This is a genomic window from Methylobacterium organophilum, assembly GCF_022179465.1.
Classification (GTDB): Bacteria; Pseudomonadota; Alphaproteobacteria; order Rhizobiales; family Beijerinckiaceae; genus Methylobacterium; species Methylobacterium organophilum.
The window spans coordinates 336,193-390,226 of sequence record NZ_BPQV01000004.1 but is presented as its reverse complement, the minus strand read 5'-3'; the positions used below and the strand labels follow the sequence as shown (position 1 = coordinate 390,226).

Genomic DNA, 54,034 nt, shown 5'->3' with positions numbered 1-54,034 from the left:
GATCTCGAGATGCGACGGGTTCGCGGTGAGCGAGAGATGGACGTTGTTGCCGTCGAAGGCGCGGTCCGAGGAGGCGCCGAGATGGTACTTCACGTCGCCGGAGCCCTCGACCTCCGCCGGAGAGGACGAGCCGCCCTTGAACTCGTTGAAGATCGCTCGGAAGGGCTTGGCCATCACGTTGGCCAGCACGTTCAGCCGGCCGCGATGGGCCATGCCGAGCACGATCTCCTCGACGCCCAGCGCGCCGCCGCGCTTGATGATCTGCTCCAGGGCGGGGACGATCGACTCGCCGCCGTCGAGGCCGAAGCGCTTCGTGCCGGTATACTTGGTGTCGAGGAACTTCTCGAAGCCCTCGGCCTCGATCAGCTTGTTCAGGATCGCGCGACGGCCCTCGGGGGTGAAGGAGATCTCCTTGTCCTTGCCCTCGATGCGCTCCTGGATCCACGCCTTCTCCTCCGGATCGGAGATGTGCATGAACTCGACGCCGAGCGTCTGGCAGTAGGTGCGCTCCAGGATCGAGACGATCTCGCGGATCGTCGAGAATTCGAGCCCGAGCACGTTGTCGAGGAAGATCGGGCGGTCCCAGTCGGATTCCTTGAAGCCGTAATGCTGGGGATGCAGCTCCTCGTGGTCGCCTCGGGGGGCGAGGCCGAGCGGATCGAGCTTGGCATGCAGATGGCCGCGCATGCGGTAGGCGCGGATCAGCATGATCGCGCGCACGGAATCCTTGGTGGCCTGCTCGACGGAGACGCCGGTCGCCGCCACGATGGCCGCACCCTTCCCGGAATCGACCGGCTTGCCGGCCTTGGCCTGGATCTTCTCGCCGAGCGTCTTCTCGAGGGCACCCCAATTGCCGTCGAGGGCCGAGACGATCTCGCCGTTCAGCGGCACCGGCCAGTTGGGCTTCGTCCAGGAGGCGCCGGCGGCGTTCTTCTCGACGAGGGCATCGTCCTCGTTGAGGCTGCGGAAGAAGCGCTGCCATTCGGGATCGACCGAATTCGGGTCCCGGGCATAAGCCGCCTGAAGCTCCTCGATCCAGGCGGCGTTGGCGCCGTAGAGGAAGGAGGTCTCGAGAAGGGCTTCGTTCGCGTCCTGGCGTGCCATGGCTGCCTGTCCTGATCCGCGTTGGCCGGCCCGGCTCTCCCGAGCGCGGCCGCCGCATCGTCTTCGAGTACCGGCGCGCCTCGTCTTCGAATGAGGCTCAGAGCCTCATTCGCGCGCCTTTCCCATCACGTGGGGCGGGAAACCCCGCCCCTTCCTTTGCCTATGGGGAGCCGGCCCTGCGTGCACTGCAACACAGCGGCCGGTCCCTTCGTTCCTCACCGTCACCCTTTCAGAACCTCGACGAGGGTGCGGCCGAGCCGGGCGGGCGAGGGCGAGACCCGGATGCCGGCCCGCTCCATCGCCGCGATCTTGTCCTCGGCGCCGCCCTTGCCGCCGGAGATGATCGCGCCGGCATGGCCCATGCGGCGGCCGGGAGGCGCCGTACGGCCGGCGATGAAGCCGACCATCGGCTTCTTGCGGCCGCGCTTGGCCTCGTCGGCCAGGAACTGCGCCGCCTCTTCCTCGGCCGAGCCGCCGATCTCGCCGATCATCACGATCGACTCGGTCTTCGGATCGGCGAGGAACTGCTCCAGCACGTCGATGAACTCGGTGCCCTTGACCGGGTCGCCGCCGATGCCGACGGCCGTGGTCTGGCCGAGGCCCTCGACCGTGGTCTGGAACACGGCCTCGTAGGTCAGCGTGCCGGAGCGCGAGACGATGCCGACCGAGCCGGGCTTGAAGATGTTGGCCGGCATGATGCCGATCTTCGATTCGCCGGCGGTGACGACGCCGGGGCAGTTCGGGCCGATGAGGCGGGACTTCGAGCCCTCGAGGGCCCGCTTCACCCGCACCATGTCGAGCACCGGGATGCCCTCGGTGATGCAGACGATCAGCGGGATCTCCGCCTGGATCGCCTCGCAGATCGCGTCCGCGGCGCCGGGCGGCGGCACATAGACGACGGAGGCCTCGGCGCCGGTCGCGTCGCGGGCCTCGGCCACCGTGTCGAAGACGGGCAGGCCGAGATGCTTCGAGCCGCCCTTACCCGGGCTGGTGCCGCCGACCATCTTGGTGCCGTAGGCGATGGCCTGCTCGGAGTGGAAGGTGCCGTTCTTGCCGGTGAAGCCCTGGCAGATGACCTTCGTGTTCGCGTCGATCAGGATGGACATCGGTCAGCTCAGCCCTTCTTCACCGCCGCGACGATCTTCTGCGCCGCATCGTCGAGATCGTCCGCAGGGATCACGTTGAGGCCGGAGGTCCGGATGATCTCCTTGCCCTCCTCGACGTTGGTGCCCTCGAGGCGCACCACGAGCGGCACTTCGAGACCGACCGTCTTCACCGCCGCGAGCACGCCGCGGGCGATGACGTCGCACTTCATGATCCCGCCGAAGATGTTGACGAGAATACCCTTCACGTTCGGGTCGGCGGTGATGATCTTGAAGGCCGCCGTGACCTTCTCCTCCGAGGCGCCGCCGCCGACATCGAGGAAGTTCGCCGGCTCCTCGCCGTAGAGCTTGATGATGTCGAGGGTGGCCATGGCCAGCCCCGCGCCGTTGACCATGCAGCCGATCGTGCCGTCGAGGGCGATATAGGCGAGGTCGTATTTCGATGCCTCGATCTCCTTGGCGTCCTCCTCCGTCTCGTCGCGCAGGGCTACGATGTCGGGGTGCCGGTAGAGGGCGTTCGAATCGAACGAGATCTTGGCGTCGAGGCACTTGAGGTGTCCGTCGCCGGTCAGGACCAGCGGGTTGATCTCGAGCAGGCTCATGTCCTTGGCGACGAAGGCCGTGTAGAGCTTCTCGGTCAGGTCGCCGACTTCCTTGGCCTGGGCGCCGGACAGGCCGAGGGCCTTGGCCACGGCGCGGCCGTGATGCGGCATGATCCCGGTGGCCGGATCGACCGAGAAGGTGACGATCTTTTCAGGCGTGTCGTGGGCGACCTGCTCGATGTCCATGCCGCCTTCCGTCGAGACGACGAAGGCGACCTTGCTGGTGGCGCGGTCGACCAGCATCGACAGGTAGAACTCGGCGGCGATCTGCGCGCCTTCCTCGATGTAGAGGCGGTTGACCTGCTTGCCGGCCTCGCCGGTCTGTACGGTCACCAGTGTCGCGCCGAGCATCTCGCCGGCGAACTGCACCACCTCGTCCTTGGACTTGGTGACGCGTACGCCGCCCTTCGCGCCGGCCGGCGCGCCCTTGAACGTGCCCTTGCCGCGCCCGCCCGCATGGATCTGGCTCTTCACCACCCAGACCGGCCCGCCGAGTTCGTCGGCGGCCGCGGCCGCTTCTTCCGCCTTGAAGATCGCCACGCCTCGGGAGACGGGCAGGCCGAACTCCTTCAAGACGGCCTTGGCCTGGTATTCGTGGATGTTCATCGAGAACCTCGTCGGGACGAGCGAAGGATCGGGCGCCGGACGGGTCCTCCTCCCGGCCGGCACCCCGCCTGAATGGCGGGCGTTACGCCAACTTCTCGTTGATGCCCTTGCAGGCCGCGATCAAGCCCTTCACCGAGTCGACCGACTTCTCGAACATCGCCTTCTCGGTCTCGTCGAAGGTCACCTCGAGCACCCGCTCGACGCCGTTCTCGCCGATCACCACCGGCACGCCGACATAGAGCCCGTCGATGCCGTACTGGCCGTCGAGATAGGCGGCGCAGGGCAGCACGCGCTTCTTGTCCCGGAGGTAGCTCTCGGCCATGGCGATGGCGGAGGCTGCCGGCGCGTAGAAGGCCGAGCCGGTCTTGAGCAGGTTGACGATCTCGCCGCCGCCCTTCCGGGTGCGCTCGACCATGGCGTCGAGCTTCTCCTGAGTGGTCCAGCCGAGCTTGACCAAGTCGGTCAGCGGCACGCCGGCCACCGTCGAGTAGCGGGTCAGCGGCACCATGTCGTCGCCATGGCCGCCGAGCACGAAGGCGGTCACGTCCTCGACCGAGACACCGAACTCCTCCGCCAGGAAGTGGCGGAATCGAGCGGAATCGAGCACGCCGGCCATGCCGACCACCTTGTTGGTGGGCAGGCCCGAGAACTTCTGCAGCGCCCACACCATCGCGTCGAGCGGGTTGGTGATGCAGATCACGAAGGCGTCGGGGGCATGCTCCTTGATGCCTGCGCCGACCGCCTCCATCACCTTCAGGTTGATGCCGATCAGGTCGTCGCGGCTCATGCCCGGCTTGCGGGGCACGCCGGCGGTGACGATCACCACGTCGGCGCCGGCAATCGCGGAATAGTCGCTCGCGCCGGCATATTTGGCGTCGAAGCCATCGACGGGGGCGGATTCGGCGATGTCGAGCGCCTTGCCCTGCGGCACACCGTCGACGATGTCGAACAGCACCACGTCGCCGAGCTCCTTGAGGCCGACGAGATGCGCGAGCGTTCCGCCGATCTGACCCGCACCGATGAGCGCGATCTTGCTGCGTGCCATGGACGTCGTCTCTCCAATTCTTGCGGGGCGACCGTCTCTTCAAGAGCGATCGGAGGCCCGAAGCGGAACGAGGCCGTCTCGCGAGGGTCTCGACGCTTCGGACGAGTCTTTCTGATCCCGGGCGGTGATTGACGGAAAAGCCGGGCCTCATCAACCCGACCAAAGGCGAGCCAAGCAGGCATCGGGCCAGGGCAGGCTTGAGGCGTTAAAGGGGACGGTCCGGGAAAGCCTTGCTGTAGGAAGGGTTTAGATGCGGCGCAACAAAAGGGGTTCGGCGGCTAAGCGGCGGTGACAGCTTTCAAAAACTGTCACTTTACTCAGAATATGCCGCTGCGCAGCGTGCGCTGGATCGCCACGATCACCGCGTTCAGGCGGGCGTCGAGCAGGTCGCGCGGCACATCGGCATCGTGCTGGATCGCGAGCGGATGAGTGAAGCGGTAGCTCGCGTCGAAGATGTAGGCGATGGCCCGCTCCCGGTCCCGGGCCGAGAACACGCCGGTGCCGATGCCCTCTTCCACGATGCGTTCGACCAGGGTGCGCAGGCGGACACGGTGGCGCCGGGCGATGGGACGCGAGGCGACGACGGCGTCGAGGTGAACGGCGAATAGATTCGGCTCGCGGGCCAGCGCCTCCCGCTGCCCCGCCGCCAGGGCGGCGATCAGCCGCTCGATCTTGTCGTCCGCCGGATCCGGGGCGTCGGCGATGCCGGCGAGCTCGGCCTCGAGCTCACGCAGCCAGCGGCCCGCGACGGCGTCGAGCAGGGCGTCCTTGGAGGGAAAGTAGCGGTAGACGTTGGCATGCGTCATGCCGGCTTCCGCCGCGACGGCCACCACGGTTACCCGTTTCGGCCCGAGGCGAGCGAGATGATCGGCGGCGATCATGAGAAGCCGCGCATCCGTCGAGACCGGTACGGCGCGCGCGCGGATGGCCTGGCCGCCAAGCCGGCCCCCCGGTTGCCGTCCGGGAGAGGGCGTGGAGGATCCTTGCGGCGAGCTGTCCGGATCGATGCTCAGCAGAACCGGGAAACCATTTGAGTGCATGCGGGGCCGACGCGGACACAACTTGAGCGGGCGGGCGGCAACGGAAAACCCGTAGCGTTATCCGAAGGTCAGCCCACCCCGCGCGCCGTGCCCTTCGACAGACATCCCGGCCCGGTTCCATCCGCTCGGTGATAAGCACCGGAAGATCGGCCCGATGCGGGATCAGTATTTCGAATATGGTGCACGCGCTATTAGAATCTATTCTTCCAATCGCGAAGTGACGTGAAAACAATTTCGGGGTCGGTCCCGGGCGCGAGATTGACGGCGCGGGCGAGGGCAGGCTCCGCGGCCCGCAGGAAGGGGTTCGTCGCCTTCTCCGCCCTGAGCGTCGAGGGGATGAGGAAGCCGCCCTGCTGCTGCAGCCGTTCCGCCTCCTCCTGCCGCTCGGCGAGGGCGGCATTGTCCGGTTCGGCGGCTAGCGCGAAGCGCGCATTGGCGAGGACGTAATCGTGGCCGCTGAAGACCTGCGTCGCATCGGGAAGTGCCAGGAATCGCTGAAGCGAGCGCCACAAGGTCGCGGGATCGTCCTCGAGCACACGGCCGCAGCCGAGCGTGAACAGCGTATCCCCGGCAAAGAGCAGCCCCGCCTCCCGGAACAGGTAGGAGACGTGATCGCTGCAATGGCCGGGCGTCTCCCAGACCTCCGCCTCCAGGCCGCCTACCCGGACATGATCGCCCTCCCGCACGGGTCGGTCGACGGCGGGGACGGCGCTCCCCGCCTTGGCCGGGGCCGTGACCAGGGCGCCGGTCGCCCGCTTCACTTCCTCGATGCCGGCGACATGGTCGCCGTGGCGATGGGTAACGAGGATATCGGTGAGGCGCCACCCAGTCTCCTCAAGGGCGGCCAGGACTGGAGCGGCCTCGGGGACGTCGATCGACGCGCAGGCGCCGGTGGCAGGGTCGCGCATCAGCACGCCGATATTGTCGCTACGGCAGAGGAAGGTGCGGATCTCCGGCGAGCTGGCGGAGGTCGGGTTCGTCACGGGCGGCCATCTCCTCTGAAGCGGGGCGCGCCGCCGATGCCGGCGGCGGCGCCTCCAAGGGAAAACGCGAAGAATCGGGGGGATCCCTCCCGTTCCCGCCGGGCATGAGCCTGACCGCTTGCTCCGCGGGCGGGCGATCCCCATTGAAGTCGAAGAGGAATCTGAAGGATACCCGGCCGTGCCGGAACCCCAGCCGATGCGTCTCGACGTCACGGACTTGCGTGCCTTCTACGCGAGTCCCCTCGGGCTCGTCACCCACCGCTTCGTGAGCCGGGCGATCCACGGCTTCCTCGGCTCGGTCTCGGGGCTGCGGGTGCTCGGGATCGGCTACGTCACGCCCTATCTCGGCTCCGTCCATTGCATCGCCGAGCGCACGCTCGCCTTCATGCCGGCGACACAGGGCGTGGTGAACTGGCCCGGCAGCGGCCGCTCCTGTACCGCGCTGGCCGATCCGACCATGATGCCCTTGCCCGAAGCCGCGGTGGACCGGGTGATCCTGGTCCATGCCCTGGAGGGGGTGGAGAGCCCGCGCGAGCTGCTGGCCGATGTCTGGCGGGTGCTCACCCCCGGCGGCCGCATGATCCTCGTCGTGCCCAACCGTACGGGGGTATGGGCGCGGCGGGACGCGACGCCGTTCGGCCATGGCCAGCCTTATAGCCGCTCGCAGCTCGGGCGCTTGATGCGGGAGACCCTGTTCTCGCCGGAGGGCTGGGCCGAGACCCTCTACATGCCGCCGGTGCGCAGCCGCCTCTGGTTGCGTACGGCCGGGGCCTGGGAGGCCCTGGGCACCGGGCTGGCGATGCCGTTCGCGGGTCTGCACGTCATCGACGCGACGAAACAGCTCTACCGGCCGATCGCCGTGCGCCACGTGCGCCGGGTGCAGAGCCTTGCCCCGGCCCGCGTTCTGGTGCCGGCCGGGCAGCCGGGGTGAGGAGAAACGGTCGAAAGACGAAGCTCTCTCGGGCAGTCCGGTCCCGAACCGCGAGAACCGCCGCGGGGGGCTACTTCCTGGCGCTGGCGATCGCCGCGATCAGGGTGCGCTTGAGGTCGGACTGGCTGAACGGCTTCTGCACCACCGGTCGGTCGCGGAAGGGCTCGCGGATGCCCGCACCACCATAGCCCGTCGAGAACACGAGTGGCAGGTTGCGCTGGGCGATCGCCTCGGCCACCGGATAAATCGGCTCGCCCGCCACGTTGACGTCGAGAATGGCGACGGAGAAGTTCTCCTTGTTGGCCATCTCCAGGGCGGTCGCGAGGCGTGCCGCGGGGCCGACGATCTCGCAGCCGAAATCGAGGAGCATGTCTTCCAGCAGCATGGAGATCGCCGCTTCGTCCTCGACGACCAGCACCCGGGCGCCGTTCAGAAGGTCCTCGTTGGATTCCGCACTCACGCCGCGTCGTCTTCCCTTCGATCCGCTCGCCCGCGGAATGTGTCGTCTTTGGAGCCGTCTCTGGTCGAGGGGTGCTTGTACCCGGCGCCGGATCCGGATGACGGGCCTGCCCCGATGCGGCAGTCTGCGACAGCGGGAACAGGGCAGCCGTCGCCCGTATCGCCGGGCGTGTCAAGCGCGACACGGGGCTCCGAGTGGGCTCCGCGGCGTTAATGTTATCGGCTGATACATTTGCCGCGGGGAGCGACGGGCGTGAGGCTGAATCGCAGGGTGGCACTCTCCCTGGCCGCGGGAACGCTGGCCGCCTCCGCGACTCCCGTCCGGGCCGATCCGGATCGGCCCCTCGTCGTCGCCTCGAAGAGCGACACCGAGGGCACGCTCATCGGCAGCATGATCGTCCTGGTGCTGGAGGCGATGGGGCTGACGGTGACGTCCCGGCTCGGCCTCGGGCCGACGCTGATCGTGCGCGCAGCCCTGCTCGCGGGCGAGGTCGATCTCTATCCCGAATATACCGGCAACGCGGCCTTCTTCTCGGGCACCGAATCCGAGCCCGCCTGGAAGGAGCGCAGGGAGGCCTATGAGAAGGCCCGCCGCCTCGATGCGGAGCGCGGTCTCGTCTGGCTCGATCCGGCGCCCGCCGACAACAGCTGGGCCATCGCCGTGCGCGGCGCCCTCGCCCGGGCGGAGGGGCTCGCCAGCATGGCCGATTTCGCGGGAGCCGTGCGACGCGACGCGATCCTGCTCGCCGCCTCGACGGAGTTCGTCGAGAGCCCCGCCGCGCTGCCAGCCTTCGAGACCGCCTACGGCTTTTCCCTGCCGGCGCGCCGGATCGTCAGCTTGCCCGGGGGCGACACCGCCGTGACCGCGCGGGCGGCCGCACAGGGCATCAGCGGGGTCAATGCGGGCATGGTCTACGGCACGGACGGGGCGCTCGATGCCCTCGACCTCGTGGTCATGGCCGATCCGAAGCGGGCCCAGATCGTCTACGAGCCCTGCCCCGTGATCCGGGCCGATCGCCTCGACCGGCATCCTGGTATCCGGCCGCGTCTCGCCACTGTCTTCGCCACGCTCGACGCGCAGACCCTGCGCGGCCTCAACCGTGCCGTGGCGGTCGAGGGCGAGAGAGCGGCGACGGTTGCCCGGCGCCATCTCGTCGGTCGCGGATTGCTGGGTTGAGTCGCATCCTTGCCCTCGCCGCGGCGGCGTGCCTCCTTGCCTGTCTGTTCGGCTTGCCGCTGCTGCATCTCGCCGAGAACCGTCTCGTCACCGGCGCGCCGATCTATGCCGCCGGGGCCCTCGGCGGGTGGACCTGGCCGGTCGCGGTCTGCGCGGCCTCCGGGCTCGGGCTGCTCGGCGTGCGGCGGGAAGGAGTCGCGTCCTTCGTCGCGATCGCGCTCCTCTCCGCCGCCCTCCTCCTGTTGCTGGCGGGCCTCGGGCAGGGGGCGAGCGGGCTGATCCAGGGCCATCCGCCCGCCTCCCGCGCCCGGCTCGCGGAGGGCGCCTGGCTGGCGATGGTCGGCCTCGTCTGTGGCCTGGCGGCGGCGAGCGGGCGCCTTAAGATCCCGGCGATGGGTTGGCTCGCACTGACCGCTCTCGTCGCGGGCTTGGCCCTCCTCCTGCGAGCGGGCACGCTCGATGGCCTCTCGCTCGTCGTCGAGGCGCGCGCCCGCCTCGACGAGGTGCGGGAGGGAACCGCGCAGCATCTCGGGCTCGCCGGTGCCGGCTTCCTCCTCGCTGTCACCCTCGTCCTGGCACTCGCGCCCTTGCGGCGGGGACGGGGCGGCATCGATCTCCTGGTCTCGGGCCTCCAAGTGGTGCCGGCAGTGGCCCTGCTCGGCGGATTGGTCGCCCTGCTGTCGGCGCTGCTCGCCGCCGTTCCTGCCCTGCGCAGCGTGGGCCTCGCCGTGCTGGGACCGGGACCGGCGGTGGTGGGCCTCGCCGCCTATCTGCTGCTTCCCCTGCGGCGAGGATGGGAGGCCGCCCTCGCCTCCCCGGACCGCGACGCGCTCGACGCGGCCCAGGCCCTGGGGCTCGACCGGCGACAGGTTCTCACCGGCCTGCGGCTTCCGCTGGGGGCGTCGATCCTGATCGGGGCTTGCCGCGTCGCCGCCGTCCAGGCGCTCGGATTGGCGACGCTGGGCGCCCTGGTCGGGGCCGGCGGCCTCGGCCGTCTCGTCTTCGACGGCATGGCCCAGTTCGCGCCCGACCTGATCCTGCTCGGCGCGCTGCCGATCATCGCCCTCTCGCTCCTGTGCGACCGCCTCCTCGCCCTGGCGGAGGCGGCCGCGCGCCGCCGCTGGCCGTCATGAATACGCCTCGAAGCAGCCCCGCGGCCGTGCCGCCGCTCCTGGCTGGCCTCCTCCTTGCCGCCGCGAGCCATCCGGCGAGCGCGGCATGGATTTTCGGCGCGCAATCCCGCCCCCTGAGCCTCGCCCGACTGGGTGAATTGTCGGCGAGCCACTTGATCCTGGCCGGGATGGGGCTGGCCCTCGTCGGCCTGCTGGGCGTCGGCTTGGGGCTCCTTGCAACCCGCCGCTTTGCCGCATCCTGGCGGAGCGCCATCGATGCCGCCGCGGCGCTGGCGCAGGGGCTGCCGCCGGTGGTGGTGGTGGCGCTCGCCCTGCCCGTGCTCGGTTTCGGTGGCCCGCCGACCCTGCTCGCCCTGGTCGCCTACGCGACGATGCCGACCCTGCGCAGCACGATCGGTGCGATCGAGGCGGTGCCACCGGCGGCGAAGGAGGCGGCCGAGGCGCTCGGGATGCGCCCGCTCCAGATCCTTCTGCAGGTCGAGGTGCCGCTGGCCGCGCCCGGCCTGCTCGCGGCTCTGCGCACGGCGCTGGTGCTGTCCGTCGCCACTGCCGCGATCGGAGCGCTTGCGGGCGCGGCGACGCTCGGCACGCCCATCGTCGCCGGCCTTCAGAACCAGCGGCTCGCCCCCCTGTTCCAGGGGGCCTGCGCCAGCGCTGCTTTGGCCTTCCTGTGCGACGCGGCTCTGCTCGCCGTGGCGGCTGGGCTCGACCGGATCAGAAATGGCTGAAGGAGCCCCCCGCGAAACGCCGCTCGGCGCCGGCCGCATCGACGAAGACGGGTGGTCCCTCCCCGGCCACGACCGTGCCGATCGCCGTTGCCGGCACGCCCGCCGCGGCGGCCTCTGTCAGGAAAGCGTCGAGCTGGCCCGGCGGCACCGCGCAGAGGATCTCGTAATCGTCGCCGCCGGTCAGCACGGTCTCGATCAGCTCCGGATCGAGCCTGAGCGCCGCCGCGGCGGCCTGGGAGAGGGGGATGGCAACCCTCTCGATCCGGGCCGTGAGCCCTTCGAGCCGCAGCATCTTGGCGAGGTCGCCGGCGAGTCCGTCCGACACGTCCATGGCGGCCCTGGCATGGGCGCACAAAGCCGGAGCGAGGGCGAGGCGGGGCCGGGGATGCAGGTAGCGGTCGAGGAGAGGCGCGCGCTCCTCCGGCCTGAGGCCGGCGGCGAGCGGGCCCCCGGGATCGAGCCGCAGGCGCAGGCCGAGGGCCGCGTCGCCGATGCTGCCGCTCACGCAGAGCCGGTCGCCGGGCCGCGCCCCGGGCCGGCGCACCATGCGCCCGGCCGGCACCTCGCCGAAGGCGGTGACCGAGAGGAGCGCCGGGCCGCCGGAGCGGACGGTGTCGCCCCCGAGCAGGGGGCAGGCGAAGTCGCGCGCGGCCTCGCCCAGTCCCGCCGCGAAGGCGGAGAGCCACGCCTCCGTCCAGTCGTCGGGCAGGGCGAGCGTCAGCAGGAAGCCGCGGGGCGTTGCCCCCTTGGCGGCGAGGTCCGAGCAATTCACCCCGAGCGCCTTGCGCGCGATCGAGCCGGGGGGATCCTCGGGGAAGTAATGGATGCCGGCGGCCACCGCGTCGACGGTGACGACGAGGTCGTGGCCGGGGCTCGGGCGCAGGCAGGCCGCGTCGTCGCGCAGGGCGTCCGCGCCCGGCCCGCTCAGGGGGGCGAAGTGGCGCGCGATCAGCGCATCCTCGCCCGGCCGGCCCAACGCGTCAGCTCCGCGGACGGTCCGCCGGCAGGGCGAGCTCCTCCGCGCGCACCTCGCGGGCGACACGGTCGAGGACGCCGTTGACGAGACCCGGCTCGTCGCCCTCGTAGAAGCTGTGGGCCACGTCGACATATTCGGAGATCGCGGCCCGGGCCGGCACGTCGCGCCGGAACATCAGCTCGTAGGCACCCGCACGCATGATCGCTCGCAGCACGGACTCGATACGCCGCAGGGGCCAGCCCTTGGCGAGCGCCCGGTCGAGCTGCGGATCGATGGCGCGCTGCTCCTCCACCGTGCCGCGCAGCACGTCGCGGAAGAAAGCGGTCTCGGCGGGGGGATGGGCGATCCCGTCAACCTCCCGGCCGATCCAGTGAGCCTCGAACTCGGCCAGGGCATCGATCACGCCCTTGCCCGAGATCTCCATCTCGTAGAGCGCCTGCACCACGGCGAGGCGGGCGCCGCGCCGCTCGGAGATCTTGCTCATCGCGGGTGCTCCACCTGGGTCGCCCGTTTGAGCGCGAGCACCGTCAGGGCGGCTTCGGCGGCGCCCCCGCCCTTGTTCATCTCGGAGACACGGGCGCGGGCGAAGGCCTGCGCCTCGTTCTCGACGGTGAGGATGCCGTTGCCGAGCGGCAGGCGCTGGGCGACGGACAGATCCATCAGAGCCCGTGCGCTCTCGCCGGCCACGATGTCGTAATGGCCGGTCTCGCCGCGGATGACGCAGCCCAGCGCCACCACCGCGTCGTAGGGACGGCCCGCCTGCCGGGCGGCTTCGAGCAGGATCGCGATCGTGCCGGGGATCTCCAGCGCGCCGGGCACGGTGACGATCTCGGCCTGCGCCTCGGCGGCCTCGATGGCGGCGAGCGCGCCCTTCAACAGCTCGTCGGCGAGCGTCTCGTAGAAGCGCGCCTCGATCACGAGAATGCGGGCGCCGGGGGTGTGGAGCGGCGCGGCCGCGCCTCGGCTGTGAGAGACCATGATGCGTGGACCCGGGAAGCGGACGGGCGAATCCTGAAAAGAGCCGCCGCCGGCTTGTCTCGCGGCGTTCGGGGCCGCGAGCCCTAGCCCGGAACGGTGCGGGCCGGCAAGCTTTTCGCCTGGCCGGCGGCGAGATCTGCAATTTGACAGGCAGACACCACCCTTTCGGCTTTCATCCGAGCAAGATAAGCGCGCAGTAGCGCGACACGCTTCGGCCGGAAGCTGGGACCGCCCGGCTTCAGGGCGCGGATGCGGTCGGCGCGGAACATCCGGAAGTCCGCGCGCAGGCCGCACCAGGCCAGAACCACCAGGGTGCGGTCGAGATAGACGATGGCGAGCGGCTGGATCTGCCGCTCGGTGAGCGTCCCGTCCTTGTCGGCGTAGCGGATCGTCACCGCTTCCTCGCGCCAGCAGGCCTCGCGCAGGGCCCCCATGTCGGAGATGGGGGCGAAGCGCTCCTCGAAGCGGCGCACCTGCGAGACCGCGTGGAGCAGGTGCTGCTGATGCGCGTCGGGCAGGGTCGCCGCCACCTTGGCGAGGACGGCGGAGGCCGCCTCGGCGAGGGCCGGATCGCCCATCTGCCGCACCTCGGAGAGGCCGAGCACCAGCGCCTCGATCTCGATGCGCGCGAACATCTGCGGCGGCAGCGCCCCGTCCTCGACGAGGCGGTAGCCGTAGCCGCGCTCGCCATCGATGGCAGCGCCGGCCGCGCGCAGACTGTCGATGTCCCGGTAGACCGAGCGGAGGGATACGCCCGTCTCCTCCGCGAGCCGCGCGGCGGTGACCGGCGCGGGCAGCACGCGCAACGCCTGGAGCAGGCGGAAGAGCCGGTCGGTGCGCGCCATCGCTCAACTGACGGAAACTGACAGGTGGGGGCGCCTATACCACGGCCGTCCACCTCCGGACAGGAGCGACCCATGCTGACCCTCTATCATTCCCCCCAGAGCCGCTCGACGCGCGTCCTCGCCCTGCTCAAGGAGCTCGGCGTCCTCGAGGCGGTGCGGATCGAGACGGTGACGATCCCGCGCATGGACGGCTCGGGCGAACGCGATCCCCACAATCCGCATCCGGAGGGCAAGGTGCCCTTCCTCGTCCATGACGGGGTGCCGGTACGGGAATCGAGCGCGATCATGCTCCATCTCGCCGACCTGTTCCCGGAGGCGGGCCTGAGCATCCCGCCCGGCGATCCGCGGCGGGGCGCCTATCTCGGCTGGTTCGCCTGGTATGCGGGCGTGGTCGAGCCGGTGATGGTCCTGGAGGCCGCCGGTCTGAAGCACGACGTCATCGAGCGGAATTTCCGGGACGGCGCCGCCCTGAAGGCGCGCCTCGTCGAGGGCCTCGGCGACAAGCCCTTCCTGTTCGGCGATCGGTTCACCGCGGCGGACCTGCTGCTGCACTCCCCCTATGCCTGGTTCGGCAAACCGGGGGTGCCGGTGATCGACGCCTGGGTCGACCGTTGCATGGCCCGGCCGGGCGCGGCCTTTGCCCGGGACTTCGACGCCGCGCGCCTGGCGGCCTGAGGCCGACCGCGCTCCGGACGCTATGCCGCCCGCGCTTCGCTGAGCCGGGCGGCGTAGCGGGCGATCAGGTCGACCTCGAGGTTCACCCGGTCGCCGGCCGCGCGCTCGCCCCAGGTGGTCACGCCGAGGGTGTGCGGGATCAGCAGCACCGAGAAGGTGTCGCCCTCGGCGGAATTCACGGTCAGGGAGGTGCCGTCGAGGCAAACGGAACCCTTCTCCGCGATGAAGCGGGCGAGGTTCGCTGGGGCGCGGAGGACGAAACGCGTGCTCGCGCCCCAGGGCGCGTCGTCGCCGGTCACGGTCTCCCGGGTGACGATCTCGGCCAGGCCGTCGACATGGCCGGTGACGAGATGGCCGCCGAGCTCGTCGCCGATCTTGAGCGATCGCTCCAGGTTGAGCCGTGTCCCCTCCTTCCAGCCGCCCACCGTCGTGCGGGCCAGAGTCTCGGCGGCGGCGTCCACGGCGAAGCGACAGCCCGTGCCGTGGGTCTCGATATGGATCGCCGTCAGGCAGGGGCCGGAACAGGCGATCGAAGCGCCGAGCGCGATGGTGGCGGGATCGTAGGCGGATTCGATGGTGATGCGGCGCAGCTGCGCGTCGCCTTCCACGGCGACCACCCGGCCGACATCGCTGACGAGGCCCGTGAACATGGCTCTAGATCCTCTCGTAGGTGACGGCGCGGTCGGGGCCGAGAGCGCGCGTCTCGACCGCGCGGAATGCGCCCTCGCGCAGGGCCCGGTCGAGATGCGGCCCGAGCGCCGGCAGCCCGCCCTCGCCGCCCAGCGCCCGCGGGCCGGTGATCAGGGTGCAATGGTCGACGAGCCCGGCCGCGCAGAGCGCGTCGGCGAGGGCCGGGCCGCCCTCGCTGCAGAGGCGGGTGAGGCCGCGCTCGCCCAGGGTCCGGAAGGCGGCGGCCAGGTCGATCCGCCCCGAGCCGTCGGCATCGACCGTGACGACCTCGACCCCGAAGGAGGCGAGCATACGCTTGGCATGAGCCGGCGCCTTGCGGGTGGTGAGCACCAGGGTCGGCACGTCGTGAGCGCCGCGCACGAGGTGGCTCGACGGGTTCAGGCGCAGGGTGGAATCGAGGACGATGCGCATGGGAGAGCGGGCGGAGAGGCCCGGCAGGCGCACGGTGAGCGCCGGATCGTCCGCCCGCGCCGTACCGATCCCGATCATGATCGCGTCCGCATGCGCCCGCCACAGATGCACCGCCCCGTCGGCGATCGGCCCGGTGATGCGCAGGCGCTCGCCATTGCCGGGGGCGGCGAAGCCGTCCTGCGTGCGGGCGAGCTTGAGATGCAGGCTCGGCCGTCCCTGCGTCACGCGGGTGACGTGGCCGATATGGTCGCGCGCGGCCTCCTCCGCCAGGATCCCGGTCTCGACGGCGATGCCCTGCGCCCGCAGATAGGCATGGCCGCGCCCGGCGACCCGGGGGTCGGGATCCTCGATCCCGGTCACGACCCGGGCGATCCCGGCGGCGGCGATCGCCTCGACGCAAGGCGGCGTCCGGCCATGATGCGAGCAGGGCTCGAGCGTCACGTAGAGCGTGGCGCCCCGGGCTGCCGCTCCGGCCATGGCCAGCGCCACCGGCTCGCCGTGCGGACGGCCGCCCGGGGCGGTGACGGCCTGCCCCACGACGGTGTCCCCGGCGACCACCACGGCGCCGACGCTCGGATTCGGCCAGGTGCGCCCGAGATGGCGCCGCCCCAGCGCCAGGGCGAGGCGCATGTGGCGCAGATCGGCCGCCTGCTGCGGGGAGAGGCTTAGGGGGGACGCGCTCACGCCTTCTGCCTCCGCCGGCCCTTCGCCTTGGCCGGGGCCTGCTCCGGCCCCTCCCCCAAAGCCTCGGGCGGCACGCCGCCCAGCGTGCCAAGGAGGTCCTTGAAGTCCTGCGGCTCGCGGAAGTTCTTGTAGACGGAGGCGAAGCGGACATAGGCCACGTCGTCGAGGCCTTTCAGCCCTTCCATCACGGCCTCGCCGATCGCCTCGCTCGCCACCTCGCCCTCCCCCGCGCTCTCGAGCTGGCGCACGATGCCGCTGACGAGCCGCTCGACCCGCTCGGGATCGACCGAGCGCTTGCGCAGGGCGACGTCGATGGAGCGCTGCAGCTTGTCCCGGTCGAAGGGCACGCGCTTGCCCGAGCGCTTCAGCACGGTCAGCTCCCGCAGCTGCACCCGCTCGAAGGTCGTGAAGCGCCCGCCGCAATCCGGGCAGACCCGGCGGCGGCGGATCGCGGAAGAGTCCTCGCTCGGCCGCGAATCCTTCACCTGGGTGTCGAGACCGCCGCAATAGGGGCAGCGCATGGGGCCTCACCAAATTCGCGGAACGAGCAGATGCTCGGAGCCGCTATCTGCCCTAGCCGGGGGCCGATTGCCAGGACGGGAAAGCCCCCGTGGGGGCTGCTTCCCATGGTCGCGCCGGCTTTTCGACGGCACGGCGTTTCAAGCGGGCCGAACCGGCCTATCAATGGTGTGCATCGCCCTCGCCGCGGCAACTCAGGGTCGATCATGCGAGCCGCCGACGCCTTCGGCCAATTCGGCCCCTTCCTTGGCCCGATCCTCGGTTTCATGGCGCCTTTGCCGCCCCGGTGGGAGCGCGCGGAACGGCATGAGCCGCAAGCCCCCAACTTCTGGCTGATCGGTCTGATCGCCTGGTTCCTGCTGGTCGTGACGCTGGTGCCCCTCAGCTTGGCGCTGGCCGAGGGCCAGGCGCTGGCGGCCTTCGGCGCGCAGTGTCGCGCCTCGGGGGGCCGGGTGACGCATGTCCCCGAGGACGGGCGGCCCTATCGCTGCGACCGCTGAGAGGGTCAGACGACCTCCAGCGGCCGATGTGGCTCCGGCGGTAGGGTGACGGTGATGGCGTCGTCGGGACGCACCGTCCCGCCGCGCAGCACGATGCCCATCACGCCACCCTTGCGGCGGAGCTTGCCGCCCTTCGGCCGCTCGAGGATATGGGCGAGCAGGCCCTTCCGGAAATCGTCGATCTGCACGCAGCAACTGCGCAGGCCGGTGATCTCGACGATCACCTCCGCGCCGAGCCGGAGGTGGGTGCCCTCGGGCAGGCCGAGCAGGTCGACGCCCCGCGTGGAGAGGTTCTCGCCCAGTTCGCCCGGCGCCACCGGGAACCCATTGGCCCGGACCTCGTCGAGGAGCTCCGCATGAATGAGATGGACCTGACGGCGATTGGGCCGCGTCGGGTCGCGCTGCGCGTCCCAGACATGCTGCACGGCCTCGCCATAATGCGCGTCGCCGACGATGCCGAGGCCCGCGACCAGGGTGAGGCTCGGCTGCGCGACCTTGCTGAAGCTGTGGGTGTCGCTCGCGAAGGTGCCCGCGACGTAAGCCCTGTCCATCCCGTTCTCTCCCGCTCCCGTTGTACCGTGGCGAGGTTAGGCGGCGGCTCGCGGCGTGCAAGATCAAACAAGATTCAGCGAAGTTCTGCCGTGCGGGCGGATCGATGCCGTCAGGTCATCGCAAGTGGTCGATCTTTGCGATCATGACCGCTCTTCGTCGTGACTGCCCGGAATTTCTTCTGTCTCCGCCGCGGGATCAGGGCTACCCGAAAAGCTGGGCTTTTACACGGAGCGCGGGATGACGGACGGGCGGTTCCACCTCGGCTGGTTCACCTATTTCGGTCAGAATGCCTGGAACGACCCCCTGGGCTCGAATCCCGAACCCTGGACCGGCGAGCTGCATGTCGACCTCGCCCGCGCCATGGAGCGGGCCTGCTTCGACTACATGTTGATCGAGGACACGCTCTCGATTCCGCACGCCTTCGGCAACAGCCGGGAGACCTACCTCAAGCACGGCATCATGGTGCCCAAGCAGGATCCCGTGCCGCTCGCTGCGGTGATCGGCGCGGCGACCCGGAATCTCGGCATCGTCACGACCCTGTCTACCCTTGTCTACAAGCCGTTCATGCTGGCCCGGCTGATCGTGACCCTCGATCACATGACCCGCGGGCGCTTCGGCTGGAACATCGTCACCACCGCCGAGAGCGCCGCCGCCCAGAACATGGGTCTGAAGGAACTGCCGCCGCGCCAGCTGCGCTACGACATGGCCGACGAATACGTGGAGCTCGTGGAGAAGCTGATCGGCTCCTGGGAGCCGGACGCGGTGCTGCGCGACCATGCGAGCGACACCTATGCCGATGCGAGCAAGGTGCACGAGGTGAATTTCGAGGGCCGCTGGTATTCCTCCCGCGGGCCGCTCACCACCGTGCCGCCGCCCCAGGGCCGTCCGGCCTTCATCCAGGCCGGCGGCTCCCCCCGCGGCCGCGACTTCGCCGCCCAGCACGCGGATTCGATCATCGCCAGCGTGACCGGCATCGCCGGCATGAAGGCCTATCGCGACGACGTGCGCGCCCGGGCCGACAAGGCCGGACGAAACCCCGACGACATCAAGGTGCTCTCGTTGATCACGCCCATCGTCGGCGAGACCCGGGAACAGGCGCGGGAGATGTACGAGCGGGCGCTGGCCTCGCCGGGCTATACGGAGCGGGCGCTCGCCCTGTTCTCCTCCTTCACCGATATCGATTTCGGACAGTTCGATCTCGACAAGCCGCTGCCGCCCCTGACCACCAATGCCGAGCAGGGGGCACTGGACAAGTTCTGCCAGACCCGGCCCGGCGAGCCGCCGAGCCCCAAGACCCTGCGCGAGCTGGTGCGCGACAGCGGCCATACCGGCGCCCTCGACCTCGTCGGCACCCCGGACGACGTCGCCGATATGATGGGAGACGCCATGGCGAGCGTGAGGGGCGACGGCTTCCTCATCGCCACGCCGTTCCACCGCCTGACCCGGGTCTACATCGACAGCATCTGCGACGGCTTGGTGCCGGCGCTCCAGCGCCGCGGCCTGACGCGCAAGGCCTATACCAAGGCCACGTTGCGGGACACGCTGAAGGAATTCTGAGTGTTTCCTGCCAAGGTCTGCAGGCGGGGGCATGGCCGCCATGCGGCGGCTTCGAGCGGAGAAACGGCACTTCAACGCGTGGCGGGGTAGAAGAGCCGGCACCGCAATCGCCGCCGGAAGTCGTCCGCCATGCTCGTCCGCGAAGGAGAGGCCCGTACCCGCCAGATCGACGAGCGCCTGGGCTGGAGCTTCGCGGCGATCGCCGGGGCGCTGAACGCGGCGGGATTCTGCGCCTTCGGACTGTTCTCCTCGAATATGACCGGCAATGTCTCGGCGCTGGCCGACCATCTCGGCCTCGCCGAGGGCGCTCTTGCCATGCAGGCGCTGGCCCTGGTCGCCGCCTTCGCGGGCGGCGCGCTCGTCGCGACCCTACTGATCGAAGCGGGCCGCCGCCGGCGCCTGCCCGGGATCTACGCCTACGGCGTCCTGGCCGAGGCGGTGCTGCTCGCCGGCCTCGGCCTCCTCGACCCCTGGCTCGCGCCGCTTGCACGCGGGCTGGTCCTGTCCCTGGGGCTGAGCTTCCTGCTCGGCCTGCAGAACGCCACCGTGACCCAGATCACCGATGCCCGGGTGCGCACCACCCACGTCACCGGCATGGTCACCGATCTCGGCATCGGGCTCGGCCACCGTCTCACCAGCCTGCTCGACGGAAGGCCGCGCCCGGACCAGGGCCGGCTGCGCCTGCATGCGGGCACGGTGGCGGCCTTCCTGCTCGGTGGGATCGCGGGCGTGCTCGGTTACCGGGCGCTCGGCGGCTTCCTGCTCGTCGGTGCGGCCGGCCTCCTGGCGGTCCTGGCGATCCCCGGCATCAGCACGGCCCGACGCCTGCAACCCTTCTGAGCTGGCCCTCGAAACGTGAAACGGGCCCGCCATACGGCGAGCCCGTTCGTCCCGTCCCCGGCTCGGAACAATGCCTGTTCGGCCTCCGTTGTCGCGGTACGGCGCGGTGATGGCCTCACACGCCTGCCCTTCTTGGGCGTTTCCTCCCTGAACTTCGGGCCGCCTTCCAGGCGGCCTTTTTCTCGTTCAGGTTGTGTAATTCCAACGCGCAACAACTGTTTTGGTTCGCGCCCCCTCCGGCCTGCTCAGGTGTCGATCACCTTCCCGTAGGCGTCGAGCACGCTCTCGTGCATCATCTCCGACAACTTGGTTCCGGCCCGCACCGGGTCGGCCCCGCATCTATCGAGTGGACTAGGTGCTGGCGTGGATCGCGGCCCGACGCGGGGAGCAGCTCGACACTGCCACCATCTGGCGACTTAGCCTCCAGCGCGATCTCTGCACCGAGACTGCCAACTCTGACGAGGTGCGTAAGCTGGTGCGCCTCTACGCCGAGGCCGCCGGCCCCGTCGTCGGCGATGTGCGGTTCACGCCAGCCGGTTTTCGCGAGTATCTGGGCTCACTCCTGGCTGGGTAGCCTCACCGTGCGCAGATCGAACTCTGAACGGATTTCCGTCATTGGCGCCCTGGCATCCTCGCATCACCGCAAACCGGTAGCCATCGCGTCCCGCGGTCTTTGCCTCATAGAGTGCCATATCCGCTCGCTGTAGGGCCTCTTCGAGTAGCTCGTCCCGATCAGTAAGGGCGATGCCGAAGCTCGCCGTCACCGGCACGTCGGGCGGCAGCAGGTTGTATCGGCTCTCCCGGCTCAACCACTGCAGTGCCTCGAGATGAATACGTGCGGCTGCGGGGCTGCACCCCGGCACGAGGATACAAAACTCCTCCCCACCAAGCCGACCATAGAGCGCGTCGTCCTGGAAATAGGCGCGCAGGTTGGACCCAAAGGTGCGGATCACCTCGTCCCCGGCTGCGTGTCCGAAGCGGTCGTTGATAGACTTGAAGTGGTCGAGATCGGCCAGGATCAGCGCTGCCGGCACAGCGCTCGCTTTTCGCAGGACGCTTAGCGCTTGCTCAATGAAGGCAGCGCGGTTCAGGATGCCGGAGAGGCTGTCACGCTGTAGCCGGCACTTGGTCTCGGCCATGACCTCGGTCACGACCAGCCCGATCAGCACTAGCCCAAGTAGCAGCGAGAGGATGCCCCCTGCCGTTTGCGAGTAGAAGGCGTAGGCGCTGATGATGTAGTCGCGCACGCCGGGGCCGCCGCCCGCCAGGCCTACCAGGACAGCCTTCGTCATGAACTGGATGGCGCTAAGGCCAAGTACGGCGGCAAGAGCCAAGTCGATTGGCCGCCGCGGGGATGTCATTGCCACCAGGATGGTGGCGATGACGAGCATGAGCGCAAACGGCCCCTGGTATCCAAGGGCCCAGCCCCAACTCCCTCGAGGAAGCTCGAACACGACAACGGCGTTGAAGACGGTTGCGATGATAGGCGGAGCGGAGAGCCAGACCAAAGGGAACTGCGGACGGTAGTGCTGAGCCAAACCGGCGGTGATGAGGGCAAGCGCGAGCATCAGCGAGCCGAAGGAGGCCGCCGAGGTGAGGCGGACGGAGGGGATTTCGGATGCCAGCGCCTCGATGGTGACGGTCGAGGCCGCCGATAGAAACCCCGCCGCGCACCAGCGACCAAGGCGAAGCTCGGACCGCCGGGTTAGGGCGAGAAAGGCAACGGCGAAGGATAGGCCGATTGAGAAGTTGAAGGCGAGCAGGAACGTCGCGCTCTTGATCCCAGCGTTCACCAAGGCACTTTTCCATCCGCCTCGCAGATTGAGGCGCCCGGCTCAAATACCGGGCCGGCGAGCTACGTCCAGCAGCCGGGCATCACTACAGCGCAAACGTGAAGTTTGCCGATCAGGGCAGGCCCCTGAGCGCTGCTGCCAGCACGCTGACGACGTGCCCAACGTCAATCGGTTTTTGAAGCCTCGACAGCCCGGCGAACCAGTCAACGGCTGATTGCCCATCCAGATAGAAGATTGTTTCCCTGTTAACATGAGGCTTAAATTCAAAATTTTCAAAAACTTGCTTCTGTGATAGTGTATATTAATGAGTATTAATCTTTAAATAAAATCACTCACCCATTAAATACAAAATTTTTTAAGCAATTTATATTCTGTGGTCATGTAATTATTGGGTTGGCCACCAAAGCCAAGCTCTGCCATCTCTGTCACACAGCTTATGACCTCGAACCGAGATGATCGAACTGCCTCCGTAGCCGCCCCCACCGCGCCCGCCTCGAGCCTCAGCTGCGCTTTGCCAGCTCGTCGCTGACAGGATCACGATCCCGAGGATCACAGCAGTACGCATCTCTGAACCCCACGAAAATTGAGGGTGAGCGTAGCCGGCTGAGTTGACCTGTCGGAAAAGAGCATTGCTCGAAATCTAAGAGATGGACCACTTTTCCGCGCCGAGAGCAGAGCGGCAATGCCGTTTCGGTGTGGTCGCCTTTGCCATCTATAACGGTATAGCCAGAGAGCCCTCGACGGGCACAATCCTGTCACACCGGGACTGTGAAAAAGGGACTCGGTGTGGCTGCCCCGAACTTGACCCTCACGAACTGCAGCGCTTAGCCTTGGTTTGCTAAAGGCTTGTTTCGTGAGGGTTTTCGCGGTTCCTAATCGTCAGGTGTGGATCACCTTCCCGTAGGCGTCGAGCACGCTCTCGTGCATCATTTCCGACAGGGTCGGGTGCGGGAAGACCGTGTGCATCAGCTCTTCCTCGGTGGTCTCCAGGGTCATGGCGACGACGTAGCCCTGGATCAGCTCGGTCACCTCGGCGCCGACCATGTGGGCGCCCAGCAGCTGGCCCGTCTTGGCGTCGAAGATCGTCTTGATGAGGCCGTCCGGCTCGCCGAGCGCGATGGCCTTGCCGTTGCCCGCGAAGGGGAAGCGGCCGACCTTGATCTGGAAGCCCTGCTCCTTGGCCTTCGCCTCCGTGAGGCCGACGCTGGCGATCTGCGGCTGGCAATAGGTGCAGCCGGGGATCTTGCCCTTGTCCATCGGATGGGTGTGCAGGCCCTTGATGGTCTCGACGCAGATCACGCCCTCGTGCTCGGCCTTGTGGGCGAGCATGGGCGGCCCGGCCACATCACCGATGGCGTAGAGGCCCGGCACGTTGGTGCGGCCCAACCCGTCATTGGCGATGATGCCCCGCTCGATCTTCACCCCGAGCTTCTCGAGGCCGAGATTCTCGATGTTGCCGACGACGCCGACGGCGGAGATCAGCTTCTCGGCGGTGAGCGTCTGGGTCTTGCCCTTGTCGTCCTCGACCGTGGCCTTAACGGAATCGGCGCCCTTCTCGACCTTGGTCACCTTGGCGCCGGTGAGGATCTTGATGCCCTGCTTCTCGAAGCGCTTGCGGGCGAGGCCGGCGATCTCGGCATCCTCGACGGGCAGGATCTGCGGCAGCAGCTCGATCACCGTCACCTCCGCGCCCATGGTGCGGTAGAACGAGGCGAACTCGATGCCGATGGCGCCCGAGCCCATGACGAGCAGGCTCTTGGGCATCGTCTCGGGCACCATGGCCTCGTAATAGGTCCAGATCAGCTTCTTGTCGGGCTCGATGCCGGGCAGCACGCGGGGCCGCGCGCCGGTCGCGACGATGATGTGCGTGGCCTTGTACGTGCCCGCACCCTTGGCGCCCTTCGGAGCCTCGGCCCGCTTCGTCTCCTTCACCGCCACCGTGCCGGGGGTGTCGCCCTTGGGCGCGGAGTCGATGGCGGCCTCGCCCCAGATCACGTCGACCTTGTTCTTCTTGAGCAGCATGCCGACGCCGCCGTTGAGCCGGCCCGAGACGCCGCGGGAGCGCTTCACGATGGCCGCGGCATCGAAGGAGACCTCCTTGGCGGAGAGCCCGTAATCGGCGGCGTGCTGCATGTAGTGGTAGATCTCGGCCGAGCGCAGCAGGGCCTTGGTCGGGATGCAGCCCCAGTTGAGGCAGATGCCGCCCAGATGCTCGCGGTCCACCACCGCCGTCTTGAAGCCGAGCTGCGCCGCGCGGATCGCGGTGACGTAGCCGCCGGGGCCGGCCCCGATGATGAGGACGTCGTAGGTGTCGGACATTCAGCTCTCCGGGCTCTCGGTCGCCACGCTTAGACCAGCATCCCCATCGGGTTCTCGATCAGGCTCTTGAACGCCGCGATCAGCTCGGCGCCGAGCGCCCCGTCGAGGACGCGGTGGTCGCAGGAGAGGGTGCAGGTCATGGCCTGAATGACCGCGGGGGCGCCGTCCTTGACCACGACGCGCTTCTCGCCGGCGCCGACCGCCAGGATCGTCGACTGGGGCGGGTTGATCACCGCGGTGAAGTGCTTGATGCCGAACATGCCGAGGTTCGACACCGAGGTGACGCCGCCCTGATACTCCTCGGGCTTCAGCTTCTTGGCCCGGGCGCGGGCGGCGAAGTCCTTCATCTCGTTGGAGATGCTGGAAAGCGTCTTCTCGTCGGCGCGGCGGATGACGGGGGTGAACAGGCCACCGTCGATCGCCACCGCGACGCCGACCTCGGCATGCTTGAAGCGAAGGATGCGGTCCTCGGCCCAGACGGCATTGGCCGCCGGCACGCGGGTGAGCGCCAGGCCCATCGCCTTGATGACGAAGTCGTTGACCGAGAGCTTGAACAGCGGCTTGCCGTCCTTGTCCTTGCCCGCGGAGGCGTTCAGCGTCTCGCGCAGCGTCATCAGCGCGTCGAGCTCGCAATCGACGGTGAGGTAGAAGTGCGGGGCCACCTGCATCGCCTCGGTGAGGCGCTTGGCGATGGTCTTGCGCATGCCGTCGAGGGGCACCTCCTCGTAGGCGTCCTTGGCGAAGAAGCCCTTGACCTGATCGAGCGAGAGCCCGGCCGGCGTGGCGGCCGCGGGTTTCGGAGCGGGGGCTGCTTTTAGGGCCTCCGTGGCGGTTGTCTGTGCCTCGCCCGCGGCCTGCGGGGCCGGGGCCTTGCCGGTGCCGTTGGCCAGCGCGTCCTGCACGTCGCGCTGGATCACGCGGCCATGCGGGCCGGAGCCCTTCAGCGCGGAGAGGTCGATGCCTTCCTGCTTGGCGATGCGGCGGGCGAGCGGCGAGGCGAAGACGCGGCCGCCAGTTGCCGAGGGGGCGGTGCCGCCCGCGGGCTTGGCGCCCTCCGGCGCGGTGTCGACGCGAGCATAGGAAGCGTGGGCCCCGTCCGGCGCGGCATTGGTGTCCGCCGCGCTGGCGGGCTCGGTCGCGGTCTTGGCGGGCTCGGCCTTGGCGGCCGGGGCCTCGGCGCCTCCCTTCGGGGCTTGGATGCTTTTCGGGTCCTCGCCCTCCTCGGCGATCAGCGCGATCAGGTCGTTGACCGGCACGTCCGCCGTGCCCTCGGGCACCAGGATCTTGGCGAGCACGCCCTCGTCGACCGCCTCGACCTCCATGGTGGCCTTGTCGGTCTCGATCTCGGCGAGCACGTCGCCGGACTTGATGGCGTCGCCTTCCTTCTTGAGCCACTTGGCGAGGTTACCCTTCTCCATGGTCGGCGAGAGGGCGGGCATCAGGACGTTGATCGGCATGGCTTCAAAAATCCCGAGCGGCCTAAGAGGGTTGGAAGGGGTTCTTGAGAGATCAATTGAAGGTGTTCGTGCCGCTCCCGCCGAGGAACTCGGCCTCGATCCCGGCGCGGATGCGCTCGAACGCCTCCTCCTCCGACATCTCCGTCTCGACGGCGTAGGCGCGGGCGGCCTGGCGGGCGAGGTCGCTGAGCAGCCGCCCCCAGGTCGCCGGATCGTCGAAGGCACGCCGGAGCGCCACGCTCACGGCCCCGTCGACGATGGAGGCGCGCACGATCTCGATCCCGCCCTGCTCCAGGGCATCGGGCGGGATGTCGAGCTCCTCAAACTTGCCCGTCATGGCGCGACCCCGCGGCGGCGCGTCACTTGTAGCAGACGGCCTTGGCCGCCTCGACGACCTCGGCCACGCTCGGCAGCGCCAGCTTCTCGAGATTGGCGGCGTAGGGCATCGGCACGTCCTTGCCGGTCACCCGCAGCACGGGAGCGTCGAGGAAGTCGAAGGCATCGACCATGAGGCGGGCGACGATCTCGGCGCCGACGCCGGATTGCGGGAAGCCCTCCTCCACGGTGACGCAGCGGCCCGTCTTCTTGACCGATTCCACCACCGTGTCGGTGTCCATCGGACGGATCGTGCGCAGGTCGATCACCTCCGCCTCGATGCCCTGCTCGGCGAGCGCCTGCGCGGCCTTGAGGGCGTAGGTCATGCCGATGGAGAAGGAGACGAGGGTCACGTCCTTGCCCGGCCGGTGCACCTTGGCCTTGCCGATCGGCAGCACGAAGTCGTCGAGCTTCGGCACCGGGAAGGACTGGCCGTAGAGGATCTCGTTCTCGAGGAAGATCACCGGGTTGGGATCGCGGATCGCCGCCTTGAGCAGACCCTTGGCGTCGGCCGCCGTGTAGGGGGCGATCACCTTGAGGCCGGGCACGTTCGAGTACCAGGCGGCATAGTCGTGGCTGTGCTGGGCGCCGACGCGGGCGGCGGCGCCGTTGGGCCCGCGGAACACGATCGGGCAGCCGAGCTGGCCGCCGGACATGTAGAGGGTCTTGGCCGCCGAGTTGATGATGTGGTCGATCGCCTGCATGGCGAAGTTGAAGGTCATGAACTCGACGATGGGCTTCAGGCCCATGAAGGCCGCGCCGACGCCGATGCCGGCGAAGCCGTGCTCGGTGATCGGGGTGTCGACCACCCGGCGCGCCCCGAATTCCTGCAGCAGGCCCTGCGTGATCTTGTAGGCGCCCTGGTACTCGGCGACCTCCTCGCCCATCACGAAGACGGCCTCGTCCTTGCGCATCTCCTCGGCCATGGCGTCGCGCAGGGCCTCGCGGACGGTCTGGGTCTCCATGGGCGTATCGGCGGGATATTCCGCCATCACCGGCTCGGCGGCCTTGTTGCTGATGACGGCGGGCGCGGCCGGTGCCTTGGGGGCGTCGTCGCCGGACTTGGCGGTGGCCGAAGCCTTCTCCGCCATGCCCTCGGCCTGCATCTGCGGCGTCGGGGCGGGCGGCCCGCCGGCATCCTTGCCGTTGGGTTTGCCGCCGCCTGCGGCCGCGGCGGAGACGTCCTCACCCTCGGCTGCGATGATCGCGATCGGCGTGTTGACGGCGACGTTCTCGGTCCCGTCCGGCACCAGGATCTTGGCAAGCACGCCCTCGTCGATCGCCTCGACCTCCATGGTGGCCTTGTCGGTCTCGATCTCGGCGAGCACGTCGCCCGACTTGATCGGATCGCCCTCCTTCTTGAGCCACTTGGCGAGCTTGCCTTCCTCCATGGTCGGAGAGAGGGCGGGCATCAGGATGTCGGTCGCCATGGTCGCGCTGCTCTATCGATCCGGTTGCGTCGGCACTCGGGCGAAGGGGAGCCGCTTGCCGGCTCCCACCGCGCCCCGTGCCGCTCGGGAGGATGGCCTTCCCGGGAGAAGGCGCTTCACACGCCTCAGGCGCGGGCTTCCAGGAGAATGTCGGTCCAGAGCTCGGACACGTCGGGCTCGGGATCGTGGGTTGCGAAATCGGCGGCCTCGTTGACGATCTCCCGCACCTTGGCGTCGGTCTCCTTCAGCTCCGCCTCCGGCACGCCATGCGCTTCGACCAAGCGCTTGCGCACCATCTCGATCGGGTCGTGCTCCTCGCGCATCTTGGAGACCTCGTCCTTCGACCGATACTTGGCCGGGTCGGACATCGAGTGGCCGCGATAGCGGTAGGTCTGCATCTCCAGGATGTAGGGGCCCTGGCCGGAGCGGGCATGCGCGATCGCGCGGGCGGCCGCCTCGCGGACCGTGCGGACATCCATGCCGTCGACCTGCTCGCCCGGGATGCCGAAAGAGAGGCCGCGCTTGGAGAAATCCGTCTGCGCCGAGGCGCGGGCCACCGAGGTGCCCATGGCGTAGCGGTTGTTCTCGATGATGTAGACCACCGGCAGCTTCCACAGGGCTGCCATGTTGAAGCTCTCGTAGACTTGGCCCTGGTTGGCTGCGCCGTCGCCCATATAGGTGAAGCTGACCTTGCCATTCTTGAGATAGGCGTCGGCGAAGGCGAGGCCGGTGCCGAGCGCGACCTGCGCACCGACAATGCCGTGGCCGCCGAAGAACTGCTTCTCGCGGCTGAACATGTGCATCGAGCCGCCCTTGCCGCGGGAATAGCCGCCCCGGCGCCCGGTCAGCTCGGCCATCACGCCCTTGGCGTCCATGCCGCAGGCCAGCATGTGGCCGTGGTCGCGGTAGCCGGTGATATTCTGGTCACCGTCCTCGCCGGCCATCTGCACGCCGACGACCACCGCCTCCTGACCAATGTACAAGTGACAGAAGCCGCCGATCAGGCCCATGCCATAGAGCTGGCCGGCCTTCTCCTCGAAGCGCCGGATCAGGAGCATCTCCCGGTAGGCGTGGAGATCCTCGTCCCTGGTGAATTGCGGAATGTTGGGGGCGGGCTTGTGGGCCGCATCCTTTCCGGGCGCGGGTTTGCCCGCTTCGTTGCCAGCATCCATCGGCGACCTCCCGGGCGTTGACCTGTTCCTCGGGGTTCTAGGACAGGGTCCTCCGGAAATCGAGGGGCGGGCTGACAGCCCGAGCACCCTGTCACCGCCACGCTTTTTCGGTCGCGGCTCAGGGTCGGCGCGGCTTTTGCGCGCGGCTCATCCTTCTGTGCCGGCTCGATTTTCCGTATCGGACGGTCGGAGTGATCAGGGATCGATGATGACCACGTCGTTGGCGTGGACGCGGCCGAGCACCACCCGCGCCCGCTCCTCCAGAAGGTCGCGGTCGATCTGCTCGCTGCGCAGTAGGGAGACCCGGTGTTCCCAGGTCGCCCGCTCGGCCTTGGCGGCGTTGAGCTCCCGGGTCAGGCCGTAGGCCTCGATCTTGAGGGCGCGCTTCGCGGTGAGGCCGCGATTGCCGCTCTCGGCCTGCTGCACGAAGTAGCCGCAGACGAGCGCCGACACCGTCCAGAGGACGGCGGGAACGACGATGGCGCGGACGCGGCGGCGGATGACCATGCCGCCTTCATCGCGCAACAGGGTGAAGAAAGGGTTGCCGGCGCCCTCAGAAGCGGGCGCAGCCCGGGGTGAGGACGAGGCCCGCCGAGTCCTGGTCGAAGGCGGTGCGGTACTCCTCGCGGATCGCGTCGAGGTCGGCGAGCGCCTGCGGGTGGGCGGCGGTCACGATCAGGACGACGCGGGCGGGCTCGCGCAGGAGGCGACCGTCCGGGCCGGTCCATTGACCCTGCCCCGGCAGCACCGTCAGCCCGGCGGGAAAGCGCGGGGTGATCCGGGTGGCGAGGAAGCGGCGCCAGGCGGCCTCGCCGACACGGCTGCCGTCTCGGCGCCGGCCGCCCAGAAGGAGCTGGGCAGACAGGACGGGCGTGGCCGCGACGGTAGGGCAGGTCCCGCCCGGCCCCGTATCGGCCCAAGTCCCCGCGCAGCCGCCGACAAGGAGCGGCAGGAACAGGGCGAGGCCGGCGGCTGCCGGCCCCGTGCATCGTCGGCGCGTCAGCGGCCGGCGAACTGCTTGATCGCGCTGCGGCCGGCATAGCGGCCCTGGGCGCCCAGACCCTCCTCGATCCGGATCAGCTGGTTGTACTTGGCCAGTCTGTCGGAGCGGGCGAGAGAGCCGGTCTTGATCTGCCCGCAATTGGTGGCGACGGCGAGGTCGGCGATGGTCGAATCCTCGGTCTCGCCGGAGCGGTGCGACATCACCGCGGTGTAGCCGGCGCGCTGGGCCATATCGACGGCGGCGAGCGTCTCGGTGAGCGAGCCGATCTGGTTCACCTTCACCAGGATCGAGTTGCCGGTCTGGGCCGCGATGCCGCGGGACAGGCGCTCGACATTGGTGACGAAGAGATCGTCGCCGACGAGCTGGCAGCGCTGGCCGATCTTCTCGGTGAGGAGCCGCCAGCCCTCCCAGTCGTCCTCGGCCATGCCGTCCTCGATCGAGAAGATCGGGTACTCGGAGACCAGCTTGGCGAGATAGTCGACCTGCTGCTCGATGGAGCGGGTCGTGCCCTCGCCCTCGTAGTGATAGGCGCCGTCCTTGAAGAACTCGGTCGAGGCGCAGTCGAGGGCCAGCACCACGTCGTCGCCCGGCTTGAAGCCCGCGGCCTGGATCGATTCCATGACGAAGTCGAGGGCCGCCTCCGCCGAGGGGAGGTTGGGGGCGAAGCCGCCCTCGTCGCCCACGTTGGTGTTGTGGCCGGCCTTCTTGAGCGCGCTCTTCAGCGTGTGGAAGATCTCGGCGCCGGTGCGCACCGCCTCGCTGAGGGAGGAGGCGCCGACCGGCATCACCATGAATTCCTGGAAATCGATCGGGTTGTCGGCATGGGCGCCGCCGTTGACGATGTTCATCATCGGCACCGGCAGGACGCGGCCCTGCACGCCGCCGACATAGCGGTAGAGCGGCAGGCCGGCGGTCTCGGCCGCGGCCTTGGCGACGGCGAGGGAGACGCCGAGGATGGCGTTGGCGCCGAGCCGGGCCTTGTTCGGGGTGCCGTCGAGCTCGATCAGGGTCTCGTCGATGGCGACCTGATCCTCGGCATCCATGCCGCCGATGGCGTCGAGGATCTCGGTCTGCACGGCCTCGACCGCCTTGCGCACGCCCTTGCCGCCGAACCGGCCCTTGTCGCCGTCGCGCAGCTCCACCGCCTCGTGGGCGCCGGTGGAGGCGCCGGAGGGTACGGCGGCGCGGCCGAAGGAGCCGTCCTCGAGGAGCACGTCGACCTCGACGGTGGGGTTGCCCCGGCTGTCGAGGATCTCGCGGGCGGCGATGTTGGTGATCGCGGTCATGGAACGTCCTTCGTCAGGCGTCGCGGGAGGTCCGTCGGGCCCCGAGACGTCGGCCCTGCAGCCTTGAGGCCGCCGACGCCGGGGCGTTGCGGCTTATCATCCGTTACCTCGGCGGCTTATCCGCCAACGCACGGCCCCGGGCAAGCGGGCAGAACGGGTTCCGGAGCGCCTGGGCCCCCGAATACGGTCGACCAGTCCAGGGGAAGCGGTTAGAGGCGTTCTCCGGTCTGTGCCCGCCGCGCAGCCGCCTTTCCGCATGGGAGATGCCAGCGGGGAGTCGCGCGCGCTATAGCGGTGGCATGACCACAGATCTTTCCGGCCGCGACCTTCAGCTCGGCAGCCCGACTCCCCTCCCCGCCTCGCCGGAGGAGGCGCGTCTCGACCGCGTCCCCAATCCCCATCCGGACACGGACTATCTCGCCCGCTTCACGGCGCCCGAATTCACCTCGCTCTGCCCGGTGACGGGCCAGCCGGATTTCGCGACCCTGGTGATCGACTACGTGCCGGGGGACTGGCTCGTCGAATCGAAGTCGCTGAAGCTCTATCTCGGCTCGTTCCGCAACCACGGCGCCTTTCACGAGGATTGCACCGTGGGCATCGGCCGGACCTTGACCGCGCTGCTGGCGCCGCGCTGGCTGCGCATCGGCGGCTACTGGTACCCGCGCGGCGGCATCCCGATCGACGTGTTCTGGCAGACCGGCGAGCCGCCGAAATCCGTCTGGCTGCCCGATCAGGGCGTCGCCCCCTATCGCGGGCGCTGACGGCAAAGAAAAAGCGGCCGGTCTCCCGGCCGCTTTCTCGTTCTGATCGTCGATCGGCTCAGTAGCCGTAATCGTAGTAGCCGTAGCCCGGGCCGGGGCCGCCATAGTAGCGGTCGCGGTAATAGGCGTCGCGCGCCGCGCCGGCGGCGATGGCGCCGGCCGCGAGACCCGCGATGCCGAGTCCGACCGCGGCCCCCGTCCCGATGCCACGCCGGCCGCCGCGATAGGCGTAGCCGCCATGATGGTGGCCGTAGCCGTAACCGTGGCCCCGGGGGCGGGCATCGGCCGTTGTGACAGCGAGGGAACTCGCCGTCAGGGCAGCGGCGGTGAGGAGGGCGATCTTGCGCATGGCGTCCTTTCGATTCTGGAAATCGTTAGGAAACCAACGCCGTCCCGCTCAAGCTGGTTCCGCCCGGCGGGCCTTGGCGAGGCGATCGAAGGCCTGGAGCTCGGCCAGAAGCCCCGGCATGTCCCGGAGCGCGACCATGTTCGGCCCGTCGGAGGGCGCCTGGTCGGGATCGGGATGCGTCTCGATGAACACGCCCGCGACGCCGACCGCCACCGCCGCCCGGGCGAGGACGGCCACGAATTCCCGCTGGCCGCCGGAGCTCGCCCCCTGACCGCCCGGCTGCTGCACGGAATGGGTCGCGTCGAACACCACCGGCGCGCCGTTCGTCACCTGCGCCATGATCGGCAGGCTCCGCATGTCGGAGACGAGGGTGTTGTAGCCGAAGGAGGCGCCGCGCTCGGTGACGATCACGTTCGGGTTGCCGGCCGCCGTCACCTTGGCCGCGACATGGGCCATGTCCCAGGGGGCGAGGAACTGCCCCTTCTTCACGTTCACCGCCCGGCCCGTGGCGGCGGCGGCGACGAGCAGGTCGGTCTGGCGGCAGAGGAAGGCCGGGATCTGCAGCACGTCCACGGCCTCCGCCACCGGGGCGCATTGCTCGGCGGCATGCACATCGGTGAGCACGGGCAGGCCGAAGCGCTCGCGGATCTCGGCGAAGATCGGCAGCGCGCCCGTCAGGCCGATGCCGCGGGCGGCGCTGCCGGAGGTGCGATTCGCCTTGTCGAAGGACGACTTGAAGACGAGCCCGATCCCGAGCGCCTCGGTGACGGCCTTGAGCGCCTCCGCCACTTCGAGGGCGTGGTCGCGGCTCTCGAGCTGGCAGGGCCCGGCGATCAGGGCCAGGGGCAAGTGGTTGGCGAAGGCGACGGGGCCGACCTGGACGGTGGCGCCGGTGGTGCGGGCGGTCTCGGACATGGGCGCCGCTTTAGCCCGGAAGGGCACCCCTGCGGAAGCCGTAGCGGCGCAGCACGCTTCCCTGCGCCGGGACGAGGCGGCACAGGCTGCCTGCGCTGACGCCATCGAAGCGGTCGCCCGGCTCGCACTGGATCAGGGCGCGCCCCGCGGCGGCGCGCTGGGGCAGGCCCGTGAGGAGCGCGTCCTGATGCAGGCGCAGGGCGATCTCCTCCGCGCGCCGGGCATCCGCCCCCGCCAGCGCCTTGGCGGAGAGCCCGACCAGGATGAAGAAGGCCCGGGCCGGCTCCCGGGCCGGCGTCCAGAGCAGGATTCGGCGCGGCGCGCGGCAATCGAGGCTCATGCGCTGGGCATCCGCCGCGCGGAACATCGCGAGCGATCCCGTGCGCCCGGCGAGCGACGCCCCGGTCACGCGGATCGTGCGCGCGGTGAGCGCGTCGCAGGATTGTGCGGCGGCGGGGCCCGCAGCGAGGCAGAGGAGGAGGGTGGCGGCGCGCAGCATGACGGTCCGTGATCTAGCGCGGCCGTCCCGGGCCGCCACGGGCGTGCCGCCGGTCAGCCACTCCGGCCCTGCGCATCGAGGGCGGCGAAATCCCCGTCGCTCAGCGCGATACCGGCCCCCGCCACGTTCTCAGCGAGATGGACCGGGTCGCCGGTGCCGGGAATCGGCAGGATCACGGGGGAGCGCTTCAGGAGCCAGGCGAGGGCGACGGCACCCTCCCCCACCCCGTGCCGCGCGGCGATGCCGGAAAGCGCCGAGCCCTTGGTCAGGGTGCCCTTGTCGAGGGGCGCCCAGGGGATGAAGCCGATGTTCTGGCGCTCGCAGAAATCGAGCACGTCCTCGCTGGCCCGGTCCACGAGGTTGTAGCGGTTCTGCACCGTGGCCACGGGGAAGAAGTTTTGGGCCGCCTCGATCTCGGCGACCGAGACCTCGCTCAAGCCCACATGCCGGATCAGCCCTTCCTCGCGCATCGCGGCGATGGCCTCGAACTGCACCTCCAGCGGGCAGTCCGGGCCGATGCGGTGGAGCTGCCAGAGGTCGATCCGCTCGAGCTTGAGCCGCCGCAGGCTCATCAGCACGCATTGGCGCAGGTAATCGGGGTTGCCCACCGGCCGCCAGATATCCGGCCCGTGCCGGGTCAGGCCGCCCTTCGTGGCGATGACGAGGCCGGGATAGGGGTGGAGCACCTCCCGGATCAGGTCCTCGCTGACGAAGGGGCCGTAGCTGTCGGCGGTGTCGATCAGGTCGATGCCGAGGCCCGGCACCGCTGCGAGCGCCGCCTTCGCCTTCTCCCGGTCCGGAGGCTCGCCCCAGATGCCGGGGCCGGTGATGCGCATGGCGCCGAAGCCGAGGCGATGGACGGTCAGGTCGCCGCCGATGGCGAAGGTGCCGGAGGCCTGTGCGGTGATGGGTTGTGCGGTCATGCTGCTCTCGCGGCTGCGCTCCCTCCTGGCGTCAACCGCGCGCGGCCTGGCCGGATCCCGGCGCACGCGGGGCGGCGACGGGCCGTCGTTCCGCCCGGGGAGCGGGGGAGCTTATACCGCCTCGACCGACGGCGCGCCTTCGATCTTGTCCACCAGGGCGATGATCTCCGGACGGGCCACGGCCCATTCCTGCTCGGCGATGCGTTTGCACAGCCACGACCATTCGGCTTCCTCGAGGGCCAGCCGGCCGCCCTCCTCCGGGAGCTTGTCGAGCTTGTCGATGATCTTGATGGCGGCCCGCACGTCCCCGATCGTGTAGCCCTTCGCGCCCGACGGGCTGGCCTCCAGAAGCATCTTCAGCTGCTGGACTTCTGCAAACAGGCCATTGATGACAAGCTTGATTCTGCGCATGTCTCAAATTCTTCGTTCAGCAGGCAGGCTTGTTTGCATGTCGGCGGCAGGCCGCCCCTGGCGGCAGCTTTGCCTGCCAAACGGAATCGATGTCCAGACAAGATCTGTTGAGTCTGACCTGTGATGCGAATTAACGCAAAATTTTCATACATCTCTCAAGTTGATTGATTGTCAGTATTTCTACTTTTAATGGCATAACTTGAGGTTCGCGTCGGAACCGGCTTTCCCGGAGCGATCGCACCGACCCAACGAAAACGCGCCGGCTCGGGGGAGCCGGCGCGCAAGTCGGAGGGGAGAGCGGAAGATCGGCGCGGGACGGAATGCATCCCGCGCCGGGAGGGGCGGCCGGTCGGCCGCCGGTCGTCAGCCGTTCTTGGCGTTGAGGGCGACCGCGACGAAGCGGGTCTGACCTTTCTGGCTCTTCACGCGCATCAGAACCGCCTTGCGCCCGTTCGATTCCGCGGCGCGGATCTGGGCGGCGACCTCGGAGGGCTTCGTGACGGCGGTGCCGGCGACGTCCAGGATCACGTCGCCCTGCTCGATGCCCTTGGCCGCGGCCGGACCGTCGGGATCGACCTCCATCACCGCCACGCCCTGGTCGCCGAGGCCGACATCGCCGGCCGGGGCCAGGCTGAGGCCGAGGCGCGGCTGGCCGTTCGAGGAGGAGCCGCCGCCGCTGGTCGCCGCCTTGCCGTCGGTGGGCAGGGCGCCGAGCTCGACGGTCGCGGTGTCGCTCTTGCCGTTGCGCAGATAGGCGAGCTTCACCGCGGTGCCCGGCTTCAGGCCGGCGATCTTGCGCGAGAGCTCCTTGGCGTCGTTGATCGGGGTGCCGTCGACCGCCTCGATCACGTCGCCGGATTTCAGGCCCGCCTTGGCGGCGGGCGTGCCGTCCTCGGCGTGGTCGACGAGGGCGCCCTTGGCCTTGTCGAGGCCGAGTCCGTCGGCGATGTCCTTGGTCACGGGCTGGATCTGCACGCCGAGATAGCCGCGCACCACCTTGCCGTCCGTGCGCAGCTGGTCGACCACCGCCTGCACGGTCTCGGCGGGGATGGCGAAGGCGAGGCCGACGCTGCCGCCGGAGGGCGAGGCGATCGCCGTGTTCACGCCCACGACCTCGCCGTTGACGTTGAAGGTCGGGCCGCCGGAATTGCCCTTGTTGATCGGCGCGTCGATCTGCAGGAAGTCGTCGTAGGGGCCGGCGCCGATGTCGCGGCCGCGGGCCGAGACGATGCCCGCCGTCACCGTGCCGCCGAGGCCGAACGGGTTGCCGATCGCCACCACCCAGTCGCCGACCTGCGGCGCGGCCTTGCCGAACTGCACGTAGGGATAGCTGCCGGCCTCGTTGATCTTCAGGAGGGCGATGTCGGTCTTGGCGTCCTTGCCGATAACCTTCGCGTCGAGGGTCCGGTTGTCGTCCAGGGTGACCTGCACGGTCTTGGAATGGTCGACGACGTGGTTGTTGGTGACGACGTAGCCGTCCGCCGAGATGATGAAGCCGGAGCCCACCGCCCCGCGCTGGCCGCGGCGCTGCTGCGGCATGCCCGGGCCGCCGTTCTGGCCGAAGCGCTTGAAGAACTCGCGCAGCTGCGGGGGCACCTGCTGCAGGTTCTGGCCGCCGGAGCCGTCCTCGTCGTCCGCATCCGCGCTGTCGTCGAGCTTCACCTTCACCGAGACGACGCCGGGCTTCACCTTGTTGACGATGCCGGCGAAGGAGCCCGGGGGATGGTCGGGGGTCTCGATCGGGGTCTTGGGCAGGGCCTGGGCGAAGGCCGGATGGCCCGCATCGACGAAGCCGACGCCGGCGGCACCGCCCGCGACGAGGGCGGCCGCGGCGACGGAGGCGAGGGCGCGGCGGCGGAAGGTCAGGGTCATGGAACTCTCCGGATGGGCAGGGCGCCGCCCTCCGAAAACCCTTCCGGACGGCGGACCGTGATCCGGTTTCTACGGGGCGCTCCCTGACCCGCCCGTGGCGCGAAGATTACGGTTTGGACAGGTGGCGGCCTGGGGGCCGCCGCTTACCCCTCGGTCAGCCGGGCCAGGGCCTCGCGCAGCTTGTCGAGCCGAGCGGCTTCCGCGTCGCGGCGCTCGCGCTGCTCCTCCACCACCTCCTCCGGCGCCCGGGCGACGAAGTCGGCATTGCCGAGCTTGGCGTCGAGCTTGGCGATCTCGCCCTCGGCCTTGGCGGCCTCCTTCCGGAGGCGCGCCACCTCGGCCGCGAGATCGACGATCCCCTCCAGCGGCAGGGCGGCGACGCTGCCCCGCACGAGGAGCTGCACCGAATTCTTCGGCGCGGCCTCCGCGAAGGTGAGGGCGGAAAGGCGCGCGAGGCGCAGCAGGGTCTCGCCCCAGCGCTCGGCCCGGGCGCGGGTGGCCGGATCGGCCTTGACCAGGACCAGGGGCACCTGCGCCGCGGCGGGCACGTTGGTCTCGGAGCGGGCCGAGCGCACCTCGGAGATCAGCTCGACGACCCAGCCGATCTCGGCCTCCGCGCCGGCATCGGCGAAGCGGTCGAGATCCGGCCAGGCGGCGAGCGCCAGCAGGCCGCGATCCGGGATCCCCTCGCCCTTGATCGCCCAGAGCTCCTCGGTGAGGAAGGGCATGAACGGGTGCAGGAGCTTGGCGATCTGGTCGATCAGGAAGGCGATGGAGGCCTGGGTCTCCGCCTTGGCGGCGGGATCCGCCCCCTCCCCCTGCAGCACGGGCTTGGCGAGCTCGAGATACCAGTCGCAGAAGATGTTCCAGACGAAGCGATAGGCCGCGGCCGCCGCGTCGTTGAAGCGGTAGGCCTCCAGCGCCGAAGCGACCTCGCGCACGGCCTTGCCGGCCTCGGTGATGGCCCAGGCGTTCAGGGTCTCCTTCACGGCGCCCGGGTCGAAGGTCGGGTCGAGCCGGCAGCCGTTCATCTCGGCGAAGCGCGAGGCGTTCCAGAGCTTGGTCGCGAAGTTGCGGTAGCCCTCGACCCGGTTCACCGCGAGCTTGATGTCGCGTCCCTGCGCAGCCATGGCGGCGAGGGTGAAGCGCAGGGCGTCGGCACCGTACTGGTCGATCAGCCCGAGGGGATCGACCACGTTGCCCTTGGACTTCGACATCTTGGCGCCCGAGGCGTCCCGCACCAGGGTGTGCAGGTAGACCGTGTCGAAGGGGGCCCGGTCGGTCAGGTGCAGGCCCATCATCATCATGCGGGCGACCCAGAAGAACAGGATGTCCTTGCCGGTGACCAGGGTGTTGGTCGGGTAGAAGCGCGACAGCTCGGGCGTCGCCTCCGGCCAGCCGAGCGTCGAGAACGGCCACAGCGCCGAGGAGAACCAGGTGTCCAGCACGTCGGCGTCGCGGGTGAGAGTGACCGCGCGCCCACGCGCCGCCGCGGCCTTGGCCTGCGCCTCCGCCTCGCTGCCGGCGACGTAGATGCCGCCCTCCTCGTCGTACCAGACCGGGATCTGGTGGCCCCACCAGAGCTGGCGCGAGATGCACCAGGGCTCGATGTTCTCGAGCCACTGGAAGAAGATCTTCTCGTAGTTCTCCGGCACGAACTTGGTCTGGCCGTCGCGCACCGCCTGCAGGGCGCGCTCGGCCAGGGGCTTCACGTTCACGTACCACTGGTCGGTCAGGTAGGGCTCGATCACCACGTTCGAGCGGTCGCCATGGGGCACCGCATGGGTGTTCGGCTCGATCGTCCGGCAGAGGCCGCGCTCCTCCATGAGGGCGACGACGCGCTTGCGCGCCTCGAAGCGGTCGAGCCCGTGCAGGGCCAGCGCCTCCGGCTCGGGCGCGGCGCCCTCCAGGAAGGCGGCGTTGCCGGCGATCGCGATGCGGGCCTCGGTGTCGAGCACGTTGATCGCGGGCGCGCGGTGCCGGCGGCCGACCTCGAAGTCGTTGAAATCGTGGGCCGGGGTGATCTTGACCGCGCCGGTGCCCTTCTCGGGGTCGGAATATTCGTCGGCGACGATCGGGATCAGGCGGCCGACCAGGGGCAGGCGCACGCGCTTGCCGACGAGCGCCGTGTAGCGCTCGTCCTCCGGATGCACCGCGACCGCGGTGTCGCCGAGCATGGTCTCGGGCCGGGTGGTGGCCACGGTGATGATGTCGCCGGTCGGCGCGCCGTCCGCATCGACCACGGGATAGTCGAAGTGCCAGAGATGGCCTTTCACCTCGACCTGCAGCACCTCGAGATCGGAGATCGCGGTCTGGAACTTCGGGTCCCAGTTCACGAGGCGCTTGTCGCGGTAGATCAGGCCCTGGGCGTGCAGGTCGACGAAGGTCTTCAGGACGGCCTTGGACAGGCCCTCGTCCATGGTGAAGCGTTCCCGCGACCAGTCGCAGGAGGCGCCCAGGCGCTTCAACTGCTCGACGATGGCGCCGCCGGATTCCGCCTTCCAGGCCCAGACCTTCTCGACGAAGGCTTCGCGGCCGAGCTCGCGCCGGCCGGGCTGCTGCGTCTCCATGAGCTTGCGCTCGACCACCATCTGCGTGGCGATGCCCGCATGGTCGGTGCCCGGCTGCCAGAGCACGTCCCGCCCGCGTAGGCGCTCGAAGCGGCAGAGGATGTCCTGCAGGGTGTTGTTGAGGGCATGGCCCATATGCAGGGAGCCCGTCACGTTCGGCGGCGGGATCACGATGCAGTAGGGTTGCGCGCCGGCGCGCTCGGGCCGGCCGGCGCGGAAGGCGTCCGCGTCCTCCCAGGCGGCGCGGATGCGCGCCTCGACGGGGGCGGGATCGAAGGTTTTGTCCATCATGGGGCGTTACGGCCGGTCGTGCGCACGTCGCGGAAGAATGCTCGCGCCGCTTTCAACCCGCCGCCGCCTCCCCGTCAACCGAGCAGACGCCGAGATCGCTTGCCGGGCGCACGTCTGCCCGGCGCCGGGATCGCGTCTCAGCGGCCGCGCGTGACCCGTTCGATCTCCGCGCGCACGAGGCGTTCGACCATGTGCGGCAGATTCTCGTCGAGCCAGGAGCGCAGCATCGGCCGCAGCATGTCCTTGACGAGGTCTTCGAGGGTCCGGCTGTTCTGTGTCAGCACCGTATGGGAGAGCAGGCCGAAGGCTTGGCCGACGGTCTCGTCCGTCGCCTTCGAGACGAGGCGCTCCTCCTCGAAGGCTTTCGGTTCGAACGCGGGCGGCTCGAAGAAGGTCGGCTCGGGTTCCGGCTCCGGTTCGGGCAACGGCTCCTCTTCGAGGAAGTCGATTTCCTCGAAGGGAACGGGCTCCGGACGGCGTACGGGCTGTGCGACCTCGGCGAGGTCGAGCACGTCCTCTTCCTCGGGTTCGGGCGGGGGCGGCGCAGGTGCGCTGGGCGCGGGCTCGGGCGGCTTGGGCGCCTGATCGTCGGCGATGATGCGACGGATCGAGGCGAGGATCTCCTCCATGGAGGGTTCCTGCGCGGAATCCGGCATCTTCGGGTTGGCTGCACTCATACCGGGAACGCTCGGGCAGGCTGCGGACCTCCCCCGGGAAGTCCTGACACGCGGATCGCGCTCTGCGACGGTGGCCAGTATTTCACGCGTCTTGGCGGAGACAAGCGCGCGAAAGACTCACCGAACAGGAAACGACGCTCCATCCCGAAGGAAAGAGCGTCCGGTGTCTCATCGTCCGTCGGGTGTGCGCAATCCGAACCAGAGATCCTTGACCTGGTCGTAATGCTCCTTGGCGCTGTAGGCGGCCACGGGCAGCGCGGTGAAGCGCACGGTGAGGCGGCCGACGGCCTGGACGACGTCGTAGGAATTCACGACCCGGTCGCGCTGGGCCAGGATCAGGTTGACCCGTGCGTTGAGCAGCTCCTGCTGGGCGTTGAGCACGTCGAGGGTGGTGCGCTGGCCGACCCGGGCCTCCTCGCGCACGCCGTTGAGGGCGACCTCGTTGGCCTGGACCTGGGCCTGGGAGGCGATGACCTGAGCCTTGGCCGCCTCGAGCCGGCCCCAGGCCTGGACGATGGCCGCGCGCACGGCGTCGCGGTCGCGCTCGGCCAGCAGGCGGGCCTGGCCGACGAGTTCCTTGGCCTGGCGGATCTGGGCGTATTCCTGGCCGCCCTGGTAGAGCGGCACGGTCAGGCGGCCGACGATGGAGGCGGTGACGCCGTTGTCGCCGGGCAGGGTCTGGTCGTAGCGCTGCTGGACGTTGCCCTGGATGCCGAATTGCGGGGCGAGCGCGCCTTCGAGCACCTTGACCTGCAATTCGGCGGCATCGACCGCGTGCAGGTCGGCCAGGATCTGGGGATGCTCGCGCAGGCCGATGGTGACGGCGGTGTCGAGGCTGGCGGGCACGTAGCGGTCGAGGGGGCGTCCGGGGGCGAGCTGGCGCGGCTCGACGCCGATGGTCTGGCGGTAGACGCCGATGGAGGAGCGCAGGTTGGACTCGGCGGCGCTGACCTGGGAGCGGGCACCGGCGAGGCGGGCCTCGGCCTGGGCCACGTCGGTGCGGGTGACCTCACCGACGTTGAAGCGGTCGCGGGTCTGGCGCAGCTGCTCCTCGAGCACCTCGACGTTGTTGCGCTGGAGCTCGAGGGTGGCGGTGTCGCGCAGGACGTTCATATAGGCCTGGGCGGCGCCGAACAGCGTCTGCATCTCGCTGAGCCGCAGGGTCTCGCGGGCGTTGAGCACGCCCGATTCCGCCCGGCGGGTCTGGTTGTCGGTCTGGAAGCCGTTGAACAGGGTCTGGTTGACGGTCAGCCCCGCCCCGCCGGGATTGGTGTTGAGCCCGGCGATCCTTTGCCCCTGCAGCTTTCCCTCGAAATATTGAGCGCCGATATCGGCGGTGATGCTGGCGGTGGGTCGGTAGCCCGACTGGGCGATGGCGACGTTCTCGTCGGTCGAGCGCACATTGGCGCGCTGCGCGTTCAGCGTCGGGTTGGCCGCGTAGGCGCGCGACAGGGCGCTTTCCAGAGTCTCCGCCGCGGCCGGCCGCGCCATGACGAGCGCCAGCGCGGTCGCGCAGGCAGCCCCGAGCACAAGCCGAGCGGCAGGTTTGCAGTCTCTCACGTCGATCAGCCCTTGCGGTTTCTCGATGCGCCGTCCGGCCGCTCCTGGATGCGACCGTTGCACGCACTCTCGCGCGTTCCGGCATGCCCGCCTCGGGCGAAATCTTAGCCGAGCTGCCGCAGCCCGGGACAGGGGGCGCGCGGCATCCACTTACGATTGCTGAAGGGGTGGCTCAAAAAGGCGACACTTGGCCCGCCGCGCCCTCATGCGCGGAGGTGCGCTCGCGGTGGTTGCAGGGCCTGGGTGTGGCGCCTTGATGTCGGATCCGGCCGATTCCTTCGGGCGAGCGGATGAGGCCTCGCTCGATCGCCGGGTTGACCCGGCTGTCGGGCGGCCGACTCGACGCTCAGAAGGCGAAGCCGGGGGCGGGCGCGAAGGCTTTGAGGGGCGGCAGGGCGGCGTCGAAGAGGGGGCGGGATCCGAAGGCGTTACCGGCCCGCACGAACAGCGTGGCTTTGGCGCCGCGCTCCGGCCCGAGGACACAGACGAGCCGGCCCTCGTCGGCGAGCTGGTCGAGAAGGGCCTGGGGCCGCGTCTCGACCCGGCCCTCGACCAGGATGGCGTCGAACGGCGCCTCGGCGGCCGCACCCGTCTCCACCGCGCCCTCGATCAGCGTGGCCTGATCGCCCAGGCGCTCCCGCGCCACCGCGGCGAGCGCCGCTACCGGCTCCAGGGCGACGACGCGGGCGCCGAGTCGGGCGAGGATGGCCGCGCCGTAGCCGTGGCCCGTCGCCACGTCGAGGGCGCGGCTGCCCGGGCGCACCTGCAGCGCCTGGATCATGCGGGCGAGCACCATGGGAGCCGGCATGACGCGCACATCCCCCTCGGCCTCGCCGAGGCGAATCGTCTGGTCGATATAGGCGAAGCCCTCGCGTCCCTGCGGCATGAAGCGCTCGCGGGGCACGCTGTCGAAGGCATCGAGCACCGCGTTGTCGTTCACGTCGAAGGTCCGCAACTGGCAGTCGACCATGAGGCGCCGAGCCTGTGCGAAATCGAGCATGCGGGCGGTCTTTCTCTCGACATCCACGCCCGCACGCGGAGCTTCCTCGCGGAGATCCGGGCCGGGCCGGGCGGTTTGTCGTGGATCGCCCCGCGAATTGCAAGGCTCAGCCGGCCGCCGCCGTGGCCGGCGTCGCGCGCATGTCATCCGAGGGATTATCGGGACGCCGTAGATTGTGGAGGCCTCGCCCGGAATCGAACCGGGGTGCAAGGATTTGCAGTCCTCTGCGTAACCACTCCGCCACGAGGCCTCGTCCGCAAAGCCGATAAGGGCGTTTCGCGGTCCCTCCGGATCCGACGGCCGATCCGAGGTCGGGCGTCTCTAGCAGAGCCCTGCCCCGATGGGCAACGCCCTTTCTCGTCTCCCCGGCGGCGGGGGCGGCCTGTCCCGGCCTCCGCCCCCGCCGCCGGGGCTCCGCCGCAGAAATTCGCATCCGAGACTTGCGCCGGCTCGGTTCCTTGCGCTATGAGCCCGCCACCGCCGGAGACGGCGCGGCGATCCCCGATAGCTCAGTTGGTAGAGCAGGCGACTGTTAATCGCCTTGTCGCAGGTTCGAGTCCTGCTCGGGGAGCCATCCCTTTTATAAAATCCCTCGGATCGAAACGCTTTCGGCGCCCTCTTCCGCGATGGGCGCGATCGTGATTCCGTCGCTCCGGCCCCTTCCTCACGCTTGATCCTGCGCAGGACGCGAAGGCCCGTCGTCGCCTGCGAACCCTTCGGAGCCCTCCCCGTTATCTGCCGAGGAGGATTCCATGCAGAACGAGAGCGCCGGGGGCGAGGGCGAGCACGAGCCGGCCCGGGTGAATGTCGAGGATGCGCGGGCCGCCGCCTATTGGGCGCGGCGATTCCAGGTGCCCGTCGAGCAGGTCCAGTCCGCGGTCGCGACCGTGGGGGACGACCCGGCGCGGGTCGCGGCGCATCTCGGCAAGCCCTGGCCCTACACCCTGAGCGGGATCGTGTGAGCGCCCGCCTGCGCCGTGGCCTTAACGCGTCGCGCCGAGACGGTTCGCCGTGCTCCGTGTCGCGGGGGTCTGCGGCAGGTGTCCGGCCCGGAGGCCCTGCTGCCGGGCCGAGGCGCGAAAGAAAGCGGCGAAGTTCTCGGCATCGGCGGGCGCGAGCCCGTCCATCAGCAGGAGTGTGCCGCTATAGACCGCCTGGAAGCCGCGCTCGTCGCGGCGGATGTTGATCTTCGACATCGGGCCGCAGCTCCGATCGTTGATTCCCCTCGTCTTTTTATGGCGCGAGCGTCGCAGCGAAGCGTCGCTTCGTAAAGCCGCTTCTTTGAGCAGGCACGCGCCGTGCCTCCCGAAAGATGCGGAACAATCATTTCCGGTGCCTGTTCGCGGGAGCGCAAACTGCTAGGTTCGCCCTCCCCTTCGGGAGACTTTCGACATGCGCGCCCTCGGCCTCGCCCTTCCCCTCGCCGCCCTGCTCACGCTGCCCCTCGCCCTCCCGGCTGCCGCGCAATCCGCGGCGCAGACGGCCCAGCGCGACCGGATGAAGACCTGCAACACCGATGCCGGCACGCAGAAGCTCTCGGGCGATGCCCGCAAGACCTTCATGGCCGATTGCCTCGCCGGCAAGACCGCGGCGCCGGCGAGCACACTCACCCCGCAGCAGGAGAAGATGAAGAGCTGCAACGCGGAGGCCGGCACGAAGGGTCTCAAGGGCGATGCCCGCAAGACCTTCATGAGCACCTGCCTCAAGGGCTGAGCGACCGGGGATGAGCGCAGGGCGCCGCATGCTCCGCCGCGCCTCCGGGCTGCTGGGCCTGCTGTTCGCCACGGCCGCCGCGGCTCAGGCGCCTGTGCCGAAGCCCGTCGTGGAGGGCGCGGGCGGCGATCCGCGCACCTCCGTCTCGCAGCCGGAGACGACGAGCCAGGCCTCCGGCGGCTATGTCCGCTCGGTCGAGCCCTTCCTCGGCCCCCTGGGCGATCCCCTCGGACTGCGCCCCCCGCTCAAGGCGGTGGGCATCGAGTACAGCCTCACCTATATCGCCGACATCCTCGGCAATCCCGTCGGCGGCATCCGGCAGGGGGCCGTCGTCGAGGACCGCCTCAACCTCCGGCTCAATCTCGACCTGCACAAGCTCGTCGGCTGGGAGGGGGCGAGCGTCCACGCCAACGCCTATTTCATCCACGGCACCGGCCTGTCGCGCTACAATGTCGGCAACCTCCTGGCGGCGAGCGTGATCGAGGCGCTGCCGTCGAGCCGCCTCTACGTGCTCTGGTTCGAGCAGCTGTTCTTCGACGGCCAGCTCGGCCTGCGCCTCGGCCAGCAGGCGGCGGACACCGAGTTCTTCGTGAGCCAGTCGGCGACGCTGTTCGTGAATTCGAGCTTCGGCTGGCCGGCGATCAACGCCTTCGACCTGCCGAGCGGCGGTCCGGCCTATCCCCTCGCCGCCCCGGCGATCCGGGCCAAATACGTGCCGGGCAACGGCTTCTCCCTCCAGGTCGGCCTCTATGACGGCGACCCAGCCGGCGCGAACCGTCCCGGGGACGATCCGGAGGCGCAGCGGCTCAACCGCACGGGCACGAATTTCCGGGTGCACGACCCGGCCCTCCTCATCGCCGAGGCCTCCTACGGCTACAACACGGACAAGGACGCGACCGGCCTGCCGGGCGATGTCACGCTGGGCGGCTGGCAGCATTTCGGGCGCTTCGACGATCCCCGCATCGACCAGACGGGGCTGTTCCTGGCCGACCCGAATTCGACCGGCATCGGCCGGCCCCTGCGCGGCAATGCCGGGATCTACGCGGTGTTCGATCAGACGCTCTACCGGGAATCGGACAAGGATGACGAGGGTCTCGGCTTCTTCCTGCGGGCGGCCTATTCGCCCACCCGCTCCAGCCTGATCGATGCCTATGTCGACACCGGGCTCGCCTATAAGGGCCTGTTCCCGGGGCGCGACGACGACACGATCGGCATCAGCCTCGCCCATGCCCGCATCAGCGACGCCTATCGCGGCGCCGACACCGACATGATCCGCTTTGCCGGCACCGCCCTGCCCCGGCGCCGGGGCGAGACCGTGATCGAGGCGACCTACCAGGCCGTCGTGGTGCCGGGATTCACGGTGCAGCCGGACGTGCAGATGATCCTGCATCCCGGCGGCGGCATCCCGAACCCGCGCGATCCGAACGGGGCCCGGATCAAGAACGCCGCCGTGCTCGGCCTGCGCGCCACCGTTCAGTACTGATCAGGCGGAAACGCCGTCGACCTCCGGCGGCACCGGCCGCGGCCGGCCCTGGTCGTCGATCGAGACGAAGGTGAAGCGCGCCTGCGTCACCTTCTCGCGCAGCTGCGTGCGGAAGCGCCGGGCCCAGGCCTCGACCTCGATCTTCATCGAGGTGCGGCCGACGGCGGTGATGCGGGTGTAGACGCAGAGCACGTCCCCGACCTTGACCGGCCGGATGAAGGTCATGGCGTCGACCGCCACCGTGACCACGCGGCCCTGCGCCCGCTCGACCCCGGCGATGCCGCCGGCCTGGTCCATCTGCGACATCACCCAGCCGCCGAAGATGTCGCCGTTGGCGTTGGTGTCCGCCGGCATCGCGATGGTGCGCACCGTCAGGTTGCCCTGCGGTGCCTCCGCCTCCTCCATGCCCCCCTCCCGTGCCGATGCGCCGCCGATCCGTGCCAGGCCTGTGCTCAGGGCAGGATGCCCGCAAGCTTCAGGCCGGCCGCCAGGATGATGGCGAAGGCCGCCATGGCCCATTCCAGGGGCACATGCTGCAGGAGATCGCGGGCCGGCGCATCGGCCCGCCGCGCCTGGCTGGCGGTTCTGAACATCGGATTTCCTCCGGCCTGGCCCGTCTAGTGCGGGCCGTCTGCCGCGATCATCCTAGGACAGCACAACCGAAAGGCGAAGCGGTTTTCGGAAGATGATCGTGTCCTTTCAGGCGCTTAGGGGGGCCGTGGTCTTGCGTAAAAACAGGGCATGCCCAAGCTGAAAGCAGTTCTTGCTGCGGCCGGTTCCATGAAGACTTGCCCGCGCCCCGCTATCAGGGGGGCTGCCCCGAAGGGCAGCCGAGCCGGTCAGGCGATCTGCGTCGTCATGTCGACGACCCGCGCCTCCCCGCTCCGACGGACGAGTTCGATCGCGTGCTCGCAATCCTCGCGGCGGACATAGCCCTCTCCCGAATCGGCGATGACGTTGCCGTTGCTGGCGCGCAGGCGCCAGCGCCATTCGCCGGCGGCATCCCGGTAGAGCTCGAACCGCATCGCATCCTCCACAAGCTGGGTCTGGCCGAGATGGGGGCGGCGGGCGCGGCGGCAATCCCGGAGAGGGGGCCGCGGCACGAAAAAGGCCGGCCCCAGGGGGACCGGCCTCGTTTCGCGTGTCGGATCGGCTCTTTGCGAGCCGAGCCCGGATCAGGAGCGCGGGGCGCGCTCGAGCCAGCCGATGGCGCGGCCCTCGCCGCCCTGGCCCGGACGGTTGCCGCCGGGGCGCGGCCCGCGCCGCTCGGGGCGGCCCGCACCCCGGTTCTCGCCGCGCGGTTCGGCGCGCTGGTCGCGGGGCGCGCCATTGCGCTCGGTCCGCTCCGGGCGGCCCTGGCCGCCGGGCAGGCCCTGGGGACGTCCGGGACGGCCGCCGCGGGCCTCCCCGTCGCGACCCTGGCCGGGCCGGCCCTGGTGCTGGCCGGCGGATTGGGCCGGGCGCTGCCCCTGGTGCTGGGCCGGGCGGCCGCCCGGGCGACCCTGGCGCTGGCCCGGCCGGCCCTGGGGCTGGCGCGGCGGCCGGCGAGCCTCCTCGGCGGCGTTCTCCTGGGCCTCCTGGCGGGTCGGGGGCACGAAGCCCTCGGGGAAGCCGGCCACCGGCACCTTCTGGCGGGTGATCCGCTCGATGTCGCGCAGGTAGGCCTTCTCCTCGTCGTTGCAGAAGGAGATGGCGAGGCCCGCCGCCCCGGCGCGGGCGGTGCGGCCGATGCGGTGGACGTAGGATTCCGGCACGTTCGGCAGGTCGTAATTGACGACGTGGGTCACGCCCTCGACGTCGATGCCGCGGGCGGCGATGTCCGTCGCCACCAGCACCCGGCAGGAACCGTCGCGGAAGGCGGCGAGCGCCCGCTCGCGCTGCGGCTGGGACTTGTTGCCGTGGATCGCCGCGCCAGCGATACCGACCTTGTCGAGGCCGCGCACCACCCGGTCGGCACCGTGCTTGGTCCGGGTGAAGACGAGGACGCGGTCGATCGAGGGATCGCGCAGGATGTGGCCGAGCAGGGCCTGCTTGGCGCCGGTATGGCAGAAGATCACCTGCTGCTCGACGCGCTCGGCGGTGGTCGCCACCGGGGTGACGGCGACCTGCACGGGATCGCGCAGGTACTGGCCGGCGAGGTCGGCGATGTTCCGCGGCATGGTGGCCGAGAAGAACAGGCTCTGGCGCTGGGCCGGGAGCATCTTCACGATGCGCTTGAGGGCGTGGATGAAGCCGAGGTCGAGCATCTGGTCGGCCTCGTCGAGGACGAGGATCTCGACGCCCTCAAGGGTCAGCGCCCGGCGGTCGACGAGGTCGATGAGCCGGCCGGGGGTGGCGACGAGGATGTCGACGCCCGGCGCCACCGCCCGCTCCTGGCGGCCGATGGTGACGCCGCCGAACACCACGGTGTTGGTGAGGGCGAGATGCTTGCCGTAGTCGGAGAAGCTGTCGGCGATCTGGTTGGCGAGCTCACGGGTGGGTGAGAGCACCAGCGCCCGGCAGCCGCGGCGGGGCGCCCGGCGCTTGTCCTGGGCGAGGCGGTGCAGGATCGGCAGGGCGAAGGCCGCCGTCTTGCCGGTGCCGGTCTGGGCGATGCCGCAGAGGTCCCGGCCCTCCATGGCGGGCGCGATCGCCTGCGCCTGGATCGGGGTCGGCGTCACGTAGCCGGCCTCGGCAAGCGCCTTCAGCACGGGCTCCGCGAGTCCGAAATCGGAAAACTGGGTCAAGTCGTATCTTTCGGGCAGCGATGTCCGGCCACCGGCGTCGCGCGTTCGCGACGGGATCAGGCCGGTCAGTTTGCGAGGGACTGCCCGCGTGATGGGGCGGTCGAAGATGCATGCACGTTGAAGAGAGGGGCCGGTTCGCGTCTCGGGCTGGAAAGCGGAGAAGCGCGCCGTCACGCAGCCCCCTCAAGCGGCACTCATTCGGCCGCTGACGCTGCGCTGCACATATGCGCCCGCTCCCGCGGCAAGTCAATGCGCGACCTTTGTGGGGCCGGCGGGCGGATTCCGCCCTCGCCGATGGGGATGAACGGCGGAATCCGGTGGCCAGCGCCGCCCTGCGGCCGGACGGATGCTTGGGCGGCCGGGCAGGGCATGCGATGAACCGGAGGGCCGGCCCTGCCCCTTCCGGAGGCGGGCGCCGGGCGGCGGCATGGCGGCTGCGTCGTCCTGTCCGTTGGGAGACTGCGTGTGCGTGCGGCGTTCCAGAATGGCATGCGTCCGGCCAGCGCCGGGCGGCGCGTCCGGTTTACGGACGGCGCGGCCGCGCGGGTCGCGGGATGATCGCGCGCCACACCCTCACCTATGTCGGCTCGCGGGGCGTCGCGGCGGCGCTGAACATGGCCTCCCTCGCCGTCTTCACCCGGCTGGCCCCGGTCGAGGTCTACGGCAGCTATCTGTGGGTGCTGTCCTGGGCGCTGCTCGTCTACGGCGCGACCTGCCAATGGCCGAAATTCGCGTTCTTCGCCCTCTATGACGAGACCCGCGCGCCGGAGCAGGTCGGCACCCTGGTGCGCCTGCTGATGGGCATGCTGGTCCTGGCCGGGCTCGTCACCGCCGGCGCGGCCGCCGCGGGCCTGCTCGCCCCGCCCATGGCCGCCGCGGTGGTGGCGGCCGTCCTCGGCATGGCGATCTTCGAGGGCACGCTGGAGGTGGCGCGCACCCGGCTCGCGGCCGCTTCGGTGGCGGCCTCGGTGGTCGCCCGGGGCGTGCTCGTGCTCGGCCTCGGCAGTCTCGTCCTCGCCCGCACGGGCGATCCGATCGACCTCGTCCTGGCGGTGGCGCTGGCCAACGCGCTCGCCGCCCTGCCCGCCTTGCGCTCCGTCGGGCCGCTGCTGCGAGGCCGGGGCAGCGTCGCGGAGGCCCGCCGCCTCCTCGCCTATGGCTGGCCGCTGGTGCTGTCCTTCGGGCTCGCGGCCCTGGCCCAGACCCTCGACCGGCTGATCATCGGCAAGAGCATCGGCGCGCAGGAGCTCGGCGCCTACGGCGCCATCGGCGACTTCCTGCGCCAGAGCTTCGTCGTGTTCGGGGAGAGCATCGCCCTGTCGATGATCTCCATCGCCAAGCGCGACGCCCGCGACGGCGGCATGCCGGCCGCGCGGCCGGTGCTGAGGGATGCCGCGCGGGCGCTGACCCTGGTCGGCGCCTTCGGCACGGTGTTCTACCTGAGCTTCGACGCGGTGCTCGTCTCGGTGCTGCTCGGGCCGGAATACCGCGGCACCGCCCTGGAGCTGGCGCCGATCCTGGTGGCGGCGAGCCTCTGCCAGATGTTCCGCGCCTACTACTTCGGGCAGGTGATCTACTTCGCCCGCACCAGCCATCTCGACGCCGTGGCCTCGCTGCTCCTGCTCGTCGTGGTCGCCGGCCTGTCCCTGCTGCTCATCCCGACCCACGGCGTGATGGGCGCGGCGATCGCCGTGGCCGTGGGCCAGGCGGTCGCCTGCCTTGCCTTCATCCTCGGCGCGAAGGGCGGCATCCGCATGCCGGTGCCGGTGGTCGACATCGTGCTGATCGTGCTCTGCGCGCTCGGCACCTCCGCCATCCTGTCCGGGGTGAGCCGGCTGCCTGGGGGGGACGGGGTGTTCGGGGAGGCCCTCCAGTTCGCCCTGATCGCGGTCGCCGGCGCGGCGGCGGCCTGGCATTTCAACATCATCGGCATCGCCGACGGCCTCGCCCGCCGGAGCCGGCGCGCGGCGTGAGCGCTTCCCCCTCCCGTACCGTCCGGCGGCCGGACGGGCTCGTCGTCGCCCTGCGCCGCCTGGACGAGGCCGGGCCGTTCCTGCCGGCCTGGCGGGCGCTGGCGGAGAATGCCCTCGTCGACAACCTGTTCTTCGAGCCCGATTTCGCCCTCGCGGCGGCGCCGGCCTTCGGCGAGGGGGTCGAACTCCTCCTCGTCGCCGACCGCCCGCCGGAGGCGCCGGGCTGCCGCCTGCTCGCCCTCTGGCCCTGCCGGATCGTCCGGCGCTGGGGGCTGCCCCTGCCGGTGCTGATGGGCTGGAGCCACGGCTTCGCGATCTTCGGCGCGCCGCTTCTCGACGCCGCTGCGGCGCCGGCCGCGCTCGCGGCGCTCCTGGACGCCCCCCGGCCCCTCGGTCTGCCGCGCCGGATGATGATGCCCTATCTGCCCCTGGACGGCCCCCTGGCCGCCCTCGTCGAGGCGCATCGCGCCCGTCACGGCCTTCGCCGGGCCGATCACTGGGCGCATGCGCGCGGCTGGCTCGATCTCGGCGTGGACGCACGGGGGGAGGCGTCGCTCTCGCCGCGCAGGACGCGCCAGCTCGACCGGCTGCGCCGCCGCCTCGCCCCGGCCTGCTTCGAGACCGTGACGGACCGAGACGCCCTCGGGCCGGCGCTTGACGACTACATCGCCCTCGAAACCGCCGGCTGGAAGGGGCGGGCGGGCACCGCCCTGGGCCAGCACCCGGCAGAGGCCCGCTTCCTCCACGCCCTCGTCGCGGCCTACGGCGCGCGGGGCGCCGTGCGCATCGACCGGCTGCGGCGCGGAGAGGGGAAGGACGGGAAAAGCCTCGCCGCCTCCCTGGCGATCCGCACCGGCGGCACGCTCTGGTACCTGAAGATCTCCCACGACGAGGCCGAGGCCCGGAACTCCCCGGGCGTGCAGCTCGTCCGCGAGGTCACCCGTAGCCTCCGCGCCGATGCGCGCCTCGCCGGGGCCGATTCCTGCGCGCCGCCGGGCTTCCGGATGATCGAATCGGCCTGGGAGGGCCGGCGCCCCCTCGCCCATGCGCTGATCGAGGCCGGGGGCGGCGACCCGCTCTTCCCCCTCGCGGCCCGGCTCGAATCCCTGCGGGCCCTCGTCGCCCGGGCCCGCCTGCGCTGGCGGCGGTAGGGCGCCCTCAGGTCTCCGCCGCGTCGAAGCGGCTCCAGCGGAACACTTCGGTGCCGGCGCCGTCGATCACCCGCACGGCCTCGGCGACGGGGCCGTTGCGCTGGGGCACCCGGGCGCGGGCGAACAGCCCCAGCGCCTTCTCGCGGGCGGCCTCGAGTCCCGTGGTGCGGACCGAGATCCGCTGCAGCACCCCCTCGCCCCGCCCCTCGGCGCCGACGACCTCGATGTGGAAGGTTTCACGAAAGGCCAAGGTCCGCCCGCTCTCCGGTTGCAGGATCGGTTGTGCAGATAGGCGCTCCGCCGCCCCGGCGGAAGCGCGGGTCAGATCAGGCGCACCTCCTCGGCCTTCAGCCCCAGGGTGCGGGCCATGCGGGTCGAGAGGCTTCCGGTGAGCTCCACGGCGGCTTCCGCGCCGAGTTCGTCCTGCACCGCCATGAGGGCGTCCGCTGCGCTGCGCTTGACCGCGGCATAGACCCGCAGGAGCGCGGGCGCGTCGGCCTGGGGCAGGCGGACGGCGACCAGGAAGGTCTTCCGGCGGGCAAGAGGGGCCGCCTTCTGCGAAGGTCCCTCCTTCGCGGGGCCTCCGGCGGCTCCCTTGGCCGCCTTGCCGCGGGGGGGCGCGGTCTCGGGGGCCGTACGCCGCGTCCCGCCTTTGGCGCGGTCCTTGGGCTTGGCTTGTGCCGCCGCCTTCTTGCCGGAGGACTTCTTCGAGGAGGGCGCCTTCGCGAGCTTGCCCGCGAGCGAAGGGGCAGAGTCGGCTGCGGGCGCGACCAGGAGACCTGGCTTTGAATGGTTACGTTTCGGCATCGCACAACTTTGGGACGGATCTCTCCCGATGGCCACCACCTGTATTGGATGGTGGGAATTCGTCGACGGCAACCTGCCGCAGGGCATCGGGCTCCGCCGCGCGGTGTCCGGGATGCAACAAACGCCTGGATGTGGTTGACTTAAGGCGCCGGTAGGGCAATCGCCCGGGAAACCCGGGAGGACGACCTTGCCGGGCCCTGGTTGTGCGACGGATTCTGCATGATGGCGACTTCGCCCTTCGTCACCGCCGACTGGCTCAAGGAGCGCCTGGCGGCGCCGGACATCGTCGTCCTCGACGCGTCCTGGTACCTCCCGGCGCAGGGCCGCGATGCCGAGGGCGAGTTCCGGGCCGCCCATGTCCCCGGCGCGATCCGCTTCGACATCGACGCGATGAGCGACGAGACCTCCCCCCTGCCCCATATGCTGCCGCGGCCGGAGGTGTTCTCTTCCCGTATGCGGGCCCTCGGGGTCGGGGACGGTGCCCAGATCGTCGTCTATGACGGCATGGGCCTGTTCTCGGCGCCCCGGGTCTGGTGGATGCTGCGCGCCTACGGCGTGCGCGACGTCGCCATCCTCGAGGGCGGCCTTCCGGCCTGGATCGCCGCCGGCTATCCGACCGAGGAGGGCGACGCGCCTCCTCGGGAGCGCCGCCACTTCACCGCCCGCCTCGACCATGGCGCCGTGGCGGATGCGCAGGACGTCGCCCGGGCCCTGGAGCGCGGCAGCGCCCAACTCGTCGATGCCCGCTCCGGCCCCCGTTTCCGCGGGGAGGAGGCGGAGCCGCGCCCCGGCGTGCGCCCCGGCCACATGCCCGGCGCCCGCAACGTCCACTACGCCGCCCTCCAGGCCAATGGCCGCCTGAAGGACGAGGCGTCCCTGCGCGCCGCCTTCGCCGAAGCCGGCGTCGATCTCGACGCCCCCGTCATCACCACCTGCGGCTCCGGCGTCACCGCGGCGATCGTGTCCCTGGCGCTGGAGACCCTCGGGCGTCCGCCCCGGGCGCTCTATGACGGCTCCTGGTCGGAATGGGGCAGCGACCCGGCCCGTCCCGTGGCGACGGGACCGGCCTGATCCGGACCGGATGACATCGCGTTCAAGCTGTCAGAGTGCGCGCGTTTACAGTCTAGGGGTGTGATAAGGTCACAGCGTCGTCCCGCTCGAAGCCCGATCACCTCCGGGCGGTCCGCGACCGGCGGGCCCGGCGCTCTCGCGCTGCGGCCCGTCGACGTGGAGCGCGCCGGTGCCGTCCTGCCCGAGGCGCACGATGCCTGTCAGATCGCCGCCAGGCCCCTTTGCACCGCCGGCCGGGCCAGCACCGCGTCGAGCCAGCGCTTGACGTTCGGCAGGCGGGCGGCATCGATGCCCTGCTTCTCGTGGAAC

At 70.0% G+C, this 54,034-nt stretch carries 57 protein-coding genes and 2 tRNA genes (2 of these 59 running past the window's edge); 16 read left to right on the top strand and 43 right to left on the bottom strand.

Annotated features, from left to right (window positions below; genetic code table 11):
* The 6 genes from MFF21_RS09340 to gloB all read right to left on the bottom strand — a co-directional run.
* Positions 1–1,104, bottom strand: the start of a protein-coding gene (locus tag MFF21_RS09340; RefSeq protein ID WP_238310868.1) for a 2-oxoglutarate dehydrogenase E1 component. It extends 1,881 nt beyond the left edge of the window; the window shows 1,104 of its 2,985 coding nt (coding positions 1–1,104); the start codon lies at positions 1,102–1,104; its stop codon lies off the left edge, out of view.
* 221 nt (positions 1,105–1,325) lie between these two features.
* Positions 1,326–2,210: a succinate--CoA ligase subunit alpha gene (gene sucD, locus MFF21_RS09335; protein WP_238310867.1), complete on the bottom strand. Its 885-nt coding sequence runs from the start codon at positions 2,208–2,210 to the stop codon at positions 1,326–1,328.
* Between the two features lie 8 nt (positions 2,211–2,218).
* Positions 2,219–3,415 carry an ADP-forming succinate--CoA ligase subunit beta gene (sucC, locus tag MFF21_RS09330; RefSeq protein ID WP_238310866.1) on the bottom strand — a complete coding sequence of 399 codons (1,197 nt, stop codon included), beginning with the start codon at positions 3,413–3,415 and terminating at the stop codon, positions 2,219–2,221.
* Positions 3,416–3,497: 82 nt separating this feature from the next.
* Entirely contained in the window at positions 3,498–4,460 is a 963-nt protein-coding gene (gene mdh, locus MFF21_RS09325) for a malate dehydrogenase (protein ID WP_238310865.1), read from the bottom strand.
* A gap of 317 nt (positions 4,461–4,777) precedes the next feature.
* A complete protein-coding gene (locus tag MFF21_RS09320) occupies positions 4,778–5,341 on the bottom strand; it encodes a TetR family transcriptional regulator (protein WP_238310864.1) in 564 nt (187 codons plus the stop codon).
* A 350-nt stretch (positions 5,342–5,691) separates the two neighbouring features.
* On the bottom strand, positions 5,692–6,483 hold the full coding sequence (gene gloB, locus MFF21_RS09315; protein ID WP_283206516.1) for a hydroxyacylglutathione hydrolase: 792 nt from the start codon (positions 6,481–6,483) through the stop codon (positions 5,692–5,694).
* Between the two features lie 196 nt (positions 6,484–6,679).
* On the opposite strand from gloB, the gene MFF21_RS09310 reads away from it, so the two are divergent.
* Positions 6,680–7,414 (top strand): class I SAM-dependent methyltransferase, encoded by a 735-nt coding sequence (locus tag MFF21_RS09310; RefSeq protein WP_238310924.1) that lies wholly within the window; start codon positions 6,680–6,682, stop codon positions 7,412–7,414.
* Between the two features lie 70 nt (positions 7,415–7,484).
* On the opposite strand, the gene MFF21_RS09305 is transcribed toward MFF21_RS09310, so the two are convergent.
* A complete protein-coding gene (locus MFF21_RS09305; RefSeq protein ID WP_238310863.1) occupies positions 7,485–7,874 on the bottom strand; it encodes a response regulator in 390 nt (129 codons plus the stop codon).
* A gap of 270 nt (positions 7,875–8,144) precedes the next feature.
* Between MFF21_RS09305 and MFF21_RS09300 the strand changes: the two genes are divergently transcribed.
* Genes MFF21_RS09300 through MFF21_RS09290 form a run of 3 tightly spaced genes read left to right on the top strand, consistent with a single transcriptional unit; the run spans position 8,145 to position 10,911 of the window.
* Positions 8,145–9,050, top strand: coding sequence for a glycine betaine ABC transporter substrate-binding protein (locus MFF21_RS09300; RefSeq protein ID WP_238310862.1), 906 nt, complete (start codon positions 8,145–8,147; stop codon positions 9,048–9,050).
* On the top strand, positions 9,047–10,183 hold the full coding sequence (locus MFF21_RS09295) for an ABC transporter permease subunit (RefSeq protein ID WP_238310861.1): 1,137 nt from the start codon (positions 9,047–9,049) through the stop codon (positions 10,181–10,183). Before MFF21_RS09300 ends, MFF21_RS09295 begins: the two co-directional genes overlap by 4 nt.
* Positions 10,180–10,911 (top strand): ABC transporter permease subunit, encoded by a 732-nt coding sequence (locus MFF21_RS09290; protein WP_238310860.1) that lies wholly within the window; start codon positions 10,180–10,182, stop codon positions 10,909–10,911. Before MFF21_RS09295 ends, MFF21_RS09290 begins: the two co-directional genes overlap by 4 nt.
* Here MFF21_RS09290 and thiL read toward each other — a convergent pair.
* The 4 genes from thiL to MFF21_RS09270 all read right to left on the bottom strand — a co-directional run bounded on the left by thiL (position 10,898) and on the right by MFF21_RS09270 (position 13,710).
* On the bottom strand, positions 10,898–11,887 hold the full coding sequence (thiL, locus tag MFF21_RS09285) for a thiamine-phosphate kinase (protein WP_238310859.1): 990 nt from the start codon (positions 11,885–11,887) through the stop codon (positions 10,898–10,900). The two genes, MFF21_RS09290 and thiL, sit on opposite strands and share 14 nt — an antisense overlap.
* A 4-nt stretch (positions 11,888–11,891) precedes the next feature.
* A complete protein-coding gene (nusB, locus tag MFF21_RS09280) occupies positions 11,892–12,371 on the bottom strand; it encodes a transcription antitermination factor NusB (protein ID WP_238310858.1) in 480 nt (159 codons plus the stop codon).
* Positions 12,368–12,865: a 6,7-dimethyl-8-ribityllumazine synthase gene (gene ribH, locus MFF21_RS09275; RefSeq protein ID WP_238310857.1), complete on the bottom strand. Its 498-nt coding sequence runs from the start codon at positions 12,863–12,865 to the stop codon at positions 12,368–12,370. Before ribH ends, nusB begins: the two co-directional genes overlap by 4 nt.
* 83 nt (positions 12,866–12,948) lie before the next feature.
* Positions 12,949–13,710: a helix-turn-helix transcriptional regulator gene (locus tag MFF21_RS09270; protein ID WP_238310856.1), complete on the bottom strand. Its 762-nt coding sequence runs from the start codon at positions 13,708–13,710 to the stop codon at positions 12,949–12,951.
* A gap of 72 nt (positions 13,711–13,782) precedes the next feature.
* On the opposite strand from MFF21_RS09270, the gene MFF21_RS09265 reads away from it, so the two are divergent.
* The gene (locus MFF21_RS09265; RefSeq protein WP_238310855.1) at positions 13,783–14,385 is read left to right on the top strand and encodes a glutathione S-transferase family protein; all 603 of its coding nucleotides are present in this window, start codon (positions 13,783–13,785) and stop codon (positions 14,383–14,385) included.
* 20 nt (positions 14,386–14,405) lie between these two features.
* On the opposite strand, the gene MFF21_RS09260 is transcribed toward MFF21_RS09265, so the two are convergent.
* From MFF21_RS09260 to nrdR, 3 genes are read right to left on the bottom strand one after another with little or no spacing between them, the layout of a single operon-like run.
* Positions 14,406–15,035 carry a riboflavin synthase gene (locus tag MFF21_RS09260; protein ID WP_238310854.1) on the bottom strand — a complete coding sequence of 210 codons (630 nt, stop codon included), beginning with the start codon at positions 15,033–15,035 and terminating at the stop codon, positions 14,406–14,408.
* A 4-nt stretch (positions 15,036–15,039) separates the two neighbouring features.
* Positions 15,040–16,116 carry a bifunctional diaminohydroxyphosphoribosylaminopyrimidine deaminase/5-amino-6-(5-phosphoribosylamino)uracil reductase RibD gene (gene ribD, locus MFF21_RS09255; RefSeq protein WP_238310923.1) on the bottom strand — a complete coding sequence of 359 codons (1,077 nt, stop codon included), beginning with the start codon at positions 16,114–16,116 and terminating at the stop codon, positions 15,040–15,042.
* A gap of 50 nt (positions 16,117–16,166) precedes the next feature.
* Positions 16,167–16,691, bottom strand: coding sequence for a transcriptional regulator NrdR (gene nrdR / locus MFF21_RS09250; RefSeq protein WP_238310853.1), 525 nt, complete (start codon positions 16,689–16,691; stop codon positions 16,167–16,169).
* Positions 16,692–16,895: 204 nt separating this feature from the next.
* Between nrdR and MFF21_RS09245 the strand changes: the two genes are divergently transcribed.
* The gene (locus tag MFF21_RS09245) at positions 16,896–17,189 is read left to right on the top strand and encodes a hypothetical protein (RefSeq protein ID WP_238310852.1); all 294 of its coding nucleotides are present in this window, start codon (positions 16,896–16,898) and stop codon (positions 17,187–17,189) included.
* A 5-nt stretch (positions 17,190–17,194) separates the two neighbouring features.
* On the opposite strand, the gene MFF21_RS09240 is transcribed toward MFF21_RS09245, so the two are convergent.
* Positions 17,195–17,740, bottom strand: a complete 546-nt coding sequence (locus tag MFF21_RS09240) for an MOSC domain-containing protein (RefSeq protein ID WP_238310851.1) — start codon at positions 17,738–17,740, stop codon at positions 17,195–17,197.
* Between the two features lie 238 nt (positions 17,741–17,978).
* On the opposite strand from MFF21_RS09240, the gene MFF21_RS09235 reads away from it, so the two are divergent.
* Positions 17,979–19,298: an NtaA/DmoA family FMN-dependent monooxygenase gene (locus tag MFF21_RS09235; RefSeq protein WP_238310850.1), complete on the top strand. Its 1,320-nt coding sequence runs from the start codon at positions 17,979–17,981 to the stop codon at positions 19,296–19,298.
* A 129-nt stretch (positions 19,299–19,427) separates the two neighbouring features.
* Positions 19,428–20,138, top strand: a complete 711-nt coding sequence (locus tag MFF21_RS09230; RefSeq protein ID WP_238310849.1) for a YoaK family protein — start codon at positions 19,428–19,430, stop codon at positions 20,136–20,138.
* Between the two features lie 524 nt (positions 20,139–20,662).
* Here the strand turns inward: MFF21_RS09230 and MFF21_RS09225 are convergent.
* From MFF21_RS09225 to eno, 9 genes are all read right to left on the bottom strand, one after another.
* Positions 20,663–21,931 carry a GGDEF domain-containing protein gene (locus tag MFF21_RS09225; RefSeq protein WP_238310848.1) on the bottom strand — a complete coding sequence of 423 codons (1,269 nt, stop codon included), beginning with the start codon at positions 21,929–21,931 and terminating at the stop codon, positions 20,663–20,665.
* A gap of 879 nt (positions 21,932–22,810) precedes the next feature.
* Complete coding sequence (gene lpdA / locus MFF21_RS09220; RefSeq protein ID WP_238310847.1) at positions 22,811–24,250, bottom strand: dihydrolipoyl dehydrogenase; 1,440 nt, start codon at positions 24,248–24,250, stop codon at positions 22,811–22,813.
* Between the two features lie 29 nt (positions 24,251–24,279).
* Complete coding sequence (locus MFF21_RS09215; RefSeq protein ID WP_238310846.1) at positions 24,280–25,707, bottom strand: pyruvate dehydrogenase complex dihydrolipoamide acetyltransferase; 1,428 nt, start codon at positions 25,705–25,707, stop codon at positions 24,280–24,282.
* Between the two features lie 52 nt (positions 25,708–25,759).
* Positions 25,760–26,044, bottom strand: a complete 285-nt coding sequence (locus MFF21_RS09210; protein ID WP_238310845.1) for a DUF5076 domain-containing protein — start codon at positions 26,042–26,044, stop codon at positions 25,760–25,762.
* Between the two features lie 22 nt (positions 26,045–26,066).
* A complete protein-coding gene (locus tag MFF21_RS09205; RefSeq protein ID WP_238310844.1) occupies positions 26,067–27,512 on the bottom strand; it encodes a pyruvate dehydrogenase complex E1 component subunit beta in 1,446 nt (481 codons plus the stop codon).
* Positions 27,513–27,637: 125 nt separating this feature from the next.
* Positions 27,638–28,684 carry a pyruvate dehydrogenase (acetyl-transferring) E1 component subunit alpha gene (gene pdhA / locus MFF21_RS09200; RefSeq protein ID WP_238310843.1) on the bottom strand — a complete coding sequence of 349 codons (1,047 nt, stop codon included), beginning with the start codon at positions 28,682–28,684 and terminating at the stop codon, positions 27,638–27,640.
* Positions 28,685–28,879: 195 nt separating this feature from the next.
* Complete coding sequence (locus tag MFF21_RS09195) at positions 28,880–29,191, bottom strand: FtsB family cell division protein (protein WP_238310842.1); 312 nt, start codon at positions 29,189–29,191, stop codon at positions 28,880–28,882.
* Positions 29,192–29,237: 46 nt separating this feature from the next.
* Positions 29,238–29,531, bottom strand: coding sequence for a DUF3574 domain-containing protein (locus MFF21_RS09190; RefSeq protein ID WP_238310922.1), 294 nt, complete (start codon positions 29,529–29,531; stop codon positions 29,238–29,240).
* 152 nt (positions 29,532–29,683) lie between these two features.
* Entirely contained in the window at positions 29,684–30,973 is a 1,290-nt protein-coding gene (gene eno / locus MFF21_RS09185) for a phosphopyruvate hydratase (protein WP_238310841.1), read from the bottom strand.
* Positions 30,974–31,272: 299 nt separating this feature from the next.
* Between eno and queF the strand changes: the two genes are divergently transcribed.
* Positions 31,273–31,734 carry a preQ(1) synthase gene (queF, locus tag MFF21_RS09180; protein WP_238310840.1) on the top strand — a complete coding sequence of 154 codons (462 nt, stop codon included), beginning with the start codon at positions 31,273–31,275 and terminating at the stop codon, positions 31,732–31,734.
* 58 nt (positions 31,735–31,792) lie between these two features.
* Here queF and MFF21_RS09175 read toward each other — a convergent pair whose 3' ends face one another.
* From MFF21_RS09175 to MFF21_RS09125, 11 genes are all read right to left on the bottom strand, one after another.
* Positions 31,793–32,083 carry a hypothetical protein gene (locus MFF21_RS09175; RefSeq protein WP_238310839.1) on the bottom strand — a complete coding sequence of 97 codons (291 nt, stop codon included), beginning with the start codon at positions 32,081–32,083 and terminating at the stop codon, positions 31,793–31,795.
* 48 nt (positions 32,084–32,131) lie between these two features.
* On the bottom strand, positions 32,132–32,998 hold the full coding sequence (gene kdsA, locus MFF21_RS09170) for a 3-deoxy-8-phosphooctulonate synthase (protein ID WP_238310838.1): 867 nt from the start codon (positions 32,996–32,998) through the stop codon (positions 32,132–32,134).
* A gap of 10 nt (positions 32,999–33,008) precedes the next feature.
* Complete coding sequence (locus tag MFF21_RS09165) at positions 33,009–33,497, bottom strand: hypothetical protein (RefSeq protein WP_238310837.1); 489 nt, start codon at positions 33,495–33,497, stop codon at positions 33,009–33,011.
* A 53-nt stretch (positions 33,498–33,550) separates the two neighbouring features.
* On the bottom strand, positions 33,551–34,420 hold the full coding sequence (locus tag MFF21_RS09160; protein WP_238310836.1) for an aldo/keto reductase: 870 nt from the start codon (positions 34,418–34,420) through the stop codon (positions 33,551–33,553).
* 111 nt (positions 34,421–34,531) lie between these two features.
* Positions 34,532–34,831, bottom strand: coding sequence for a hypothetical protein (locus MFF21_RS09155; RefSeq protein ID WP_238310835.1), 300 nt, complete (start codon positions 34,829–34,831; stop codon positions 34,532–34,534).
* Positions 34,832–35,194: 363 nt separating this feature from the next.
* Positions 35,195–36,703, bottom strand: coding sequence for a Do family serine endopeptidase (locus MFF21_RS09150; protein WP_238310834.1), 1,509 nt, complete (start codon positions 36,701–36,703; stop codon positions 35,195–35,197).
* 143 nt (positions 36,704–36,846) lie between these two features.
* Positions 36,847–39,564, bottom strand: coding sequence for a valine--tRNA ligase (locus MFF21_RS09145; RefSeq protein ID WP_238310833.1), 2,718 nt, complete (start codon positions 39,562–39,564; stop codon positions 36,847–36,849).
* 137 nt (positions 39,565–39,701) lie between these two features.
* Positions 39,702–40,241 (bottom strand): PopZ family protein, encoded by a 540-nt coding sequence (locus MFF21_RS09140; protein WP_238310832.1) that lies wholly within the window; start codon positions 40,239–40,241, stop codon positions 39,702–39,704.
* A gap of 168 nt (positions 40,242–40,409) precedes the next feature.
* A complete protein-coding gene (locus tag MFF21_RS09135) occupies positions 40,410–41,732 on the bottom strand; it encodes a TolC family outer membrane protein (RefSeq protein WP_238310831.1) in 1,323 nt (440 codons plus the stop codon).
* Between the two features lie 415 nt (positions 41,733–42,147).
* Positions 42,148–42,801, bottom strand: a complete 654-nt coding sequence (locus MFF21_RS09130) for a protein-L-isoaspartate O-methyltransferase family protein (RefSeq protein ID WP_238310830.1) — start codon at positions 42,799–42,801, stop codon at positions 42,148–42,150.
* Positions 42,802–42,977: 176 nt separating this feature from the next.
* Positions 42,978–43,051: transfer RNA gene (locus MFF21_RS09125), tRNA-Cys, on the bottom strand.
* Positions 43,052–43,299: 248 nt separating this feature from the next.
* Between MFF21_RS09125 and MFF21_RS09120 the strand changes: the two genes are divergently transcribed.
* A tRNA-Asn gene (locus tag MFF21_RS09120) sits at positions 43,300–43,375 on the top strand.
* A gap of 178 nt (positions 43,376–43,553) precedes the next feature.
* The gene (locus tag MFF21_RS09115) at positions 43,554–43,763 is read left to right on the top strand and encodes a DUF3606 domain-containing protein (RefSeq protein ID WP_238310829.1); all 210 of its coding nucleotides are present in this window, start codon (positions 43,554–43,556) and stop codon (positions 43,761–43,763) included.
* Between the two features lie 21 nt (positions 43,764–43,784).
* Here the strand turns inward: MFF21_RS09115 and MFF21_RS09110 are convergent, their stop codons facing one another.
* Positions 43,785–43,997: a hypothetical protein gene (locus MFF21_RS09110; RefSeq protein WP_238310828.1), complete on the bottom strand. Its 213-nt coding sequence runs from the start codon at positions 43,995–43,997 to the stop codon at positions 43,785–43,787.
* Between the two features lie 196 nt (positions 43,998–44,193).
* Here MFF21_RS09110 and MFF21_RS09105 point away from each other — a divergent pair, with 196 nt between their 5' ends.
* Complete coding sequence (locus MFF21_RS09105) at positions 44,194–44,514, top strand: PsiF family protein (RefSeq protein WP_238310827.1); 321 nt, start codon at positions 44,194–44,196, stop codon at positions 44,512–44,514.
* A gap of 10 nt (positions 44,515–44,524) precedes the next feature.
* A complete protein-coding gene (locus MFF21_RS09100; RefSeq protein WP_238310826.1) occupies positions 44,525–45,997 on the top strand; it encodes a carbohydrate porin in 1,473 nt (490 codons plus the stop codon).
* Here MFF21_RS09100 and MFF21_RS09095 read toward each other — a convergent pair whose 3' ends face one another.
* The 4 genes from MFF21_RS09095 to MFF21_RS09080 all read right to left on the bottom strand — a co-directional run bounded on the left by MFF21_RS09095 (position 45,998) and on the right by MFF21_RS09080 (position 48,723).
* On the bottom strand, positions 45,998–46,402 hold the full coding sequence (locus tag MFF21_RS09095) for an acyl-CoA thioesterase (protein WP_238310825.1): 405 nt from the start codon (positions 46,400–46,402) through the stop codon (positions 45,998–46,000). It abuts the gene before it with no gap.
* Between the two features lie 47 nt (positions 46,403–46,449).
* Positions 46,450–46,590 carry a hypothetical protein gene (locus MFF21_RS09090; RefSeq protein ID WP_238310824.1) on the bottom strand — a complete coding sequence of 47 codons (141 nt, stop codon included), beginning with the start codon at positions 46,588–46,590 and terminating at the stop codon, positions 46,450–46,452.
* A 246-nt stretch (positions 46,591–46,836) separates the two neighbouring features.
* Positions 46,837–47,022 (bottom strand): YegP family protein, encoded by a 186-nt coding sequence (locus tag MFF21_RS09085; RefSeq protein WP_238310823.1) that lies wholly within the window; start codon positions 47,020–47,022, stop codon positions 46,837–46,839.
* 150 nt (positions 47,023–47,172) lie between these two features.
* Positions 47,173–48,723, bottom strand: coding sequence for a DEAD/DEAH box helicase (locus MFF21_RS09080; RefSeq protein WP_238310822.1), 1,551 nt, complete (start codon positions 48,721–48,723; stop codon positions 47,173–47,175).
* A 554-nt stretch (positions 48,724–49,277) separates the two neighbouring features.
* On the opposite strand from MFF21_RS09080, the gene MFF21_RS09075 reads away from it, so the two are divergent.
* Positions 49,278–50,696, top strand: a complete 1,419-nt coding sequence (locus tag MFF21_RS09075) for a lipopolysaccharide biosynthesis protein (RefSeq protein WP_238310821.1) — start codon at positions 49,278–49,280, stop codon at positions 50,694–50,696.
* Positions 50,693–51,847, top strand: a complete 1,155-nt coding sequence (locus tag MFF21_RS09070; RefSeq protein WP_238310820.1) for a GNAT family N-acetyltransferase — start codon at positions 50,693–50,695, stop codon at positions 51,845–51,847. Before MFF21_RS09075 ends, MFF21_RS09070 begins: the two co-directional genes overlap by 4 nt.
* A 7-nt stretch (positions 51,848–51,854) precedes the next feature.
* Here the strand turns inward: MFF21_RS09070 and MFF21_RS09065 are convergent, their stop codons facing one another.
* Positions 51,855–52,097: a hypothetical protein gene (locus tag MFF21_RS09065; RefSeq protein WP_238310819.1), complete on the bottom strand. Its 243-nt coding sequence runs from the start codon at positions 52,095–52,097 to the stop codon at positions 51,855–51,857.
* 71 nt (positions 52,098–52,168) lie between these two features.
* The gene (locus MFF21_RS09060; RefSeq protein ID WP_238310818.1) at positions 52,169–52,654 is read right to left on the bottom strand and encodes a hypothetical protein; all 486 of its coding nucleotides are present in this window, start codon (positions 52,652–52,654) and stop codon (positions 52,169–52,171) included.
* 222 nt (positions 52,655–52,876) lie between these two features.
* Between MFF21_RS09060 and sseA the strand changes: the two genes are divergently transcribed.
* The gene (sseA, locus tag MFF21_RS09055; RefSeq protein WP_238310921.1) at positions 52,877–53,725 is read left to right on the top strand and encodes a 3-mercaptopyruvate sulfurtransferase; all 849 of its coding nucleotides are present in this window, start codon (positions 52,877–52,879) and stop codon (positions 53,723–53,725) included.
* Between the two features lie 200 nt (positions 53,726–53,925).
* Here the strand turns inward: sseA and MFF21_RS09050 are convergent, their stop codons facing one another.
* Positions 53,926–54,034: the final stretch of a glutathione S-transferase family protein gene (locus MFF21_RS09050; RefSeq protein WP_238310817.1), read on the bottom strand. Its footprint extends 527 nt past the window's final position; only the last 109 of its 636 coding nucleotides appear in the window; its start codon lies off the right edge, out of view; it ends in the stop codon at positions 53,926–53,928.

What these genes read in the sequence shown, in the direction of transcription:
- sucD (WP_238310867.1), bottom strand. Translation starts at nt 2,210, where the DNA reads ATGTCCATCCTGATCGACGCGAACACGAAGGTCATCTGCCAGGGCTTC.
- sucC (WP_238310866.1), bottom strand. Translation starts at nt 3,415, where the DNA reads ATGAACATCCACGAATACCAGGCCAAGGCCGTCTTGAAGGAGTTCGGC.
- mdh (WP_238310865.1), bottom strand. Translation starts at nt 4,460, where the DNA reads ATGGCACGCAGCAAGATCGCGCTCATCGGTGCGGGTCAGATCGGCGGA.
- MFF21_RS09320 (WP_238310864.1), bottom strand. Translation starts at nt 5,341, where the DNA reads ATGATCGCCGCCGATCATCTCGCTCGCCTCGGGCCGAAACGGGTAACC.
- MFF21_RS09310 (WP_238310924.1), top strand. Translation starts at nt 6,680, where the DNA reads ATGCGTCTCGACGTCACGGACTTGCGTGCCTTCTACGCGAGTCCCCTC.
- MFF21_RS09290 (WP_238310860.1), top strand. Translation starts at nt 10,180, where the DNA reads ATGAATACGCCTCGAAGCAGCCCCGCGGCCGTGCCGCCGCTCCTGGCT.
- nusB (WP_238310858.1), bottom strand. Translation starts at nt 12,371, where the DNA reads ATGAGCAAGATCTCCGAGCGGCGCGGCGCCCGCCTCGCCGTGGTGCAG.
- ribH (WP_238310857.1), bottom strand. Translation starts at nt 12,865, where the DNA reads ATGGTCTCTCACAGCCGAGGCGCGGCCGCGCCGCTCCACACCCCCGGC.
- MFF21_RS09270 (WP_238310856.1), bottom strand. Translation starts at nt 13,710, where the DNA reads ATGGCGCGCACCGACCGGCTCTTCCGCCTGCTCCAGGCGTTGCGCGTG.
- MFF21_RS09265 (WP_238310855.1), top strand. Translation starts at nt 13,783, where the DNA reads ATGCTGACCCTCTATCATTCCCCCCAGAGCCGCTCGACGCGCGTCCTC.
- MFF21_RS09260 (WP_238310854.1), bottom strand. Translation starts at nt 15,035, where the DNA reads ATGTTCACGGGCCTCGTCAGCGATGTCGGCCGGGTGGTCGCCGTGGAA.
- ribD (WP_238310923.1), bottom strand. Translation starts at nt 16,116, where the DNA reads ATGCGCCTCGCCCTGGCGCTGGGGCGGCGCCATCTCGGGCGCACCTGG.
- nrdR (WP_238310853.1), bottom strand. Translation starts at nt 16,691, where the DNA reads ATGCGCTGCCCCTATTGCGGCGGTCTCGACACCCAGGTGAAGGATTCG.
- MFF21_RS09245 (WP_238310852.1), top strand. Translation starts at nt 16,896, where the DNA reads ATGCGAGCCGCCGACGCCTTCGGCCAATTCGGCCCCTTCCTTGGCCCG.
- MFF21_RS09240 (WP_238310851.1), bottom strand. Translation starts at nt 17,740, where the DNA reads ATGGACAGGGCTTACGTCGCGGGCACCTTCGCGAGCGACACCCACAGC.
- MFF21_RS09235 (WP_238310850.1), top strand. Translation starts at nt 17,979, where the DNA reads ATGACGGACGGGCGGTTCCACCTCGGCTGGTTCACCTATTTCGGTCAG.
- MFF21_RS09230 (WP_238310849.1), top strand. Translation starts at nt 19,428, where the DNA reads ATGCTCGTCCGCGAAGGAGAGGCCCGTACCCGCCAGATCGACGAGCGC.
- lpdA (WP_238310847.1), bottom strand. Translation starts at nt 24,250, where the DNA reads ATGTCCGACACCTACGACGTCCTCATCATCGGGGCCGGCCCCGGCGGC.
- MFF21_RS09215 (WP_238310846.1), bottom strand. Translation starts at nt 25,707, where the DNA reads ATGCCGATCAACGTCCTGATGCCCGCCCTCTCGCCGACCATGGAGAAG.
- MFF21_RS09210 (WP_238310845.1), bottom strand. Translation starts at nt 26,044, where the DNA reads ATGACGGGCAAGTTTGAGGAGCTCGACATCCCGCCCGATGCCCTGGAG.
- MFF21_RS09205 (WP_238310844.1), bottom strand. Translation starts at nt 27,512, where the DNA reads ATGGCGACCGACATCCTGATGCCCGCCCTCTCTCCGACCATGGAGGAA.
- pdhA (WP_238310843.1), bottom strand. Translation starts at nt 28,684, where the DNA reads ATGGATGCTGGCAACGAAGCGGGCAAACCCGCGCCCGGAAAGGATGCG.
- MFF21_RS09195 (WP_238310842.1), bottom strand. Translation starts at nt 29,191, where the DNA reads ATGGTCATCCGCCGCCGCGTCCGCGCCATCGTCGTTCCCGCCGTCCTC.
- eno (WP_238310841.1), bottom strand. Translation starts at nt 30,973, where the DNA reads ATGACCGCGATCACCAACATCGCCGCCCGCGAGATCCTCGACAGCCGG.
- queF (WP_238310840.1), top strand. Translation starts at nt 31,273, where the DNA reads ATGACCACAGATCTTTCCGGCCGCGACCTTCAGCTCGGCAGCCCGACT.
- MFF21_RS09175 (WP_238310839.1), bottom strand. Translation starts at nt 32,083, where the DNA reads ATGCGCAAGATCGCCCTCCTCACCGCCGCTGCCCTGACGGCGAGTTCC.
- kdsA (WP_238310838.1), bottom strand. Translation starts at nt 32,998, where the DNA reads ATGTCCGAGACCGCCCGCACCACCGGCGCCACCGTCCAGGTCGGCCCC.
- MFF21_RS09165 (WP_238310837.1), bottom strand. Translation starts at nt 33,497, where the DNA reads ATGCTGCGCGCCGCCACCCTCCTCCTCTGCCTCGCTGCGGGCCCCGCC.
- MFF21_RS09160 (WP_238310836.1), bottom strand. Translation starts at nt 34,420, where the DNA reads ATGACCGCACAACCCATCACCGCACAGGCCTCCGGCACCTTCGCCATC.
- MFF21_RS09155 (WP_238310835.1), bottom strand. Translation starts at nt 34,831, where the DNA reads ATGCGCAGAATCAAGCTTGTCATCAATGGCCTGTTTGCAGAAGTCCAG.
- MFF21_RS09150 (WP_238310834.1), bottom strand. Translation starts at nt 36,703, where the DNA reads ATGACCCTGACCTTCCGCCGCCGCGCCCTCGCCTCCGTCGCCGCGGCC.
- MFF21_RS09145 (WP_238310833.1), bottom strand. Translation starts at nt 39,564, where the DNA reads ATGATGGACAAAACCTTCGATCCCGCCCCCGTCGAGGCGCGCATCCGC.
- MFF21_RS09140 (WP_238310832.1), bottom strand. Translation starts at nt 40,241, where the DNA reads ATGAGTGCAGCCAACCCGAAGATGCCGGATTCCGCGCAGGAACCCTCC.
- MFF21_RS09135 (WP_238310831.1), bottom strand. Translation starts at nt 41,732, where the DNA reads ATGGCGCGGCCGGCCGCGGCGGAGACTCTGGAAAGCGCCCTGTCGCGC.
- MFF21_RS09130 (WP_238310830.1), bottom strand. Translation starts at nt 42,801, where the DNA reads ATGCTCGATTTCGCACAGGCTCGGCGCCTCATGGTCGACTGCCAGTTG.
- MFF21_RS09115 (WP_238310829.1), top strand. Translation starts at nt 43,554, where the DNA reads ATGCAGAACGAGAGCGCCGGGGGCGAGGGCGAGCACGAGCCGGCCCGG.
- MFF21_RS09110 (WP_238310828.1), bottom strand. Translation starts at nt 43,997, where the DNA reads ATGTCGAAGATCAACATCCGCCGCGACGAGCGCGGCTTCCAGGCGGTC.
- MFF21_RS09105 (WP_238310827.1), top strand. Translation starts at nt 44,194, where the DNA reads ATGCGCGCCCTCGGCCTCGCCCTTCCCCTCGCCGCCCTGCTCACGCTG.
- MFF21_RS09100 (WP_238310826.1), top strand. Translation starts at nt 44,525, where the DNA reads ATGAGCGCAGGGCGCCGCATGCTCCGCCGCGCCTCCGGGCTGCTGGGC.
- MFF21_RS09095 (WP_238310825.1), bottom strand. Translation starts at nt 46,402, where the DNA reads ATGGAGGAGGCGGAGGCACCGCAGGGCAACCTGACGGTGCGCACCATC.
- MFF21_RS09090 (WP_238310824.1), bottom strand. Translation starts at nt 46,590, where the DNA reads ATGTTCAGAACCGCCAGCCAGGCGCGGCGGGCCGATGCGCCGGCCCGC.
- MFF21_RS09085 (WP_238310823.1), bottom strand. Translation starts at nt 47,022, where the DNA reads ATGCGGTTCGAGCTCTACCGGGATGCCGCCGGCGAATGGCGCTGGCGC.
- MFF21_RS09075 (WP_238310821.1), top strand. Translation starts at nt 49,278, where the DNA reads ATGATCGCGCGCCACACCCTCACCTATGTCGGCTCGCGGGGCGTCGCG.
- MFF21_RS09060 (WP_238310818.1), bottom strand. Translation starts at nt 52,654, where the DNA reads ATGCCGAAACGTAACCATTCAAAGCCAGGTCTCCTGGTCGCGCCCGCA.
- sseA (WP_238310921.1), top strand. Translation starts at nt 52,877, where the DNA reads ATGGCGACTTCGCCCTTCGTCACCGCCGACTGGCTCAAGGAGCGCCTG.